This window comes from Streptomyces sp. NPDC004752, assembly GCF_053601275.1.
Map to the genome: position 1 here is coordinate 21,236 of NZ_JBSGBN010000043.1, position 46,689 is coordinate 67,924.

A 46,689-nucleotide genomic window follows, 5' to 3' on the forward strand; every position below is an offset into this window, starting at 1 on the left:
CCCAGGCGATCCAGACCGAGCTGAACGGCCGCGGGGGCGGTGTGCCCGCGGCGCCGCGCCCGCTGGCCAAGCCCCCGGTGCGCAAGCTGGCGAAGGACCTCGGCGTCGATCTGGCGACGGTGACCCCGTCGGGCCCGGACGGCGTCATCACCCGCGAGGACGTGCATGCGGCGGTGGCCGCCCCGGAGGCCGGGCCCGAGGCCGCGACCCCGCTCGCGGCCCCCGCCGCCCCGGCCCCGGTGGTCGCCTACGACGGGGCGCGTGAGACCCGGGTCCCGGTCAAGGGCGTGCGCAAGGCGACCGCACAGGCCGTGGTCGGCTCGGCGTTCACGGCCCCGCATGTCACGGAGTTCGTGACGGTCGACGTGACGCGCACGATGAAGCTGGTGGAGGAGTTGAAGCAGGACAAGGAGATGCAGGGGCTGCGGGTCACCCCGCTGCTGCTGATCGCCAAGGCCCTGCTGGTCGCCATCAGGCGCAACCCGGACATCAACGCCTCCTGGGACGAGGCGGCCCAGCAGATCGTCCTCAAGCACTATGTGAACCTGGGCATCGCGGCGGCGACCCCGCGCGGCCTGATCGTCCCGAACATCAAGGACGCGCATCTCAAGACGCTTCCGCAACTGGCGCAGGAGCTGAGCGCCTTGGTGGCGACGGCGCGCGAGGGCCGGACCAGCCCCGCGGCGATGCAGGGCGGCACGGTGACGATCACCAACGTCGGCGTCTTCGGCGTCGACACCGGCACGCCGATCCTCAACCCCGGCGAGTCCGCGATCCTCGCGGTCGGCGCGATCAAGCTCCAGCCGTGGGTCCACAAGGGCAAGGTGAAGCCGCGGCAGGTCACCACGCTGGCGCTCAGCTTCGACCACCGTCTGGTGGACGGCGAACTGGGCTCCAAGGTGCTAGGCGATGTGGCGGCCGTTCTGGAACAGCCGAAGCGCCTGATCACCTGGGCGTGAGCCGAGGACGGGCGTGACGCGAGGAGCGCCCGACCGGGTACGGACGAAGGGCCCCGTCGCTGGGTGCGACGGGACCCTGTCCTCGGATGATGCAGCGTCAGCCCAGCTTTGCGAAGCCGTAGTTGAGGAGCTTGGTGGCGTCCTTGCTCCGCTGGGTGGCGTCCGTGGAGGCGAGGACGGTGCCGATGACCGTCTTGCCGTTCCGGGTGGCCGCGAAGACCAGGCAGTACTTGGCCTCGGGGCCCGAACCGGTCTTCACGCCGATCGCACCGCTGTAGCTGCTGAGCAGCGTGTTTGTGTTGGTCCACGGCTGCATCGTGCGGGTGCTGCCGGTCTTGGTGATCGTCTTCGCCGTGTACTTCTTGGTCTTGACGACCGAGCGGAACGTGGAACTCTTCATCGCGTTACTGGCCAGCTTGGTCAGATCGCGCGGCGTCGAGTAGTTGGAGCCGTTGCCGATGCCGTCGAACGAATCGAAGTGCGTGTTCGTCAGGCCGAGGTTCTTGGCGGTCGAGTTCATCTTGCCGATGAACGACTTCACGCGCGCGGCCCGCGTCGAACCCGAACCGAACTTGTCGGCGAGCGCATAGGCGGCATCGCAGCCCGACGGCAGCATGAGGCCGTACAGCAACTGGCGCACGGTGACCTTGTCGCCGACGATCAGACGGGCCGAGGAGGCGTTGTTCGACACGATGTAGTCGCTGTACGCCTTCTGGATCGTGACCTTGGCGTCCAGGTTGAGGTTCGACTGAGCGAGCACGACCTTGGCGGTCATTATCTTCGTGGTGGAACCCGTCGAACGCCTGGTGTCCGCCGCCTTGGTGTACAGCGACTTGGCGTTCGCGTTGTTCATGACATAGCCGCCCTTGGCCGCAATCGACGGCGTGGTCACGGCCTGAGCGGGTGCCGCGGTGAGGGCTCCGGTCGCGAGCATGGCGCCGGACGTGACGGCGACGGCGACAGCTCTGCGCATGCGGATGCCCTTGGTGCCGTTTATCAAGTTAGGTACCCCGATTGTGTGGAATGCGCCTGGTGTGCGGCCGGGTTGAGGTGGCATGAAACTGGAGCCGCACGTGTGTGACGGGTGAGCAGCACGGAAGGTTGTGCTCTCTCGTCGGGGATTTCCGGGTGTTTCCAGTGGTGTGCGTGCCAGGGGGCCGACCCGCCGCGGGCGGTCCGCATCGTGGACGGCTCCTGTCATGCGTACGTGATGTATCTATGATGTGCGCATGCCTTCAGCGCCGCCCGCACCGTCCGCTCCCGTGAAGCAGCCCCCCGCCGCCGACCGCGTCTACGCCCACGTCAAACAGGGCGTCCTGGACCGCCGCTACGAGGGCGGCACCCTCCTCACCGAGGGCGAACTCGCCGAGGCCGTCGGCGTCTCCCGCACCCCGGTGCGCGAGGCGCTGCTGCGGCTTGAAGTGGAGGGGCTGATCAAGCTCTACCCCAAGAAGGGCGCCCTGGTGCTGTCCGTCTCCGCGCAGGAGATCGCCGACGTCGTGGAGACCCGGCTGCTGGTGGAGGAGCACGCGGCGCGCAAGGCCGTACCCGCGCCGCCCGGGCTGGTCGAGCGGCTGGCCGAACTGCTCGCGCGGCAGAAGGAGCAGGCCGAGGCCGGCGATCTGGCCGCCGTCGCGGTCACCGACCGCTGCTTCCACGCCGAGATCGTGCGCAGCGGCGGCAACGAGATCCTCTCCCGCCTCTACGACCAACTCCGCGACCGTCAGCTGCGGATGGGCGTAGCGGTGCTGAACTCCCATCCGGACCGGATCGCCAAGACGCTCGCCGAGCACGCGGAGATCCTCGACGCGCTGCGCTCGGGCGACGCGGAGGCGGCCGTCGGGATCGTGCACCGGCATGTGAGCTGGTTCTCCCACCTCGCACGGGGTGAGGTGCGGTGAGCAACGCCACCCTCCCGGGCGACCCGCCCGGCGGTCGTCGCGCGGTCGCGGTCTGGTGCATAGGCGTCGCGGTCTACTTCGTCGCCGTGATCTTCCGCACGTCCCTGGGCGTCGCCGGGCTGGACGCGGCGGACCGCTTCCAGGTGAACGCCTCCGCCCTGTCGACGTTCTCCATCCTCCAACTCCTCGTCTACGCGGGCATGCAGATACCCGTCGGCCTGCTGGTCGACCGGCTCGGCACCAAGAAGATGCTGGGCATCGGCGCCGTGCTGTTCACGGCGGGCCAACTGGGCTTCGCCTTCTCCCCGACGTACGGCATGGCGCTCGCCTCGCGCGGGCTGCTCGGCTGCGGCGACGCGATGACGTTCATCAGCGTGCTGCGGCTGGGCACCCGCTGGTTCCCGGCACGCCGCGGCCCCCTGGTCGGCCAGCTCGCCGGCCTGGCCGGGATGGCGGGCAACCTGGTCTCCACACTGGTCCTCGCCCGGCTGCTGCACGGCATCGGCTGGACCCCGGCGTTCGCCGGCAGCGCCCTGGCCGGCGTGGTGGTCCTCGTCCTGTTGCTGCTTTTCCTGAAGGACCATCCGGAGGGTTACGAGCCGGAGCCGTTCCCGCACCGGGGCTCTGCCTATGTGCGCCGGCAGATCGCCGCGGCCTGGCAGGAGCCGGGGACCCGGCTGGGCCTGTGGGTGCACTTCACCACCCAGTTCCCGGCGATGGTGTTCCTGCTGCTGTGGGGCCTGCCCTTCCTGGTCGAGGCCCAGGGGCTCAGCCGCGCCACGGCCGGCGAACTGCTGACCCTCGTCGTGCTGTCCAACATGGTGGTCGGCCTGGTCTACGGCCAGATCGTCGCCCGGCACCACGCGGCCCGGCTGCCGCTGGCCCTCGGCACGGTCGGCGCGACCGCCCTCGTCTGGGCGGCGACCCTCGCCTACCCGGCCGAGCGGGCGCCGATGTGGCTGCTGCTGGTGCTGTGCACGGTGCTGGGCGCGTGCGGCCCCGCCTCGATGCTCGGCTTCGACTTCGCCCGCCCCGCCAACCCGCCGGAGCGGCAGGGCACGGCGTCCGGCATCACCAACATGGGCGGCTTCACCGCCTCGATGACCACCCTGTTCGCCATCGGTGTCCTGCTGGACGCCACCGACGACGACTATTCCATCGCGTTCTCGGTCGTGTTCGTCCTACAGGCGTTGGGGCTGAGTCAGATATTGCGGCTGCGCAGGAGGGCGGCGCGCCGGGAGCGGGAACGGCTGGTCGCCAGCCGGGTGGAGACGGTGCACGTTCCGGCCTGAGCGGGCGGAGGGGTTCGGGCTTGAGCGCGCCGATCGGTTCGGGCCTGAGCGGGCCGATCGGTTCGGGGGCGTGTCGGCGGACCGGGAGGAGGGCTGTCGGTGGACCGGTACGGGGTGAGTCGGCGGAGGCCGCGAGGGCGAGTCAGCGGACCGGTACGAGGGTGAGACAGGCGATGCCCAGGATGCCGCGGTAGCCCATCCACTGGGCCCGGTGCCGGTCGAGACGGTCCCGGGTCTCGGCCGCCGGCGGATGGTCCGGGTGCCCGGCGAGCCACACCTCGGTGTCCGCCTGGTACCCCGACTCGAACTCCTCCCACTCGTCGGCGTTCGCGGTCTTCGTCCACTCCGGCCGGAACCCGGCCGCCACCGCGAGGTCGAGGAGGCGCGCGAGGCTGTGGTGTTCGTCGGCGGAGGCGTCGGGCCACATACCGGACAGCTCCGCGGATGTCGGGGTCCGCTCCCAGAAGCCCTCGCCGAACAGCACCCGGCCGTCGTCCGCGACCAGCCGTCGCAGCTCGCGCAGGGCCTCGGTCGTGTGCGCGGGCGCTTCCGCCGTGCTCAGCGCCTGGCCGGCGCCCAGGCACAGCACCAATTCGGCGGGCCCGCGCCGGGTCCCCACGGCCGACTCCTTGACGAACTCCACCCGGTCCGCGAGCCCTCGCGCCTCGGCGTTGCGCCGCCCGCGGGCCAGGTCCTCGCCGCGGAGGTCGATCCCGGTGCCGTGGGCGCCCGGTACGGCGGCGAGGATCCGGAGCAGCAACTCGCCCCAGCCGCAGCCGATGTCGAGCACCGTGGCGGGTCCCGCACCGGCGAGCCGCGCCACCATCCGGGCAGCCCGCGCCTCGGAGAGCGGGCCGTGGAAGGTGAGCCTGGTCAGCCGAGGCGGACGATCGTCGGCACGGGTGTCACCGTCGGCCCGCGGGGCGTCACCGGAGGCACCTCGGATGACACGTCGGCGTGCTGGGTGTCGGTCATGCCGCGCACGTCAGCTCCCCGAGACGGCGCCGGACACCGGTTATCGGGGCGGCGGCCGCCGGTCTCGCCCAGCCGCCTATGGCCTGCCGCCCGCCGAACTGCAGCTTGCCGACCTATGTTCTGCCGACCTATGTTCTGCCGACCTATGTCCTGCCGAACTACGGCCTGTCGGCTACGGCGTCACCGCGAAGTGGCGCAGGATCGCCGTCGTCAGCTCGGGGTCCCCCTCCGTCTTCACCCGGTCCGCGACCGCCTCCGGGGCGACCCGGCCGCAGGCCAGGCGGACGTAGGTCTCCCAGTCCAGGGTGAGGGTGGCCGCGGGGCCGAGGGCGGGGGCGGTCTCCAGGGTGCCGCGGCCCTGGATGTCGACACGGATGGTGCGCAGGAACTCCACCGGCCCGTGCACATCGAAGACGATCGCCGAACTGCGCGGCGCGCCGGCGTCCTTGGCCACGATCTTCGGCAGTGCGGCGAGCAGCACATCCCGGGCGACCTGCGCCCCCGGCGAGTCGAGGTTGCCGGGCCGGCCCAGGGCGGCACGCAGATCCTGCTCATGCACCCATACGTCGAACGCCCGGGTCCGCATGGCCGCTTCGAGCGTGATCTCGGTGCTGAGCGGTCCGCGCACCTTGGTGCCCGGTTCACGGGACTCGTTCCGCAGTTGGCGGTTGCGGCGGATGATCGTGTACTCCAGCTCGGCGGTCATCTCCGGCGCCGTGTGGTGCCGACGCACATCGACCTGCATCTCCATGTAGCGCTGGTGTTCATTGGTGACGTGGAACAGGTCGCGGGGCAGTGTGTGGATGGGCCGCGGATCCCCGAGCATCTCGCAGTCCAGGCCGATGACATGCGACACGACGTCACGGACGGACCAGCCCGGGCAGGGGGTCCGCCGGTTCCACTCGCCCTCCACAAGCGGCTGCACCAGCTCGGATATCGCTTCGATGGAGTGGGTCCAGGCGTCGGCGTAGGGCTGGAGGGTGGGATGCAGACTCACGGAACGGGACCCCTCGGCGGTCGGTACACGGGCGGTTGGTGGCGGCGTTGCCAGTGGGAGGTGGCTGTCGGCGGGCGTCTCGGAACTCCACCAACCTATCGGCTTCGCTCGAACAGGGGGGACCCCCAAGTTACGCTGCTGTGAGGCACCCCGGCAGTGCTTTCGTGTGACGATCGTAGGCCCGTGGGGACGGCTCGAATGCCAGGGCGGTGGTAGTGTGCGCGCTTCGTTGATCCAGATCGCCGTAGATCGGGGCGAATCGGTTGAATCCCGTAGGCGGCGGATGGCCGCGATGGTACGGGACCAGGCCGGGTCCGATCTCGTCGTGCTCCCCGAACTGTGGACGACGGGCGCCTTTGCGTACGAGGATTTCGGGACCGAGGCCGAACCGCTCGACGGGCCGACGTACGAGGCGATGGCGAAGGCCGCGAGCGACGCGGGCGCCTGGCTGCACGCGGGCTCCATCCCGGAACGGGACCCCGAAGGCCCCCTCTACAACACCTCTCTCATCTTCTCCCCTTCCGGCGACCTGGCCGCCGCCTACCGCAAGATCCACCGCTTCGGCTTCGACAAGGGCGAGGCCGTGCTGATGGGCGCCGGGCGGGAACCGGTGACCGTCCGGCTGCCGCAGACCGTCCTCGGCGTGGCCACCTGCTACGACCTTCGCTTCCCCGAACTCTTCCGCGCCCTCGTCGACGCCGGTGCCGAGACCCTGGTGATCCCGGCGGGCTGGCCCGAGCGCCGCCGCGCGCACTGGACGCTGCTGGCCCAGGCGCGGGCGGTCGAGAACCAGGCGTTCGTCCTTGCGTGTGGAACGGCCGGGACGCATGCGGGAGTTCCCCAGGCGGGTCACTCGATCGTGGTGGATCCCTGGGGCGAGGTGCTGGCCGAGGCGGGGCCCGGGGAGGAGGTCCTCACCGTGGACTTCGACCCGGCGAAGGTGGCCACGACGCGGGAACAGTTCCCGGCCCTGAAGGACCGCGTCCTGGGCCTCGCGCCCCCGAGGCGCCCCTGAGCCCTCGCGGAACGCCGCGCCCGACCCTGGGCGTTCGGCCTCTGGCGTCGGACTCCCGCCTGTCCCGCGGCGCCGCGGAGCCCGCCCCCGACGCCGCGGGGCCCGCCCTTCGGGCGAACGACGGGACTTCGGGACTTCGGGACTTCGAGGGCTTCGGAGGCTTCGGCGACAGGACCTCACAGGGCCATACACCTAGCCGTCCTCGCGCTCCTTCTCCGCCAGGTGGATCACGCACACCGTCACCGCGATCAGCAGCGCCGCATCGGCGTCCGCGCGCACCACGTCGACGCCGTACGTCTCCCGCAGATGCAGCCACCGCCGGGAGATCACCGCGAGCAGTTCGCCGTCGTACTCGACGGCGAACTCCCGGTCCAGGATCTTGCCGCTGACGTCCAGTTCGGTGCCGTCCACCAGGGACACCCGGTAGTGGTTGCGCAGCAGGGAGAGCCGCTTGCGCCGGACGGTCGCCAGCGGCTCGCCGCCCCGCTCGATGACCATCGTGTCCCTGAGCGCGAGCATCTTCTGGTGGATGTCGACGAGCACGCGCCCGTGCGTGTCCTTCAGCTCGAAGGTGTCTCTCAGGCGCATCGCCTTGCCGTCGACGAGGAACACCTTGGAGCCGTGCTCGTCCTCGATCCAGTAGTCGTCACCGATGCCCAGCAGCCGGTCGCGTACGAGGAATCTCATGCCCTTACGGCTTCCCGGTCGGCGGACCCGAAACGCCACCGGTAGGCCGACGGGCCGAACCCCGGTCCCGCGCGGAAGCCGTTCCGGCGGATCGGATCAAACGCGGTCCCCGGCCGACGCCCAGGACGCGTGAACGTCGGCAGGGCGTCAGCCCCCGAGGTCATCCCTCCAGGAAGGCGACCAGGGCGTTGGCCAGGAGGTGGGGGTCGTCGGCGCCGCACAGTTCGCGGGCGCTGTGCATCGACAGGATGGCCACGCCGATGTCCACCGTTCTGATGCCGTGCCGGGCGGCGGTGATGGGGCCGATCGTGGTGCCGCAGGGCATCGAGTTGTTGGAGACGAAGGACTGGAAGGGGACGCCGGCCCGTTCACACGCGGCGGCGAACAGCGCGCGACCCGTACCGTCCGTGGCGTACCGGTTGTTGACGTTGACCTTGAGGATCGGGCCGCCGTTGACCCGCGGGCGGTGCGTCGGGTCGTGCCGCTCCGCGTAGTTGGGGTGGACGGCGTGGCCGGTGTCGGAGGAGAGGCAGACCGTGCCCGCGAAGGACCGGGCGCGGTCCTCGTAGCCGCCGCCGCGCGCGAACACCGAGCGTTCCAGTACGGAGCCGAGCAGCGGCCCGTCCGCGCCGGTGTCCGACTGTGAGCCGTTCTCTTCGTGGTCGAAGGCGGCCAGGACCGGGATGTGGGGCAGGTCACGGCCGGAGGCGGCGGCGGCCGTCAGCGCGGCGACGCCCGCGTGCACGGACAGCAGGTTGTCCATGCGCGGGCCCGCGACCAGTTCGCGGTCCCGGCCCAGGTAGGCGGGCGGTTCCACGGAGTGCGTCATCAGGTCCCAGCCGGTGACCGCACCGGCGGGCAGTCCGCACTCCTGCTCCAGGAAGGCGATCAGGTCGCCGTCGCGCACGTCGTCGCTCAGGCCCCACACCGGCTGAAGATGGCGCTGCTTGTCCAGCTTGAGCCCTTCGGCGGTCACCGTGCGGTCGAGGTGGATGGCGAGCTGCGGCACCCGCAGCAGCGGCCGGTCCACGTTGACGAGGCGGGTCGAGCCGTCCCGCAGCGTCAGCCGCCCCGCGATGCCGAGATCGCGGTCGAGCCAGGAGTTGAGCAGCGGCCCGCCGTAGATCTCCACGGCGACCTGGCGCCAGCCGTGCGCGCCGCTGTCCGGCAGCGGCTTGACCCGCAGGTTGGGCGAGTCGGTGTGGGCACCGACGATCCGGTACGGCGTGTGCGGCGCGGCGCCCTCCGGGACGTACCAGGCCACGATCGCTCCGCCGCGCAGCACATACGCGCCGCCGGCCGTCCCGTCCCAGGCGTCCGTCTCCGCGACCTGCCGGAAGCCGGCCTTCTCCAGCCGCTCGGCGACGCCCGCCACGGCGTGGTAGGGCGACGGGCTCGCGCTGAGGAAGGACATCAGGTCGTCGGTGTGGCCGCGGTCGAAGCGGGAGGGTGCGCTCATGGGTTCACCTTAACGACGTGCACGGGCCCGCTCTCCAGGACGGAAGGGCGGGCCCAGGCGGGTGACGAGGGTGCGGCGGGAGCGCGGACGGGGGTGCGGCGGGAGTGCGGACGGGGGCGCGGCGGGCGGCGGGCGCGGCCACCGGTCAGAAGGCCGCCTCGTCCAGCTCCATCAGGTCGAGGTCGACGTTCTCGGACACCTTGCGGGCCAGGGCGACGCCGGGCAGGACGGTGGCGGCGAAGAACTTCGCCGCCGCGATCTTGCCCTGGTAGAACGCCTTGTCCTTGTCCTTGTCCTTGTTCTTGTCCTTGTCCTTGTCCTTGGCGGTGGCCGTGGCGGTGGCGGTGGCGGTCTCCAGCTTCTCGGCGGCGACCGCGGCACCGCGCAGCAGCAGGTAGCCGACGATCACATCGCCGGAGGCGAGCAGCAGGCGGGTGGTGTTCAGGCCGACCTTGTAGATGTTCTTGACGTCCTGCTCCGTGGCGGCGAGGTCGGTGAGCATCAGGCCGACGATCGCCTCCAGCTCCACGGCCGCCTCGGCCAGGTGCTCGCGGGCGTCGGCCAGCTCCTCGCCGCCGGTGCCGAGGGCCAGGAACTCCTTGATGTCCTCGGCGAGCGAGTTCAGCGCGGCGCCCTGGTTGCGGACGATCTTCCGGAAGAAGAAGTCCTGGCCCTGGATCGCGGTGGTGCCCTCGTACAGGGTGTCGATCTTGGCGTCGCGGATGTACTGCTCGATCGGGTACTCCTGCAGAAAGCCGGAGCCGCCGAGGGTCTGCAGCGACTGGGCGAGCTGCTCGTAGCCCTTCTCGGAGCCGTAGCCCTTGACGATCGGCAGGAGCAGATCGTTCAGGGCGTGCTCGGCGGAGGCGTCCTCGCCGTTCGCCTCCTTGACGGCGATCGTGTCCTGGACGGCGGCGGTGTGCAGCACGAGGGCACGCATGCCCTCCGCGTACGCCTTCTGCGTCATCAGCGAGCGGCGCACGTCGGGGTGGTGGGTGATGGTGACCTTGGGTGCGGTCTTGTCCATGAAGTTCGCCAGGTCGGGGCCCTGGACGCGCTCCTTGGCGTACTCCAGCGCGTTGAGGTAGCCGGTGGAGAGCGTGGAGATCGCCTTCGTGCCGACCATCATGCGGGCGAACTCGATGATGCGGAACATCTGGCGGATGCCGTCGTGCCGGTCGCCGATCAGCCAGCCCTTGGCCGGGTGGCGGTCGCCGAAGGTCAGCTCGCAGGTGTTGGACGCCTTGAGGCCCATCTTGTGCTCGACGTTCGTGGCGTAGACGCCGTTGCGCTCGCCCAGCTCGCCGGTCTCGAAGTCGAAGAGGTACTTCGGGACGAGGAAGAGGGACAGGCCCTTGGTGCCGGGTCCCGCGCCCACGGGGCGGGCCAGGACGTAGTGGAGGATGTTCTCCTCCATGTCGTGCTCACCGGAGGTGATGAAGCGTTTCACGCCCTCGATGTGCCAGGAGCCGTCCTCCTGCTGGATCGCCCGGGTGCGGCCCGCGCCCACGTCGGAGCCCGCGTCGGGCTCGGTGAGGACCATGGTGGAGCCCCAGGTCTTCTCGGTCGCGATCCGGGCGAGCTTCTGCTGCTTCTCGGTGCCCTCCTCGAAGAGGATGCGGGCGAACGCCGGGCCGGAGGAGTACATCCAGATCGCCGGGTTGGCGCCGAGGATCAGTTCGGCGTACGCCCAGATCAGCGTCGGGGGAGCCGTGGTGCCGCCGACCTCCTCGGGCAGGCCGAGGCGCCAGTACTCGGAGTCCATGAAGGCCCGGTAGCTCTTCTTGAAGGAGGCCGGGACGGGCGCGGTGCCGGTCTCGGGGTCGAAGACGGGCGGGTTGCGGTCGGCGTCCGCGAAGGACTCGGCCAGCTCGTTCTCGGCGAGCCGGGTCAGCTCTTCGAGGATGGTTTTGGCGGTGTCCGTGTCCATCTCGGCGAACGGTCCGGTTCCGTACAGCTTGTCGCGCCCGAGAACTTCGAACAGGTTGAACTCGATGTCGCGGAGGTTCGACTTGTAGTGCCCCATGGTGACGGCTCCGTATCGGACTCGGCGAGGCACTGACTCCTCGCATCTGGTTCACATACCAACAAGTAGCTACGAATGATGCTACCCGTCGGTAATAAGAAGCAACCCCTGCTGGTCCGAGTGTGAGAAGGCTCTACTCGCCCGGGGGCGCGCGACGGGCTCGGCGGAGGGCGCGCGGGAATGCGCCGACGGAGGGCGCGTAGGGCACGGAGGATGTGCGGGAATGCGTCCCCGCGGGGCGCGGGAGGCGTGCGGGAATGGGTCGGCGCCTGGCCGGAGACCCCTCGGCGGCCCTCCTGTGCCCGGGCGGTCTCGGTACGCTTGCGCCCATGTACGGATACGGCCAGCCCATGGACGGGGGCGCCGCGCAGCAGCAGTACGCCCCGCCGCAGCAGCAGATGCCCGGCGGGTACGGGCAGCAGCCGCCGCTCTACCCGGAGCCGTCCCCGCCCTCCCTCGCGGAAGCGGTGCGCGCGTTCACCACCGGTCAGCTGGCCGCCGAGGACTTCCAGCAGGCGTTCGCCACGTCCAAGGTCTACTGCCCGCGCGGCGACAACCCCGGCTTTCTCGCCCTGCACAACACCCAGCAGCCGGTGATCCCGATGTTCACCTCACTCAAGGAGCTGCGCCGGTACGCGGGCAAGGAGTCCAAGTACTTCGTGATCACCGGCGCCGAGGTGATCGACCTGCTGCCGACCGGCTACGGCTTCGTCCTGGACATGGAGGGCGAGCACCGGATGGTCTTCGACGCCAAGGCGGTCGAGCAGATGGTCGACTTCGCCATGCGCCGCATGTACGGCTGACGGCCGGCGGATCGGTGCCGCGCCCGTGTGAGCCCGGAGGGAATTCCCTCCGGGCTCTCTCTGTTACGGGTGGCAGAAAGTTCAACACTCAACTAAACTGAGAGCACAAGGAGGTACCGACATGCCTGCAGTGACCGTCGAGAACCCGCTGACGCTGCCCCGTGTGACCGCGTCCGCCGATGCGGTGGCCCGTCCCGTGCTCACCGTCACGACCGCGCCGAGCGGTTTCGAGGGCGAGGGCTTCCCGGTCCGCCGGGCCTTCGCGGGGATCAACTACCGCCATCTCGATCCGTTCATCATGATGGACCAGATGGGTGAAGTGGAGTATCAGCCTGGGGAGCCGAAAGGGACCCCGTGGCACCCGCACCGCGGCTTCGAGACCGTCACCTACATCATCGACGGCATCTTCGACCACCAGGACAGCCAGGGCGGTGGCGGCACCATCACCAACGGCGACACCCAGTGGATGACGGCCGGCTCGGGCCTCCTCCACATCGAGGCGCCGCCGGAGCACCTCGTCATGTCCGGCGGCCTCTTCCACGGCCTCCAGCTGTGGGTGAACCTGCCGGCCAAGGACAAGATGATGGCGCCGCGCTACCAGGACATCCGTGGCGGCAGCGTCCAGCTGCTCACCAGCCCCGACGGCGGCGCACTCCTTCGCGTCATCGCCGGCGAACTGGACGGCCACCAGGGTCCCGGCATCACCCACACCCCGATCACCATGATCCACGCGACCCTCGCCCCAGGCGCGGAGATCACCCTTCCCTGGCGGGAGGACTTCAACGGCCTCGCGTACGTCCTGGCGGGCAAGGGCACGGTTGGCGCGGAACGCCGTCCGATCCACCTCGGCCAGACGGCCGTCTTCGGCGCGGGCTCCTCGCTGACCGTCAGCGCGGACCAGCAACAGGACTCCCACACGCCGGACATGGAGGTCGTCCTCCTGGGTGGACAGCCCATCCGTGAGCCGATGGCCCACTACGGTCCCTTCGTCATGAACACCCGCGAGGAACTCCAGCAGGCGTTCGAGGACTTCCAGAAGGGGCGGCTGGGCACGATCCCGGCGGTGCACGGCATGTCTGAGGGCGGACTGTAGGGCTCACTACGGCCGCATGCGGACGAGTCCACCCGGAAAGGGGTGAGGCTCGTCCGCGCTAGAAGCCGCCTTCTTGGTCTCCTAGTAGCGGGGCGGGTCGGTGACCTGCGGCAATGGGTGCCGCAGGTCGCTGACCTGGCCTTTTGGTGACGGCTGGCGATGGGGTGCGACGGTCCTGATCGGGTGTCCTGCGGACTGTGTGCGGACTGCTGTGTTGCGTTCAGAGCGGCAATTCGGGTCCCGTCCGGGAGCATCGTGGTTCAAGGACGTAGGCGATAGCTCTCCACTCGGTTCGCCACGTGGGTCAGGTGGACGCGTTCAGGGCGGCCGACAAACAGGTAGAACATCGACTCGGGTACATAGCCGGGCCTGCGGAACCAGTTCCTTACCTTGGAGCCCATGCCCGTGTCGTCCGCTATTTCGGCCAGCACGCGCTCGGTGTCCTCGTAGATGTGCCCCCTCCGAAGGCGTCCCCTGGATCTGTTCATCATGAAGTCCGTCAGTACCGGGATGCTACTGTCGCTGTCCTTCATGGCCCAGTTCTGCAGTGACCTGCTGGCGCCCAGGATGTCGTTGACGGCGTTGCTGGTCTGTACGTGGTGCCACACATCGAGAAGCGTCGCGTGATGGCCCGAGTTCTTCAGTTCCTCGAGTACGTTCACGAGGAAACGGACCATGAGCATTGCGTTGCGGTCGACACGCACAGGGACTTGTGTGCCAAGTACGGCGAGTACGCCTTCGCGGAGCAGTAGGTCGGTCACGCTGACCGCTCCGGCACCTCTGGGTGCGACATGGCAGGCGCTGAGCATTACGACGGGAGGCGCGTTCTCGGGACCGAGTCCAAGTTCCAGGCAGACCTTGCTGCCGATGACGAGGCCGGATGTGTTGCCCCTGAACGAGCCGTGCGCGCTGATGATCAGAAAGTCCGGGCGGTACTCGGTGACAGCGTGACGGAGTGCGTCCGGGGTGAGCGTTTCGGCCTCATCGATCTTGAGCGCGTCGCCCGCTGCTTGGGCGACTTCTTTCGCGACCTTCCAGCCCTGGCGCGATAGTCGGCCCACAGGGTCACTGGTAGGTATGCATTCCGCGATGAGGACCCTCACTCGGCCACCGAGGTTGACGCTTGAGGGTGTGTCGGTCTCGTGTTGGAGGGTGCGGGTCAGCGGAGTAAGCGGGCGGTAGGTGATGGGCAGCCGTGTGGTCAGCGGGGAGGTGTCGCCAGGCAGGGTCAGGAGGCCGAGGGGGAAGTTGGAGAACACTGTCAGCTGTGACGCCCGCTTGATCAGCTCGACGACGTCCTCGCTCCAAATGGGGCTGGCGGCTGCGTCGAGACGGGCCATTAGGCTGCGAACGCTGGCGGGGTTCTCGTTGCCGATGAAGTGACGTTCCAGTTCCGCCAAAGCCACGAAGGCATCCCTGGGGGCGGGTGGCATCATCAGCCCAAGCCCGTTCGTGGCAATGGCGTGATGTGTCGCGGCGAACTCGATGGCGGCGCCTTCTAGCACGCTGTCGGAACGCTCGTGAAGCGCGACGGACCAGACGTTCGGTTCGACGTTGCCACTGAGAGGGGAAAAGCGGGTGCGCAGTTCACTGCTGTATGCCGTGCGGGAGTAGGCGACAGCAACTCCTGGCAGCGCGAGCGTCAAGGGGAATCTGAGGCTACGCGCTTCTTCGTCCAGCGTGCTCTCGAAGCGTTGTTCGGCCACTTCTCTCGGTGTTTGCTCACGTTCCAGCCGGGCGATCGTAGCGAGGAGGATCTGCCCGTGCACCGCTCGTAGGACCAGCTTGTCTGCACTATTACCCGGCGAAGGCTCGGCGAAATCGCCGGCCCATCCCATCTGCCTTGCTAGCCTGCGGTGGGGCAGTAGGACAGGAGCAAGATCCAGGCGACGAGTCAGGGTGAGTACGTTCCCCAGCGGCTTGCTGTCAGGGACGAAGTGTTGGTGGATCGCCTCCCACTGCGCCCTGAGGCTTTCGTCGCTCAGGGACGCGTAGCCCACTGCAGGAAGGGCGAAGCCCATCGCCTCGGAGTGCTGCCGGGCCTCTTCCAGTACGTCGTCGGGGCACACCACTAGTGTGCGGTGGAGCCCACGGAAGAATCCGTCGACGTATCTTGCATCGAACACGTCAATCGGTAGGAGCAGGACGTGGTGGTCGAGCTTTAGCTGCTGCGCCGCTTTGAGGATCCTGGCGGGTGTGTCGACGAGGTCGCTGAGGGTGCTCGGCAGGTGCAGCGTGTACCAGAGCCCCGGGAGCGGCAACTGCTCGGGACATTCCATGAGGTACGGTCACATCCCTGTTTGCGGCTTCGTCGAGCTGTTCCGTGGCGAGGGGCGAGTACACCGCCGGATCGGTTCCGCCATTCTCGGCATGACACAGGACGACATAGCCGAGCGGCCGCTCAAACGGTGATCCTGCTTCCTTAATCATGCCTCTCCGATGTGCAAATTTCTGCCTGGTCAAAGCGTATTTGGGAGGTTCACCGCCTGCGCTCGCCTACGTCCAGCCGTCCAGCGATACTTGAGGCCCCCCGGTGAGGTAGCTATGAAGGGCGCTGGCCGTAGTGTCCACGAACGCCTCGGGAATGGCCTTGGCGTCGATCCAGCAAACCTGGCTGTGCTTGCGTGGTTCGCGGTTCTCGGGTTCGCCGGTCCATTCGTGGGCAGCGAAGACGACGGTGAGGAAGCCGTTGGGGGCCTCCACGCCCCAGGCGCCATGGATGATGTGGGCGACCTTCAGGGACTCTGGCTTCACGGTCAGGCCGGTCTCCTCGTACAGCTCCCGCACAGCCGTTTCCGTGATCGGCTCGCCAGGTTCACTCTTGCCAACGGGGAGGTCCCACATGCCCTGGGCGAACTTGGCGTTCTGGCTGCGCTGGAGGAGGACGACGCGGTTGGTGGCCTGGTCGTGGACGATGACGGCGGCGACCAGGAGGGTCATGGATTCGAGGGCGGGCTTTAGGGCTTTGGGCTGGTCGTCGGTTGTCCGCTGAGCCACGGCTGGTGTCCCTTCGTCGGCCGGTTGATGGGCAGCTTAGGCCAGCGCTTCGCGTGCGCGGCGGGCGAGTTCGGCGGCTCCGGGCACTCTGCGGCGCTGGTAGATGGAGAGTGTGGAGCGGAGCGAGGTGATCGCTTTGCGGGTGCGGTCGGAGGTCATGCCTTCCATGAGGGTCAGGGCCTGGGACCAGGCTGCACCGGTCCCCGACCCGTCGTCGGGGACCGTGGTCCCCGAAGCGCCCTGGGGACCGTTCCCACGGCGATCCCCATTCGCGGTCTGCGCGACCGGAACTCGGGGACCGGATCCGGGGATCAGCTGATCGGAAGTCCCCACCAGGTCCCCGGCTTCCGGTCCGTCTGTGCCAGCATGGCCTGCACTGCCGGGTGCGGTCCGCAGGGCGTTGACCTGCGGATCCTCTGCCAGGGCAGAGGTGATCGTCGAGCGTCCGGTCCCTGTCCGTTCCGGGGACCGGTCCCCGGCGTCCATTGCTTTGATGCCATGCGTGGTCCCCAGGCCCGATAGGGGATCACCGTTACTCGCTGAGCCAGGCAGCGGATCAACTGCGGTGGCCCGCTCCCCGGGGCCGGAGCCGTGGGGACCGACTGGCTCAGCAATGCGGTCCCCGCCCTGGGGACGTGCGGGGTCTCCGTCGGGATTCGATCCGAGCGACAGCATCGTCTGGCCGGGAATGGCGACCGGCGGCCAGATGGCCTTCGTTGTGTTCTGCGGGTTGGGGAAGGTGTCTTCCATAGTGCTCCTGGGCTGCGCGCAGGCAGGAGCCCGCTACGCGGGGTGGATTCGTGCGGAAACGCCACTCAGGTGGCGAGGCTCAGCGCAGCGCTGGACATCCAGGGGCCGAGCACTTTCACAACGGGCTTGTGGTAGCAGACCCGGCGGCCATTTTGGGTCGGGAACTCGACCGTTTGGATCGCGAGTTCGCAAAGCGCAGCGTCACCCACCGCGGCCAGTTGAGTGCGTGTCCGTTGCACCCCCTCGGCGAAGCGCCAGGAGGAGGACCTGAAGCGGAACGAGCCAACGTTAGGGCATCCAGCCAGGCGGAACAGAAGTGTCGTGATCGGCTGCGGCCCTTGGCCGGCCCTGGCCCGCGCCCTGCGCTCGGCCATGGTCGGCGGGCACCCGCAAGGGCGACCTGCATCAGCTTCCGGGGACAGGAACGCACGTCCGTCGCAGTGGTGCGCCAGGCCACGGGAGTCCCATAGCTTCATCTGCCCCGTCAGCCTGCCAGAATTCTCGATGACGACTCGGAGACTGGCCTTCTCGGCTACGACTTCGAACTGCTCCGAGCCGTTGGCCAATCGCCGCTGCGGCTCGGCTCCGAGCACGCTCGCGATGCTTTCCGCCACATGGGGCGACACCGTGAGCAGGCGCCAGACCGGGCGGGTGAGCAGCTTGCCGTCGACGACGCTGCCGAAGTCGCAGTCACCTGCGACTGGTTCGGATGTCCTGGACAGTGAGCAAGTGTGAAGGGTGCCGAGTCGCTGACGGTGAGTGGTGTGCGGTCGGGTGCAGCCATGCGTCGCGGCGTCGCGATGCCGTCGGCGATGGCCAGAAAAGTCACCGTCGGTCGGCGAAGCGGCGGCCGGGCTGGGCGCGGGGTTGTGCAAGAGACGGTTCCTGACGGTTGGGAGACGCGGGGGCGCCAGAGCAGCGACGCGGCTGCCCGGAGCCCCCGAGGACACCGTCAATGCTCCGGAGAATCGCCGGTTTCGCTAACCGGCGATGTGGGTGTAGTCTCCCTCGCTCGTCTCGGTTCAGCGGCACGTCAGACCGCTTCTGCGAGCACCTCCTGCTGCCTCGATTCGCCAGTCTCTGCGTCATCGCCCTCGGCCTGTTCCGGTCGTACGAACTTGACCGCCGCCCGCTTCTCGACGGGCGTCGACCTTCCCGCGCCGGTCGCCTTGGTAACCGTGACCCGGCGCACGAACAACTTGACGAAGTCCCGGCGCTCCTGGGTCGTAGCGGCCTCCCACCACGAACCCTCGCCTACCGGATCGACGTCCCCCGCGCCCAGGGGCAGCCACAGGTGGATCGGGAGCGTCGGCGTCGCCGCCTCTTCCAACTCGGTGAGACGGGCCTCCGCCCGCTCCATACGGCTGAGGAGCCGTTCCCTGCGCTCCCGGAACCGGCGCCGTCCGACGGGGTCGTCGTAGTCGCCGGCCTCTTCCCTGTCGTAGAGCTCTTCCAACGCGTGCTTGGCATCGGCCCGTTCGGTGACGAGGCTTCGGCGTTCGCCCACGATCTCCGGCTGTTCCGTCTGCGCCGCGTACCGCCGAGCGGCCTCGGCGAGGATGACCGTCGTCTCGGGGTCGTCCTCGGCAGTCTGGATGAGGGCGAAGATTCGCCGGGCCACGCACAGGTCCAGTGTCTGCATGCTGATGGTGCACTCACCCTCGTGCTGGCCCGGCAGCGCTTTCCGACGGCGGCAGCGGTACGCGGCCTTGTAGGGAGTGGTCGCACGGTGTGACGTCATCACCGCACCGCAGTCGCAGAACAGAACGTCCATGGCGGAGAGGACGGCGTGTCCGCGCGACAGGCCCTTGCCCTGGCCCCTGCCGTTGAGCCACTTCTGCAGTTCGTGCCAGTCGTCCGGCGGGATGATCGGCGGGTACGCCTGGACCGGCTTCATGGTCTCGGGGTCGCGCTCGATGCGGTAGCTCTCGATTTTGCTGGTCAGTTTCCCGTCGTCTTCCCGGCGCTTGTACACCGGGGTCGCCGCGTAGCCCGCGATGCGTGGGTCCCGGAGGATGCGCATGGCGGTCTTCGGATCCCAGACGCTGTCCTTCGTCTTCTTGCCGACCCGCTGCCCCTTCGTCGGGACTCCGTCGGCGGTCATCTGGGCGCAGATGCCGGTGAGAGAGCCCGGGTGCCGACGCCCACCTCCCGGCTGGTACGGCATGTCCTTGTGCTCCGTGATCCGCGCCCACATGTCCCGAATCACCGGCACCTCGTCGGGATCGTGCTCCAGGATGTGGATCACGACGGGCCTGCCGTCGGCCGTCGTTCGCGTCGCGGGGACCATGCGGAAGCCGTACGGCGGCTTGCCGCCCACATAGCCGCCGAGTTCACGGGCCGTCTTCTTCGCGCCCCGCACCGCGTCGCTCTTGTTCTTGCTCTCGCTGTGGGCCGCGTCCAGCCGCAGGATCAGATGGATCAGGTCCATCAGGTTGCCCTTGCGGAACTCTCCCTCGGTGAGGCTGACAATCGTCACGCCGAGGTTGAGTAGCTCCGTGACGATGGGGATGGCGTCCAGCGGATCCATCCGTGACAGGCGGCTGATGTAGTAGACGATGATCAGGTTGATCCGGCCCTCGTGGCAGTCCTTGAGCAGCCGGTCGAAGTCCGGGCGGCCGTCGCCCGTGAACGCGGATATGCCGAGGTCTTCGTACTCGGTGATGCTGACGGCCCCGCGCCGCTTGGCCTCGGCCACACCTGCAGCGCGCTGTGTGACCGTGCTGACCTCGGACTTGTTGGCGCGCCCCACGGACTGACGCCCATAGACCCCTGCATGGATGTCCATGCCGGCATCACCAATGGCGACACACAGTGGATGACGGCGGGCTCGGGCCTGCTGCACATCGAGGCGCCGCCGGAGTCCCTCGTGGTGTCCGGCGGCCTGTTCCACGGCCTCCAGCTGTGGGTGAACCTCCCCGCCGCGGACAAGATGATGGCGCCGCGCTACCAGGACATCCGTGGCGGCAGCGTCCAGCTGCTCACCAGCCCCGACGGCGGCGCGCTGCTGCGCGTCATCGCGGGTGAGCTGGACGGGCACGCCGGTCCCGGTATCACGCACACGCCGATCACGATGGTCCACGCGACGCTGGCGCCGGGCGCGGAGGTCACGCTGCCGTGGCGGGAGGACTTCAACGGGCTGGCGTACGTCATGGCGGGCCGCGGCACGGTCGGTGCCGAGCGCCGCCCGGTCCATCTGGGGCAGACCGCTGTTTTCGGTGCGGGTGGTTCGCTGACCGTTCATGCGGACGAGCAGCAGGACGCTCACACGCCGGACCTGGAGGTCGTGCTGCTCGGCGGACGGCCGATCCGGGAGCCGATGGCGCATTACGGCCCGTTCGTCATGAACACCAAGGAAGAGCTGATGCAGGCGTTCGAGGACTTCCAGAAGGGGCGGCTGGGCACGATCCCGGCCGTGCACGGGATGTCTGAGGGCGGACTGTAGGGCCTCGCCAGGGCCACAAGCGGACGGGTCCGGTCTGAACCGGGACGGGGCTCGTCCGCGCTTGCTGCCTGGTTCGGTTTGATCGGTCCGCGGACAGGCATCCGGGCTTCCTCTTACAGGTGCGATGCTCGTCAGCGGGGGCGTGACCATCTATGCCAGCGGCCCGTGATGAGCCGCTCAGTGACCATCAGCAGTGCGAGGTCCCCCGCGAAGAGTCCGAGGCTCTGGAAGAACGGGATTGTGAATCCGCCACTGTAGAAGAGCAAAGCGGTGGCCAGGCCAAGGACAATGAAAGCGAGGACCAACACTAGCTGGAGCAGTCGGACGAACGGTGCTAGCGCAGCCCTCCCGTACGACACCGGCTCGGAGTCTGGCTGCGCCCCGTGAACTTGAACGGTCACATGCTGGTCCCCACCAGACTGATACACGCGCCCCTCGCCCTCGGCTCGGGCATGCATCTGCCACCCAGGGTTTTCTTCATCGCGTCGGCCTTCGGCCTTCATCGTTGGTTTCTCCTGATGCTGGGAAGCAAGCACTTGCTGGTAGCGGGATCACAGAGGACCGAGTTTGCGAGCGGGCCTCGGTCGTCTCGGCGGTGCCCGAGCCGGTCAGGGCAGGGGTGTGGGTGATCAGGATGTGGGCGATCTCGCGGCTGTCCGGGCGGGTGCCGTGCCAGGTCCAGGCTGCGAGCGACACCAGCAGCCGCAGTTCAGGGCAGGACGGAGTGAGCAGGACGCTCATGCTGTCGTGCCTCCCATGGCCTTGAAGCAGGACCAGACGATCTTCCCGACCGGAGTGCGGTCCTCGACTCCCCAGCCGTCGGCGAGCGCGTTCACCAGGATCAGCCCGCGTCCGGAGGTGTCCGTGCCGGCGGCCTGCCGGGCCTCCGGGTGCTGGCGGCGGCTGTCGTGCACTTCCAGGCGTACGACATCTTCGTCGGCGTCGAGCTTGACCAGGAAGCCGTGTCCCGGGGCAGTCCCGTGGACCAGGGCGTTGGTGGCGAGTTCGGAGACGCAGAGCCGGACGTCCTCGGCGCGGTCCGACAGACCCCAGTCGGCCAGGGCCTCAGAGGTGAAGGACCGTGCCTGGCCGACCGACTCGGGCCGCGCGTCGAAGAACTGCTGGGTCGTCTTGGTCATCACGATGGTCCTCATGACTCGGCGTCCAGGACGCGGGTGGTGCCGGGGTGACAGCGGCGGACGGAACCGCTGCGGGAAATGGAGTGGTGGGCCGTGCGGGGCTTGCGGACCAGCAGCAGCCGTTATCCGACCGCCTCGATCCGCCGCCCGCGTTCAGCGGCTATGGCCTTCGGGCCCAGGTGCGACATGGCCGGGGCGATGACGCCGTAGACGTCCGGCAGCGCGAGCACGTCCAGTAGCCCGGTGAACGCCGCTGAGGCGGGCCCGGCGGACGCTTCGCGGTCGGTGAAGACGCCGGACAACTGCAGTTCGTGGCTGCGGCAGTACTCGGCGAGCGAGGCGACCAGCGCGTCCTGCCGCGCTTGGGAGACCCGCACCAGCCGCAGGAAGCCGTAAACGACCGGGCCGCTGACCGGGCGATGCTCCGTGAGGGGTTCCATGCTCAGGACCGTCCAAAAGACTCGACAAGTGGTGACGCTCTGATCGTGGCGTCCGACCAACTCGCGGCCAATCACCAGCCGTTCTACTTCCGTTCCACTTCCGTCCCGCCGACTGCACGGATCTGCTTCGATGACCGATGGAAGGGAGCGACGTGTGGCGACCGTGCACCACTGGACCGGCCTGGAGGCCAAGGCCCTGCGGCTCGCCCTGCGACTGAGCGTGCGGGCCTTCGCCCAGCAGCTCGGCCTGGCAGTCGCGACCGTGTCCAAGTGGGAGAGCAAGCTCGCCGAAACCGAGCCCAGACCCGACACCCAGGCCATCCTCGACACTGCCCTCGGCCGCGCGGACGCCGCTGTCCACCTGCGGTTCGAAACGCACCTGTCCGAGATGACCAGCCCGGTGCAGAACGCCGGCCGACGCCGCGTCACCGCCTCCGGCCCCCGGGCCTGGGAGTACGAGTCCTGGGCCGACGACCTCGACCGCGTCGTGGTCGCCCTGTCCCGGCAGAACTTCGCCTTCGCCGACAGCCTCCTCACCCGGTGGCTAAGCCGGTTCAAGGCCCCCGAGCTGGACGAGAAGGGCCTATATCTCTTCGCCCGCTCCACCGCCCTGCTCGGCGACCTCAAGCGCGACCAGGGCGTTGTCCTGGGCCCACTGTCCGCCCAGCACTCCTATACCGGCGCCCGCGCGGTCTTCACCCAGCTCGACATCCCCCGCCGCGTCGCCCAGCTCGACCTGTCCCTCGCCGTCATCACCGAGATGTCCGGGAAGCTGGAGATCGCCGCCCGCAACTACGAGACCCTCGCCGTCGATGACCGGCTCTACCGCCGCGACCGGGCCCGCGCGAGGCTGTGGGTGGGGACCGCGCTGAGCAAGGACGGCCAGCACGACTATGCGACCCGCGTCATGCAGGCGGCGACCCGCGACTTCGAGGACCTCACCGAACCGGATGACTGGTCGGTGGCCCACCAGAAACTCGCCCTCGCCCGCCGCGGCGCCGGCGACCTAAGCCAGGTCCTGCACTTCATCGACATCGCCCGCAGCAGCGGGACGACCGACTCACCGATGCAACGTGTGCGACTGGACACCGCTCATGGCCACATCCTGCTCTCCGATGCGGCGACCCGGGATGATGGACTCCTCGTCCTCGACCAGGCCGCCAAGGTGGCCGCGCAGTACGGACTTGTGCACCAACTGCGCAGTATCGAGGGCATCAAGGCCATGAGCGAGGGGCCGGTCGGCCCCCGGCAACGGTGACCAGGGAGAAACGCGTGAGCAACGACCAGCAGGGCATCACCGAGGACCAGTGGCGCCAGGCCAAGCTGATCTGGGACTACCACCAGATGCAGCACGAGTTGCGGCCCGTCGACGTGGCGATCGGGCTGGGCAGCCACGACCTCGGCGTCGCGGCCCACTCCGCCGAGCTGTACCGCTCCGGGCTCTTCCCGACCCTGGTGTTCACCGGCGGCAACAGTCCCACCACAGCCAAGGTCTTCCCGCGCGGGGAGGCCGTCCACTTCCACGAGCACGCCATCGACCTCGGCGTCCCCGCCGAGGCGATCCTGCTGGAACCGAACGCGGGCAACACCGGGCAGAACATCACCCTCTCGCGTGAGGTCCTCGTCGCCGCAGGCATCACCCCGGCGTCGGTGCTGCTGGTCTCCAAGCCCTATATGGAAAGGCGGTCGTTCGCGACCGCCCGCAAGCTGTGGCCCGACATCGAGATCCTCTGCGCGTCGGAGCCGCTGGAGTTCGACGACTATCTGAAGTCCATCGGCGACGAGAAACTCGTCTTGGACATGCTCGTCGGCGACCTCCAGCGGGTCATCGAGTATCCAAAGCTCGGATTCGCCATCGAGCAGGAGGTCCCGGAGGACGTGCATGCAGCGTACGAGTCCCTCATCCGCGACGGCTTCACCAGCCGCCTCATCAACCCCTGACCTGCCCGAGCCGGGCGGGTTGTGTGCCATCCACCAGCCGAATTTCCTGCCCCGGTTGACCACGCTGGCCAAGCTGTTCGCGGCGGACTACTGGATCGTCCTGGACTTGACCGACCCGTTCACCAGGTGTGTGTCACGTCGACGAGACCAGTGTCCTGAGCCGTGCCGCAGCCGTTAACCGCCCTGAGCCCTGATGTACGGGACGTTGGGGAGAGAGCATGCCACTGCCTGGTCCTGGGACAGCTGCGGGTTCAGGAGGTACGCCACAACGGGCTGCTGGGCCACACCATCGTGCGGGCCGACGGATCACTTCACGACCTGGCGGACGCGTACCTGCGCACCTGCACCACCGTCTGGCTCAGCCCGAGCCATGGCCCCTTGCTCATGGACGTGATACGAACCGGCCTGGTCACCCCCGTCTGGTGCACCAGCTGGCGCCAGGACGCCACCACACTGATCGGGCCGCTCCTCGGCCTCCCGCCCCTGCCATACGTCGACCTCCCACGTCCCCAGACCACCACCAGCCACCCCAACGGCTACCTCTGGAAACGAGACCATGTCGATGTCTGGCTGGGCGACACGCCTGTTGCTTGGGTCGACGATGACTTCACCGCCCTCGACCACGGCTGGGCAGCAGAGCGCACGGCGCGTGGGATGGCGACTTTCTTGGTCCAGCCTGATCCCCACACCGGGTTGTTGGCCGAGCACCTGGCTGAGGTCATGGGATGGGTTGGCCGCCTTTCCGCCGTGCGAACCAGCGAATCCGCTCCTGCGCCTGGAGCCGAAGCCGCCTGAAGTGATCACAGAGCCGGACGTCAACGCCGTCCGGCAGCCAACTGCTTGATCTATCGATGTCGTCCGCGTTCCTCGGGCCTGGAGGCCAGCGCCGTGGCCGAGGGCTGGAGTGCCACGGGCCCAGATGACACTCCGGGTGTGCTGCTTCGCCTGCCTACTGCCTGTGCTCGCCTGGTCGGCTGGAGTCGCCCGCCGTTTTCGGCGCGGGTGGTTCGCTGACCGTCCGCGCGGGCGGGTGACGCAGCGTCACTCGCCCGGGCCGTCGTGGCAGGACAGGCCGTCGCCCGCGTGATCCGCTGGACCGGTGCAGCTGCTTCCGGAACCCGTTCGCCGTCTCGCCGCCTGGTGTGCGGTGATCCTGCTCGCGTCCGGAGTCGTCTACGTCGGGATCCGGCTGTGCGTGGAGTTCCGTACGGCCGTCACGCCCGTGCTGCTCGCGCTGCTGGGCACCGCCCTGCTGCGACCGTTGTACCGGCGGCTGGTGACCGCCGGGGCGCACCGGTCGCTGGCGGCCGGGCTCACCTGTGTCGCGGTCGTCGCCGTGGTCGGCGGCGCCGTCTACATCGTGGTGGCCGCGCTCATCGACACCGGCGGTCAGATCCTCGCCTCGCTGCGGGACGCCGGCAAGTCCCTCGCCCAGCACTTCGGGGCGGCCGGGACCTCGCTGGACGATCTCGCCACCAACGCCAGGAAGCTGCTCGGCAAGTTCGGCGGGACGGCCGCCTCCAACGTCATCAGCGGGGTCAGCGTGGTCGGCGAGAGCATCGCCATGGCCGTCCTCGCGCTGCTGCTCGTCTTCTTCTTCCTGCGCGACTCGCACCGTGCCGCCGAGACCATCAGGTCCCTCGCCCCGCAGGGCACCGGGGACACCCTGGAGGCCATGGCGCGGCGTGCCTTCGGTGCCATCGAGGGGTTTATGCGCGGGACCACCGTCATCGCGCTCATCGACGCCGCCTGCATCACCGTCGGACTGCTCGTCCTGCGGGTGCCGGGCGCGCCGGGGCTGGGTGCGCTCGTCTTCGTCGGCGCCTATATCCCCTACCTCGGCGCGTTCCTGTCCGGCGCGGTGGCCGTGCTGGTCGCGCTCGCCGACCGGGGCTTTGTGATCGCGCTGTGGACGCTCGGGGTGGTGCTCGCCGTGCAGCTGCTGGAGGGGCATGTGCTGCAGCCGGCGATCCAGAGCCGGACCGTGCAGATGCATCCCGCGGTGGTGATGCTGGCGATCACCGCGGGGGCATCCGTCGCCGGGATCGTCGGGATGCTGCTCGCGGTGCCGCTCACCGCCGCCGCCTTCGGTATCGCCCACGAACTCAGGACCCGGTACGCGGCCACGTAGCGCCCGTGCCGCCGTAGCCCCCAGCCCCTGTCCCGTTCCTTTGGGGGTGGTGGAGCGTTCGACCACGGTCAAAGCGTTCGACCATGGTCGGCGATGAGCAGCGGCGTCGGCTCCGAAACGGTGGGGAGTCGATCTTGGGCCGCCCGGTAGGCTTGGGGAGAGTTTCACGTGAAACAAGCCCCCCGATCCGCGAAGACTGGATGAACGACGATGCATCGGTACAGGTCCCATACCTGCGGCGAGCTCCGCGCCTCTGACGTCGGCACCGAGGTCCGGCTGAGTGGCTGGCTGCACAATCGGCGCGACCTGGGCGGCATCCTCTTCATCGATCTGCGCGATCACTACGGCATCACCCAGCTCGTCGCCCGTCCGGGCACCGAGTCGTACGAGACGCTCGACAAGCTCTCCAAGGAGACGGTCGTCCGGGTGGACGGCAAGGTCGTCTCGCGTGGCACCGAGAACGTGAACCCGGACCTGCCGACCGGTGCGGTCGAGATCGAGGTCGGCGCGGTGGAGGTACTGGGCGCGGCGGCCCCCCTCCCCTTCACGATCAACACGGAGGACGGGGTCAACGAGGAGCGGCGACTGGAGTACCGCTTCCTGGATCTGCGCCGCGAGCGCATGCACCGCAACATCATGCTGCGTACGTCGGTCATCTCCGCCATCCGGCACAAGATGGTCGCGATGGGCTTCAACGAGATGGCGACGCCGATCCTGTCCGCCACCTCCCCCGAGGGCGCCCGTGACTTCGTGGTGCCGTCCCGGCTGCACCCGGGCAGGTTCTACGCCCTGCCGCAGGCGCCCCAGCAGTTCAAGCAGCTGCTGATGATCTCCGGCTTCGACCGCTACTTCCAGATCGCACCCTGCTTCCGTGACGAGGACGCCCGCGCGGACCGTTCGCCGGGCGAGTTCTACCAGCTCGACGTCGAGATGAGCTTTGTCGAGCAGGAGGATGTCTTCCAGCCGATCGAGAAGCTGATGACGGAGCTGTTCGAGGAGTTCGGCGGCGGCCGTCATGTCACCTCGCCCTTCCCGCGCATCCCGTTCCGCGAGGCGATGCTCAAGTACGGCTCCGACAAGCCGGACCTGCGCGCCAAGCTGGAACTGGTCGACATCACCGATGTCTTCGAGGGCTCGGAGTTCAAGGCATTCGCGGGCAAGCATGTGCGAGCCTTGCCGGTGCCGGACGTGTCCGCGCAGCCCCGTAAGTTCTTCGACCAGCTCGGCGACTTCGCCGTCGCACAGGGCGCCAAGGGTCTGGCCTGGGTGCGGGTCGCCGAGGACGGGTCCCTGTCCGGCCCGATCGCGAAGTTCCTCACCGAGGAGAACGTCGCCGAGCTGACCAAGCGCCTGTCGCTGGCGGCCGGCCACGCCGTGTTCTTCGGCGCGGGCGAGTCCGACGAGGTCTCGAAGATCATGGGCGCCGTGCGGGTCGAGGCCGCCAAGCGCGCCGGGCAGTTCGAGGAGAACGTCTTCCGTTTCTGCTGGATCGTCGACTTCCCGATGTACGAGAAGGACGAGGAGACCGGCGCGATCGACTTCTCGCACAACCCGTTCTCCATGCCGCAGGGTGGCCTGGAGGCCCTGGAGACCCAGGACCCGCTGGACATCCTCGGCTGGCAGTACGACATCGTCTGCAACGGCGTCGAGCTGTCCTCCGGCGCCATCCGGAACCACGAGCCGGACATCATGCTCAAGGCGTTCGAGATCGCGGGCTACGACCGCGAGACGGTGGAGGAGAAGTTCGCGGGCATGCTCCGTGCCTTCCGCTTCGGCGCCCCGCCGCACGGCGGTATCGCCCCCGGCGTCGACCGCATCGTCATGCTTCTCGCGGACGAGCCGAACATCCGCGAGACGATCTCCTTCCCGCTCAACGGCAACGCCCAGGACCTGATGATGGGCGCGCCCACGGAGCTGGAGGAGGCCCGGCTGAAGGAGCTGCACCTGTCGGTGCGCAAGCCGCAGCCGAAGTAGTTCAACGGCGTCAAGGGCCGGAGACCGATGGCGGTTTCCGGCCCTTTGCCGTCTCCGGCGGCCGGTCCGGGAAAGCACAGTCCATTCCCACGGTCCTGACAGACTCCTTCCCTAGTTTTTGTGTACATGACGGAACAGGGAACGGCTCACGAGCCGAAACACAAGCAGGATCTGACACGTCGCAAGGTGGTCGCTCTGGGCGCGGGTGCCGTGGTCGCCGTCGGCATCGGCGGCACCGTCGCGACCGGAGCCTTCGCCGACGAGACCAGTGCCACGGACTCCACGGCGACGGCGAGCAGCAGCGCGGGCGCGTGCTACAAGCTCACCTCGGAGACCGTCGAGGGTCCGTACTACATCGACGCGGACAAGATCAGGCAGGACATCACCGAGGACCAGGAGGGCATCCCCCTGACCCTCACGCTCAAGGTGATCGACGCGAACACCTGCAAACCGGTCAGGAACGCCGCCGTCGACATCTGGCACTGCACCGCTCTCGGCGTCTACTCCGGTTACGAGTCGGTCGGCAACGGCGGCGGTGGCGGAGCCCCCTCCGGCATTCCCACGGACGCTCCGTCCGGCATTCCCACGGACGCTCCGTCCGGCATTCCCACGGACGCTCCGTCCGGTACCCCGACGGGCGAACCGCCGTCCGGCGGACCGGGCGGCGGCGGAGGCGGCCATGTCGAACCCACCGACGACGAGCGGTATCTGCGCGGCACCTGGAAGACCGACAAGCACGGCACTGTCACCTTCACGTCCGTCTTCCCCGGCTGGTACCAGGGACGCTGCGTCCATATCCACGTCAAGGTGCACGTGGACGGCACGTGGACGGACTCCGGGTACGAGGGCGGCCACACCTCCCACACAGGCCAGCTGTTCTTCGCGGAGGAGGCCGTGCTCCTCACCGAGGACGTGGCGCCCTACTCCGCCAACACCGTCACACGCACCACCCTCACCGAGGACACGATCTACCCGCAGAACGGTGCCGAGGGCGGCCTGCTCACCCTCAAGTACCACAAGAACAAGATCACCAAGGGGGTCCGGGCCGGGCTGACGCTGGGCGTCACCCCGGACGAGACCCACGACGGCTGACGCGGGCGGGAGCGGTACGCGTCACGACAGGGCCCCGGAGCCGCCCACCGGTTCCGGGGCCCGTGTGCCGCTCGGGCGCTGCTCGGGTCGGCATACGCTCAGTAGGTCATGCGGTGTCGCCGCCGAAGCGCTCCTTGTAGGTCTCCAGGTCGTCGTCCGTGAGCTTGGCGAAGAGGACCGGTGGGACCGTGAAGGGGGTGCCGGCGGGGACCGAGGCGAGGGCGCGGGCCTCGTCCTCGGAGACCCAGACCGCCGTGTCGTTCGCCAGCGAGAAGGCCGCGCGCATGGCCGCCGACGCCGACGGGATGAGCGGCTCCGAGACCACCGCGTACAGGTGGATCAGGTTCATCGCCGTGCGGAGCGTGAGGGCCGCGCCGTCCTTGTCGGTCTTGATCTCCAGCCAGGGGGCCTTCTCCTCCAGGTAGGAGTTGCCCGCCGACCACAGGGCGCGCAGTGCCGCCGCCGCCTTGCGGAACTGGAGCGCCTCCAGGTGCTCCTCGTACTCGGCCAGCAGGCGGGCGATCTCCGCGCCGAGCTTCGTCTCCGCCTCGCCGGGCTCGCCGCCCGCCGGGACCTGCTCGCCGAACCGCTTCTTCGAGAAGGACAGCACCCGGTTGACGAAGTTGCCGAGGGTGTCGGCCAGGTCCTTGTTCACCGTGGCGGTGAAGTGCTCCCAGGTGAAGGACGTGTCGTCCGACTCGGGGGCGTTGGCGATCAGGAAGTAGCGCCAGTAGTCCGCCGGGAGGATGTCCAGCGCCTGGTCCGTGAAGACGCCGCGCTTCTGCGAGGTGGAGAACTTTCCGCCGTAGTACGTCAGCCAGTTGAACGCCTTGACGTAGTCGACCTTCTTCCACGGCTCGCGGACGCCGAGTTCGGTGGCCGGGAACATCACGGTGTGGAAGGGGACGTTGTCCTTCGCCATGAACTCCGTGTAGCGGACGGCGGTGTCGACGTCGTACCACCACGACTTCCAGTCACGGCTCTCCGGGTCGGTGTCCCGTACGGCGTCCGACCACTCCTTCGTCGCGCCGATGTACTCGATCGGGGCGTCGAACCAGACGTAGAAGACCTTGCCCTCCGCCGCCAGCTCCGGCCAGGTGTCGGCCGGGACCGGGACACCCCAGTCCAGGTCGCGGGTGATCGCGCGGTCGTGCAGGCCCTCGGTCAGCCACTTGTGGGCGATGGAGGACGCCAGTTGCGGCCAGTCCCTGTCATGGCGGGCGACCCACTCGCGTACCTCGTTCTCCAGCTTCGACTGGAGCAGGAAGAGGTGCTTGGTCTCACGGACCTCCAGCTCCGTGGAGCCCGAGATCGCCGAGCGCGGGTTGATCAGGTCGGTCGGGTCCAGCACCCGGGTGCAGTTCTCGCACTGGTCGCCGCGGGCCTTGTCGTAGCCGCAGTGGGGGCAGGTGCCCTCGACGTAGCGGTCCGGCAGGAAGCGGCCGTCGGCGGGGCTGTACACCTGGCGGATCGCGCGCTCTTCGATGAAGCCGTTCGCGTTGAGCCTGCGGGCGAAGTGCTGGGTGATCTCGACGTTCTGCGGGCTGGAGCTGCGGCCGAAGTAGTCGAAGGACAGCCCGAAGCCGTCGTAGACCGCCTTCTGGGCGTCGTGCGCCTGGGCGCAGAACTCGGCGACCGGGATGCCCTGCTCCTTGGCGGCCAGCTCGGCGGGGGTGCCGTGCTCGTCGGTCGCGCAGATGTACAGGACGTCGTGGCCGCGCTGGCGGAGGTACCGGGAGTACACGTCCGCCGGGAGCATGGACCCCACCATGTTGCCCAGGTGCTTGATCCCGTTGATGTACGGAAGGGCGCTGGTGATGAGGTGTCGAGCCATCGCGGGCTGCTCCCAAGTCGCTACGTGGGGTGACGGTCGGGCGTCTCGCGGATCGCCTTCGTCGTGTACGAACCTTGAAATCGTAGCCGACATGGGTGCGCCGCCCGCCTCCCGTTTTTCGGCGTGGGAAGCGGGTGGCGCGGACGGGGCAGCCGTCGGTGGCGGGGCGGCCGGGCGGGGGGTTACGGGCGCCAGGTGGCCAGTACGCCCTCGTACAGCTCCGCGTCCGTCAGCTCGCGGGGGGCAGGGCCCGCGTGGAAGAAGGACGCGTTGCCGGTCTTCAGCTTGCGGAGGTAGTCGAAAGCCTTGTTGTCGTGCTCGCCGAAGGCGACGAAGGAGAAGAAGACGGAGGGGTGGTTCTTCGCCGCGTTCGTGAGGGCCTGGGTGGCGGGGGTCTTGGCGTCGGGGGCGCCGTCCGTCTGGAACACGACGAGTGCCGGGGTGGTGGCGGCGGTCGTGGACTTGTCGTGGTGGGCGAGTACGGCTTCCACGGCGGCGTGGTAGCTGGTGCGGCCCATACGGCCGAGGGCGGCGTGGGCCTCGTCGATCTTGTTCTCGTACTCGGTGAGGGTGAGGTCGGCGGTGCCGTCCACTTCCGTGGAGAAGAAGACGACATGGACCGTGGCCTCGGCGTCGAGGTGGGCGGCGAGGGCGAGGGCCTGTTCGGCGAGGGCCTGGGCGGAGCCGTCCTTGTAGTACGGGCGCATGGAGGCGGAGCGGTCGAGTACGAGGTAGAGCTTGGCCCGGGTGCCGGTGAGGCCGGCCTTGGCGAGGGCTTCCGCGGCGGACCTGTGGGCGGTGGCGAGGCCGGTGTCGATGGTGTTGGCGGTGTTGGCTCCGCCGTCGACGGAGGTGTTCCCACCCGCACCACCCGGGCGGCTTTCGTTGTCCCCTGCGGGTGGCCCCAGCGGGGCGTCGCCACCGTCGGCGGCCAACGGTTCCAACGGTTCCTGCGGGGTCGCGTCGGTTGCGTCGGCGATCGGTTCGGGTTCGAGGGTGGATTCGGGGGTGGATTCGTCGTTCGGTGCGGCCGACGGTTCGTCCCGGGCGGTCACGGGTTCGTCTGCCTGCGCGGCCACGTCGGCGACGGTTTCGGTGACGGGGTCGGCGACAGTGGGGGAGACGGAGGCGGCGACGGGTTCCGGCTCGGGGGCGGTTTCGGGTTCCGCGGTCGGTTCGGTGGTGGCTTGCGGCTCGGCGGTCGGCTCGGCCTTCGGCTCCGCGACGGGCTCCGGCTGGGGCTCGGCAACCGCAACAACCGGCTCGGGCTCGGTCTCCGCTGTTGCGGGCTCGGGTTCCGCCGTTGCCGTCGCCGTCGCCGTCGCCGTCGCCGTTGGCTCCGGTTCCGGGAGGGGCGTCTCCGCCGTCTCCGCTGTCTCCTTCTCGATCTCGCCGACAGGGGCCTGCTCGTCCTCGACCTCATCGGCGGCCGTCGACTTCTTCTCGGCCTCGGCCCCTGCTTCGGTGGCAGTTCCGGAGACTTCAGCGACCGGTGTGGCCTCTGAGACCGGCTCGGGCGCGGGCTCGGGTTCCGCCGCCGCTGTTGCCGTTGCCGTTGCCGTCGTCGGTTCCGGTTCCGTCACCGGCTCCGGGGTGGCCTTGGCCGCCGGAGTGGTCTCGGTGTCCGAAGCGACCTCCGACGACGGGGTGCGCTCCGAGTCCGCCTCAGCGGTCACGTCGGGCTCGGTCGCCGTCGCGGCCTCAGCCTTCGCCGCGTCAGCCACGCTGGCCGCGTCAGTCGAACCGGCCTCGTCGGGCACCTCGGGCACCTCTGCCGCGTCGGTCGATTCAGCCTTGTCCGCCGGTCCGGCCGCGTCTGTCGGTCCGGTCCGGTGGGGCACCTCGGGCACCTCGGCCACCTCGGTCGATTCAGCCCCGTCCGCCACGGACCCGTCAGCCGCCGCGGCCCCGTCCGTCGCCCCGGGCTTCTCGCCCAGTGCGGTCTCGGTGGGCCGGGGCGTCTCCTGGTCCGTGGTCGTAGTCGGGTCTGTCGGGTGGGATGGCCTCGGGACCGCGACGCTGTCGAACGCCGCTGAGACCAGGTCGTGTTCCGAGGGGGAGGAGTGGCGGGGTTCCGGGACCTGGGCGGCGGCCGGCTTCCGGTCCGCCTCGTGCGCTGCAGGCTCCTGTGCCGCAGGCTCCTGTGCCGCAGCCTCCTGAGCTGCAGGCTCATGCGCCGCAGCCTCCGGCTCCGGCTTCGTCGGTTGCTGCGAAGGGAGCTGGTCCGCACCCTCTGCCGCGGCCGTGTGCCCCTTGCGTGATCGGCCGAATGCGTTCCGCAGGAGAGTGAGAATGCCCATGTGGCGCAACCCTTCGCGTGAGGTGATGCCCGTCAATCCCTGGCCAGGACGGACACGTAAGGTTAGCGGCCCTGAATGGTGATCTTGGGCAGGGGCGAAGGGCACGCGGTCGCGCGGGGCAATGCCCCGGCAGCCTGACCCGTCCCGTCCTTGAGGCTCGCCGCAGTTCACTTTTCGTTCAGCTGGAGGCTGTCCATCCGCACACGCCTACCCCTACCGTCACGCCCACACCAAGGGTTCGTAAGGGGAGAGCAAAGTGCGCAATCTGCTGCCGATCATCGGCTCGCACTCGGGCGGACGTTCCGCCATGACCTGCCGTTTCCGGTGTGGTGACGCCTGTTTCCACGAGGTGCCCAACACCAGCTCCAACGAGTACGCCGGCGACATCATCGCCGGTGCCCTGAACCGTCGTGGCGCGCTGCGCGCCGCCGCCGCGGTCACGGTGGCCGCCGCCGCCGGCTCCGCCGTGATGGCCGGTGCCCCGCAGGCCGCCGCCGCGGACGCCAAGCACGCCACCCCCGCCACCCACGGCAGGCCGGGCAGGCCCGGCCGGGCCGCGCGTGGCCTGCGGTTCGACCCGGTCGCCCCGAACACCGCCGACCAGGTCACCGTGCCCGGCGGCTACCAGCAGAACGTCGTCATCCGCTGGGGCGAGCCCATCCTGCGTGGTGCCCCCGCCTTCGACCCGGAGCGCCAGACGGCCGCCGCGCAGGCCGGGCAGTTCGGTTACAACAACGACTTCCTCGCCCTGCTGCCGATTCCCGGCGAGTGCGACCGTCAACTGCTCGTGGCCAACCACGAGTACACGGACGAGGTCCTGATGTTCCGCGGGTACGACGCCGCCAACCCCACCCGTGAGCAGGTCGAGGTCGCCTGGGCCGCGCACGGACTCACGGCCGTCGTCGTGGAGGAGGACCACCGGAGCGGCCGGCTGACCGTCGTCAACCGGCACCACTTCAACCGGCGTATCACCGCCACCAGCGAGTTCCTGCTCACCGGGCCCGCCGCCGGGTCGAGCCTGCTGAAGACCTCCGTCGACCGGACCGGCCGCAAGGTGCTCGGCACCCTCAACAACTGCTCCGGAGGCACCACCCCGTGGGGCACCACGCTGCACGGTGAGGAGAACTTCAACCAGTACTTCGCCAACGCCAACCGGGACACCGACAAGCGGTACGGCATCGGCACCGGTGCGACCGAGCGCAAGTGGGAGCGGTTCGACAAGCGGTTCGACATCGCCCAGGAGCCCAACGAGGTGCACCGGTTCGGGTATGTCGTCGAGTTCGACCCGTACGACCCCACGTCCACGCCCCGCAAGCGCACCGCCCTCGGCCGGTTCAAGCACGAGGCGGCGACCGTGCGGATGACGTCGGACGGGCGTCCCGTCGTGTACACGGGTGACGACGAGCGGTTCGACTACTTCTACAAGTTCGTCGGCAGCAAGCGCATGCGGCACGGCAACAGCCGCTCCGCGCGCGAGCACAACCTGACGCTGCTGGACGAAGGCACCCTGTACGTCGCCAAGCTCACCGGTGACTCCCCGGCGAGCGAGATCGACGGCAGCGGCGCGCTTCCCGCCGACGGCGAGTTCGACGGCGGCGGCACCTGGATCCCGCTCGCCACCGCCACCGCGCACGGCGCCGTCTCGCACGTCGAGGGCATGACCGCGGAGGAGGTCTTCGTCTTCACGCGGCTCGCCGGTGACAAGGCGGGCGCCACGAAGATGGACCGCCCCGAGGACATCGAGCCGTCGCCGCAGAGCGGCAAGGTGTACATCGCGCTCACCAACAACACCAACCGCGGCAAGGCCGGTTCCCCCGCCGCCGACGAGGCCAACCCGCGCACCAACAACAAGCACGGGCACATCCTCGAACTCACCGAGCGGCGCAACCGCGCCGACGCCACCTCCTTCGGCTGGTCGGTGTTCCTGGTCGCCGGTGACCCCGCCGACCCGGCCACCTACTTCGCGGGGTTCCCGAAGGACCGGGTGAGCCCGATCTCCTGCCCGGACAACGTGGCCTTCGACGTGCACGGCAACCTGTGGATCTCCACCGACGGCAACGCGCTCGGCACGCACGACGGCCTGTTCGGCGTCGCCACCAAGGGCGGTCGGCGCGGTGAGCTGAAGCAGTTCCTGACCATGCCGAACGGCGCCGAGACCTGCGGTCCGATCGTGCAGGAGCGCCGGGTCCTGGTCGCCGTGCAGCACCCGGGCGAGGTGGACGGGGCGTCGGTGGAGAAGCCGGCGAGCGCCTGGCCGGACGGAGCCGGGAAGATCGTGCGGCCGGCCGTGGTCGCGGTGTGGCGTAAGGACGGCTGCGACATCGGCATCTGACGGACGGCATCTGACGGACCGCGGGGCGGCGTCGGCGCGGGGACGCGATCACCGGCGCCGCCTGCCGACCGGGGTAGGCGCCGCCTGCCGACCGGGGTAGGCGGCGCCGAGGTCCCGTGCCAGGGCGGACGGCGGCCCGGCAGCCGCGCCCGCACGCCCCAGGCCCGGAAGCGTCTGCCGCCGCCGTCACGCGCCCGGGGTGGCGGTGGGACCTCCCGGAGGCCAGCCCGCTCCCACCCCCGCCCCCGCTTCGGCCTGGACGGTCTCGTCCTCGAATACGGCGGGGCGCTTCGATACGGCGGGGCGCTTCGATACGGCGGCGCGCTCCGATCGGGGGGCGTCCCGGCGGGCCGACGACAGGTCACGCGCCCGAGGCGCCCGAGGCGTCCGGGGCGTCCGGGGCGTCCGGGGAACCAGAACGCGTACGTTCCGGGTCAGCCAGGTGACCAGGGCCACCGCGAGGCCCAGGCCCAGCAGCAGCCAGGAGACCAGGCGCAGGGTGGCCGTGAGGGCGTCGTAGACGGCACCGGCGGCCGGCTGGGGGACGTCGGTGGGCAGGTCGGCGAGGGTGAGCCGGCGGCCGATGGCGAGGGCGACGCCGAGCAGGGCGCCGCCCAGGGCCGTGCCGAGCGCGGTCGCGGTGATCGCGCGGCGGCGGTGGACGGCGAGGGCGATTCCGGCGACGCCGAAGACGACGGCCGCCACGGGGAGCCAGAACCCGGCGACTTCGAGCACGTGGTACCCCTTCCGCAGCGGTGCCAGTTCGTGTGCGGGCAGTACGGCGAACGCGGTGTGTTCTACCGGAATCCGGTCGGCGAGCGGCATGTGGTCCTCGGCGAGTTGGCGTTTGACCTGGGCGGCCACGGCGGCCAGATCGACGGTGACCGGCTGTTCGAGCAGGTCGTCCTCGGCCCCCTCGTCGCGCAGCGCGCGCAGCACGGCGTCGTGGGTGGCGCGGTTGCCCTCGTCCCAGGCGAGACGGAAGGCGCGAGTCTGGGTGAAGGAGTGCACCGCGTCGTGCACGAAGGGCCCGACGGTGCCCCGCACCGGGCGTACGTCGAACTTCTGGTCGACCTCGCGCATGATCCCGGCCCCGACGGTGTCCGCGACCGCCTCGCGTACGTCCGGGTCGGTGGCGAGCGGCGCCATCGTCGTGACGTACCGGCCGGTGTCGGCGAGCCCGTACGCCGCCCAGGCCGCCAGCGCGCCGCACGGCACGAGGAGGCAGGACAGGCCGATCAGCGCCGCCGACAGGGCGCTCCTGAGACGTGGGGGCACTCTCTCAGGCAACGGCCCACGGGCCCGGTACGCGAGCGGTGGGACTGCATTCGGGTGGCGTCGGGACCGCACCGGGACGGCGTCGGAACGGTGGCCCCGGTTCCGAACCGGGCGGCGGTGGCGGCGGTGGTGCTGGTGCTCGTTGCTGGTATCGGGTCAGCGGATGCGGTGGCCCGCCGCGTCCTCATGGGTGTAGTAGCGGTAGAAGAGCACGACGAAGAAGACCGCGGCGACGACCAGCGCCATGCCGGTGGAGCGCAGCGCGGATTCCCCGGACTGGTGGTAGAGGAAGCCGAACGCGATGCCGCCGAAGGCGGACCACAGCAGCGCGTGCAGTTCCCGCCGCAGCCGTGGGGCCAGCGCCTGCACGCCCAGGTACACCAGGGCGAACACGAGCGCGGTCACGAAGCCGAGCAGGAGGTTCCAGCCGGTGATGGGCCCGCCGTCGCGCCGGTTGGCCGCGGCCCAGTAGCCGTAGAGGAGCCCGAGCAGGACGGGGAACGCCAGCCGGGCCATCGCGTGGGTGCGCTCGCCGAAGATGTCGGGCGTCCGGTGGGTGCGGGGCACGCCCCCGGACGTGGGTGCCGCGTGAGCCATGAGAGCCCTCCTGTTCTCCTCGCCCCCGGAAGCCCCGGAAGCCCCGGAAGCCCCGGAAGCCCCGGAAGCCCCGGAAGCCCCGGAAGCCCCGGAGGTTGCCTCGGGAGTTTGGTTTGGAATTCGACTCCGGAGCCGCCGGAAGCCGCCCCGGGCGCCCGACCCGGAATCCGACCCCGGAATCCGCCCCCGGCTTCCAGCGCACACCTGGGGCGAGGCCCTGGCAAGTCGTGCGGGCCGAACGCCCGGATGCGGCCGGTGCGCGCCCATGCTTCGCTGAGGTCCATGAAGGGCGGGCCGCACGCCGTGACCGATGACGACGACGATGCCCCGCCGCGGCAACCGCTGCGGATCCACGGGCTCAGCGTCGCGTGGCTGCCGCCGCTCCTGCTGCTCGCGCTGATCGTCGCGGTCGACGTCAACACCACCGAGAAGTTCCGCGTCGTCTCCTGGATCGTCCTGGTGCCCGGCACGGCCGCCGCGATCTGCGGGGTGTGGACCACGGGTGGGTTCGCGGTGCTGTCGCTGCTGGTGTACGTCCTCGTGGACGCCGTCTGGCCGAGCCAGTACGAGGCGGGCCTGCCCGACTTCGTACTGGTCGCCCTCGGCGGGTTCCTCACCACCCTGGCGTGCGCGGTCCGGTTGCGGACCGAGCGTCTCATGCTGCACATGCGGGACATCGTCGAGACCACCCGCCACACTGTGCTGCGCCAGCTGCCGCCGGACTGGGCCGGCCTGGAGAACGCGGCCGTCTATCTGTCCGCCGACACCGACGCCCGCGTCGGCGGCGACTTCTACGACATCCAGCCCGGCCCGTACGGGCCCCGCGTGTTCGTCGGCGATGTGCAGGGCAAGGGCCTGGGCGCGGTGGACACGGCCGTCGCGCTCCTCGGCACCTTCCGGGAGGCCGCCTACCACGAGCCGGACCTCGCGGCCGTGGCCGCCCACCTGGAGACCCGGATGCTGCGCCACCGCGTGCGCATCGCCGCCCTGGGCCGCAAGGACGGGGACCGGTTCGCCACCGCCCTGCTGGTCGGCTTCCCCGTCCATGAGTCGGGCTTCGTGGAGGTCGTCAACTTCGGTCACGAACCCCCGATGGGGGTCACCCCCGGCGGGGTGCGGCTGCTGCCGCCCGGCGACGGCCTGCCGCTCGGCATGGGCGAGTTCGCGGACGGACCGCCGCGCGCGCACCGGGTGGCGCTGGGCGCCGGGGAGACCCTCCTGCTGGTCACCGACGGGGTGACGGAGGCCAGGGACGGGGCCGGGGGGTTCTATCCGCTGGTGAAGGAGGTGACCCGGGCGGTGGCCGCGGATCCGCGTACGGCCGAGCCGGCCCGGCTGGTGGCCGTGGTGCGGGAGGGCACACTCCGCCACACCGAGGGTCATCTCGCCGACGACACCACGGTTTTCGCGGTACGGCGGGTGTCGGGCCGGCCTCCCGCGCGGCTTCCCGTACGGGGACGTTTGCGGTCCTGAGACCCTTCTTTGCAGCAGTAGCGGCTACCGTGCTGCCCTAGGTGATCGACAGGGGAGGGACGATGCCCGGAACCGTGCTGCTGCTCGCGGCCTCGCCGATGGGCAGGGGGCGCCTGGTCGACGCGGCTTCCGTGCTTCCCGTCCTCGCGGCCGTCGCACCCGACGTGCTGGCCGGCACGGACACCGCCAACGTGGTCGAACTCGCCGATCCGCTGGAGCCGCAGGCCGTGCTGACCCGGCTGCGCGCCGCCGCGGCGGCCCCCGGCCCGCTGACCGTGTTCGTCACCGGCCAGCTCCAGCTCGACCGGCGCCAGCATCTGCCGCATCTGGCGCTGGCCCGCACCACCGCAGCGACCGTCCGCTACACCGCCTTCCCCTGGCACTGGATCCGCGAGGAACTGCGGCTGCGCCCGTCCGGCGCGACCGCCTTCGTCGTCGATCTGCACGCGGACGCCGAGACCTGGCAGCATCTGCGCACCACGCCGCTCGACTCGGGCCGCAACAACCCGGTCTACGGCCGGATAGCGCCGCCCCCGGCCCGCCGCGCGGTCGCCGTGCCGTCGTACATGAAGGCGGTGGCGACGGTGCTGCGCAGCGGGCACCGGCCGCCGCTGGAGCAGTTGCACCAGCAGGTGGTGGCCCGGCTGGGCGAGGAGGCGGCGGGCAACATCCTGTTGGCCGCGCCCGCACCGGAGAGCGGCGATCCGCACGCCGCGATCGCCGCCGCCGTCGAGGCGGGCCGGCACGCCGAGGCGGACGTGCTGGCCGCGCGGTGGGAGCAGGCCGCGGTGCGCGCGCACGGGCCGGGCTCCGCGGACGCGCTGCACTGGGCCGAGGTCCGCGCCGACCTCGCGATGTTCGCGGGGGACGCGGTGCGCAGCTGCCGCACCTGGCTGACCGTGGCCGGGGCCCGGCTGGCCGCCGGGCAGCCCGCCGACGCGCCCGCGGTGGAGGCGGCCGTGGACCGCGCCCACCACCAGTGGGGCCGCATCGGCGACGCGGCCCACGCCCGTGAACTCGGGCCCGCCCTGGCGGAGTTGCGCCTACGAGTCCCGGGCCGCAGACAGGGCGCCCTGGACCATGTCCAGCAGCACCTCCAACAACTCCAGGCAGCCCGATAGCGGCTTTGGCCGGGCGCGGCCGTCCGTTTGGCGCAGACCGTCGGGACATGTTCACGCCACATTTGGGCCCTTCGCAGCCTTGAGCATCCCTTGATCAGGGTTTTCGAGATCGGAAGTCCTCGCTCAACTCGGCAAATCGGCCATACCTGTACGTCCAAGTTTTTCCGCACCCCTCACAACCAAAGATCAACCTGACACTTCGTTCACGGTTTTCACACAAGGGGTGCACAGTGCGCATACCGGCGCGAAGATCGATCATCGCCCTGCTGACCCTGGCCCTGTTGGCCATCGCGGGCGTCTTACCGGCCTCGGCTCTCCCGAGTCGTTCCGCCTCCGCTCAGAGCCCGGTTCAACAGCCCACCGCACGTACGGCAGCGGACCTCCCCAAGCCGCCCAAGGCGATGACCCTGGCCGAGCGGCGCAAGCAGGTGAAGCAGGCGCGGGGCGAACTGTCCCCCATGCGCGGCTATGCGAATCGATCCGCCGCGAAGCCGAAGGGCAAGCCGCACGGCCGCCCTGACCGGGACGCCGCCAGGAGCGGTCCCGCCGCTCGGGAAAGCGTGACGACTCTCGCGGCGGCGCCCGCGGACCCGGCCTGGGTGACGGCCTATGCGACCGCGTATCCCGCGTACCTGTCGGTCGGCGGTCAGCTGAAGTTCTCCTCGGGTACCGCCTCCTCATACTCCGGGCTTTGGCTCTACGTAATGGATGAGGCGGGCAAGCCCGTCTACAACCAGGAAATCAGCAAGGCCGCCGACGACCCGACGGGTAAGTTCCTGGAGAACGGGGCCTGGTGTTACGGTTGGTGGGCGGGTAACTCCTATCCCACGGACCAGTGCTTCTGGTGGAGCACGAACCAGCTGGGCGGTCACCTCCAGGACGGCAAGAAGTACTACGCCTGGATCTTCCTCAAGGGCTCGGACGGCACCTGGAGTTCCAACGGGACCACCTCCCCGCTGGTGGAGGCGTTCTACACGCCGGGCATCCCCGGTGCTCAGGCAGGCATCTGCACCTGCTACGCGCAGGCGCACCGCGCCGACCCGGTCAGCACAGCCACCGGAATGTTCTTCGAGCAGCTCACCGACGCCCAACTGGTCGGCGTCGGCAAGCAGGTGTCCCTGGAGCGCACCTACCGCTCCGACTCCACCACGACGGGGCTGCTCGGCCGAGGCTGGGCGACGCCGTTCGACTCGAAGCTGACGATCACCGGCAGCACCGCGACGTACCAGGCCGACGACGGTGCGAAGTTCGTCTTCACACAGGCGAGCGACGGCACGTACACCGCGCCGGCGGGGTCGGCCGCGAAGCTGGTCAAGGGCAGCAGCACCTACACCCTCACCACCCTCGACCACACCAAGCGCACGTTCAGCAGTACGGGTCAGCTGACGTCGGTGGTCGACAAGGCGGGCCAGGGCCTGGCCCTGACCTACACCTCCGGCAAGCTGTCCTCGGCCAAGGACGCCGCCGGCCGCACCACCGGCTTCACCCTGAACACCGATGGCCTGGTCACCAAGGTGGACCTCCCGGACTCCACGTCGGTCTCCTACGGCTACGAGGGCGGCCTGCTGACCTCGGTCACGGATCCGGCTGGCAGGACCTCGTCCTACGCGTACAACACGGACAAGAGGCTGTCCTCTTACACCGATCCGGCCGGAGGCAAGGTCTCCAACACGTATGACTCGAACGGCCGGATCAAGTCCCAGACCGACCAGAACAACAAGACCACGAACTTCACCTGGGACGGCAGCCGCGAGTCGCACACCACGGCCCCCGACGGTGGGGTGTGGACGGACGTCTACTCCGGCAACGTGCTGCTGGAGAGCATCGACCCGTACGGCAAGACCGTCTCCTACGACTACGACCGTTCCCTGCGCCCGGTTGACATCACCGACCAGCGCGGCAACACCACGTCGATGACGTACGACGGCGCCGGGCACATGCTCTCCCGCAGTTCCCCGTCCTCGCTCAAATACTCCGAGAGCTGGACCTACGACACCGCGGGCAACATCCTCAGCCACACCGACGGCCGCACCTACAAGACGTCGTACGGCTACAACACGGCGGGCCAACTGGTCTCCAGCACCGATCCGCTCGACGGGAAGACGTCGTACACGTACACGGCACAGGGTGCCCTGCAGACCGTCACCACGCCGCGCGGGAGCAAGACGACATACGGCTACGACGCGGCCGGCAACCGGACGTCGGTGACGACCCCGCTGGGTGACAAGACCACCTTCACCTACGACGCCGCGGGCCGCATGCTGTCCATGACCAGCCCGCGCGGCAATGTCTCCGGTGCCGACCCGGCCGCCTACACCACCAAGTACGCCTACGACGGGCGCGGAGTGCTGAAGTCCGCCACCGACCCGCTGGGACGTACCACCAGTTACGAGTACAACGGCGCCGAACAGCTGACGTCCATCAAGAACCCGGCGGGCAGTATCACCCGCTACGCGTACGACGACGCCGGCAACCTCACCAAGACCACGGACGCGGCCGGCGAGTCGGTCACCCGGACCTTCGACGCACACGGCAACGTCACCTCGGAGACCGACCCGCTGGGCAACAAGACGACCTGGAACTACGACAAGCTCGGTCGGCTGATCAGTGCTGTCTCCGCGCGCGGCAATGTCTCCGGCGCCGACCCGGTCGCGTACACCACGAGTTACGCATACGACGCCGTCGGCAACCGCACGAAGGTCACCGATCCGACGGGCGCGTCCGTAACGACCGAGTACGACGCCGTGAACCGGCCCGTCAAGGTCACCGACGCGCTGACCAAGTCGACCCTCTACGAGTACGACGCCAACGACAACGTCACGAAGGTCACCGACCCTCTCACCAAGAGCGTCTCGTCGGCCTACGACAAGAACAACCGGCTCAGCAGCACCACCGACCAGCTCGGCAAGAAGACCACTTACGCCTACGACGCCGACGGAAACCCGCTCAGCACCACATCACCGCTGGGCAACAAGGAGAGCCGGACCTACGACGCCGACGGCCGCCAGGCCACCGCCGTCGACCCGCGCGGCAACGCCACTGGCGCCGACCCGGCCCAGTACACGACCACCAACGACTACGACGCGGACGGCAACCTCACCACCGTCACCGCCCCGCTCGGCGGTGTGACCAGCACCCAATACGACGCGGTGGGCAACGTCATCAAGCACACCGACGCGGACCAGCGCGTCACCACCTACGGCTACGACAAGCTCGACCAGCTCACCACGGTGACGGCCCCCGACGGCGGCCAGACCACGTACACCTACGACGCGGTCGGCAACGTCGAAGAGCGCACCGACGCGAACAACCACACCACCACCTACGGCTACGACGCGGCCCACCGTCCGGCATCGGTCACCGACCCCCTGGGCCGCGTGACCGCGTACGCGTACGACGCAGACGGCAACCCGACCGGGACGACCACCCCGCGTGGCACGACCACCCTCACCTACGACGCCCGGAACCTGCTCACCAAGACCGACTACTCCGACTCCACCCCGGACGTCACCTACGGCTATGACGCCGCCGGCCGGCTCACCTCCCGCGCCAACAGCTCCCGGACCGAGGACTTCGGCTACGACGCGGTCGGCAACCTCACCAAGAGCCGCCACTTCGCCTATACCTACGACGCCGCCGGGCAGATGCTCACCCGCACCTACAACAGCGGCTCCATCGCGTATGCCTACGACGACGACGGCCGTACTTCCACGATGACGGCCGACGGCGAGACCACCACCTATACCTGGGACCCGGCCGCGAACCTCACCCGGTCCGCGCTGCCCAACACCGAGACCGAGGAACGCGCCTACGACCGTGCGGGCCGTCTCACCGCCGTCACCTCCGCCAAGGCGGGCACCACGGTCACCAGGACCGCGCTCACCCTCTCGGCGGCGGGCCTGCCCACCCGGGCGGACGTCACCCGGGCCGGTGTCGGCACCGGCGGCTACGACCTGACATACGACACCGCAGGCCGCCTCACCTCCGGCTGCTTCCCGCAGCCCGCCATCGCCGGATGCGCCTCCAGCCGCACCACGTCCTACACCTACGACAAGGCCGGCAACCGCCTGACCTCCACCCTGGGCAGCACGTCGACCAGCTACGCCTACGATGCCGCCGACCAGCTCACCTCCACCACGACCGGCACCACGACCACCGACTACGCATACGACGCGGAGGGCAACCAGACCAAGGCGGGCGCCGACACCTACTCCTACGACCTGGCCGGACAGATCTCCGCCGCCACCGTCGCGGACACCGCCTACACCTACAACCACGACCCGAGCGGTAACCAGATCGCCGTCGCCAAGGACGGCTCCATAACCAACCGCTACGAGTGGGACCCCAACGCGCCGCTGCCGATGCTCGCCTACGAGACCAAGGGACCGCTGGGCAGCATCATTGCGCAGAGTTACCGTTACGACCCGCTGGGCCAGCCAGAATCCACAAGAGCCGGTGCCGGCCCCGTCTTCTACTACCACCACGACACCCAGGGCTCCCCGGTCGACGTCACCGGCAGCACCGGCACCCTCCACCAGCGCTGGGCCTACGACCCGTTCGGCACCCGAACGCTGGACACCACCGCCGGCGGCGCCCCCGCGAACACCCCGTCCTACACCGGCGCCCGCTACGAGACCACCACCGGCAATCTCGACCTGCACGCCCGCCAGTACAACACCGCCACCGGCCGCTTCAACCGCCCCGACCCGGCGACCCGCGGTCAGTCGACGCCGTACATCTCGGCATACGCCTACGCCGACAACACCCCCACCCTGTACACCGACCCCAGCGGTCTGACACCCGTGCCGGGCGACAACGGCAACGGCAAAGTCGACAGCCTCGGCGAGGGCCTGAAGATCTTCGGCGACGGCTTCCTCCAGGGCTTGAAGGCCCCCTTCGAATTCCTCGGCGACGCCCACGACGCGGTCACCGGAGCGAACGGCGGCGCCGGCGCTTTCCTCGACAAGTACCTCCCCGTCCGCCCCGCCTACCGGCTCTACCGCGCCGAGCACATGCTCCGCCAACAGGGCTGCGACGCTCTGGCTGATCTATATGCGGAGGTGGCCGAAGAACTGACCCAGCAGATCGCCCTTGTGGGGATCGGCGGTCTCACAGGGTGGCGGCGCACAGCGGTCGAGCCGGACATCAATCGGTATCCCGGAGAAGCGGGCAGCCCCACACGCTATGGACCGGGCGCGGCGCATGCTGATGACCCTTCATTCGGCAGCAAGGGCTATCGGTGGGCCGCACCAAGAGTACCGACCGATGTGCTTGGCCCCGGCGAGGCGTGGCATCCCAGTCATGGCACACCGGTCATCGGACGCCTCGACGACACTCTTATCGGAGGGTCATGGTCCCACAACGCAAAGCTCACGACTGGTAGTTGGACCCTCGCTAAGAACGATGCATGGATACAGACCATCATCGATCAACGCGGTACCGTGTACGTCGTGTCACCCACTGCAGGAAACTACTGGCTGACATCACGAAGGGAGCCCACTGTATTCGCCCGCGAAATCCAGCAGCTCCTCCAATCCGGATACAAATGGAAGGGGGATTATCTTGTCCCGCCGAAGGGGTAGCAAGGGAACAGAACAGCCACCTGTAAGCGTGTCGCGCCTCAAGGATAAGCGGTTCGACGGTTACCTGCGCTACGCCATTCCGCATGAACTGGACTCTGACATCGATGCCGTGATCACTTCATATATGGAGAGTTCCGCGTCTGTCAGGCAGAGGGCGATCGACGATCTGGATGGCCGCAGCGCATCCGTGCTCAGCGCATATGGGCAGCGAATGGCCTCGACCGCAGTCCGTGCCAGAGCGATTGACACGCTACGCTGCGGACTCATCGCTGTCGGCATGGCGGAAGAGCGCCTCAGTGACGCTCGTGAAAACGTTTACCCGCTTGTAGCCATTAACGACGCCGCGTCCCTGATCGGCACCTCGCTCCGGAATCTGATCACTGATGTGTCAGGTTTTCTGCCGCCTACAACGGTAGTCAAGCTGCGTGAATTCGATCAGCGTCAAGAGCAAGACAAATCGATCGAGGCTATGGGTCTGAGAAGATTTGGCAGCGGCCAGAATTTCCTCTACTCCTAGCCCCCGCCTTTACCGAGGCGTCGCAGGAATTACACCACGACTGATCGCGCGCAGGCCCGCCCAGAAAGTTATAGTGGAGTAGGCCATCATGCTTGCTGGGTCGGGCGCCAAGTGTGATCACGCCAAGGAAATAATAGGAGGAATTCCATGGGGCATCGCTACTACCTCTACGGCTCTAGCGAAATGAGCCTGCGGGAGGTGTGTGATGCCCTCTCGCTTTCCTTGGGGGTTTCATTTAAATCTCGGGAAAGTGATTTCAAGGGCGGGAGATATTATCTCGCACGAGTGCAGGGATCCGAAAAGATCGCGGTCGAATTGAACTGGGAGGATGATGAGGGCTACCTCGCTGAACCTGAGTATCCGGAATATTCTACGCTGGTGTATGTCAATGCCCCGACCGAGTGCATGCTATCGGTACTGGAAAATGCGAGCTATCTTCAACGTCTGAGCCAGGATCCACCGGCTTGATTCCCGGTTGATCGTTTCGGGGTCGCGCAGGCCGTGTCGGGGCTGAGTAGCAGATTCGGGCATGGGGTGGC

At 69.0% G+C, this 46,689-nt stretch carries 34 protein-coding genes and 3 pseudogenes; 19 read left to right on the forward strand and 18 right to left on the reverse strand.

Going from position 1 to position 46,689, the window contains the following annotated elements:
* The coding region (locus tag ACWEKM_RS19580) for a dihydrolipoamide acetyltransferase family protein (protein ID WP_451622436.1) at positions 1-959 on the forward strand (959 nt) is incomplete at its 5' end.
* Positions 960-1,056: 97 nt separating this feature from the next.
* Here the strand turns inward: ACWEKM_RS19580 and ACWEKM_RS19585 are convergent.
* Positions 1,057-1,932, reverse strand: coding sequence for a D-alanyl-D-alanine carboxypeptidase family protein (locus ACWEKM_RS19585; RefSeq protein ID WP_451622437.1), 876 nt, complete (start codon positions 1,930-1,932; stop codon positions 1,057-1,059).
* A 256-nt stretch (positions 1,933-2,188) separates the two neighbouring features.
* On the opposite strand from ACWEKM_RS19585, the gene ACWEKM_RS19590 reads away from it, so the two are divergent.
* Both ACWEKM_RS19590 and ACWEKM_RS19595 read left to right on the forward strand, forming a co-directional pair.
* Complete coding sequence (locus ACWEKM_RS19590) at positions 2,189-2,860, forward strand: GntR family transcriptional regulator (RefSeq protein ID WP_451622438.1); 672 nt, start codon at positions 2,189-2,191, stop codon at positions 2,858-2,860.
* Positions 2,857-4,152, forward strand: a complete 1,296-nt coding sequence (locus tag ACWEKM_RS19595) for an MFS transporter (RefSeq protein ID WP_451622439.1) — start codon at positions 2,857-2,859, stop codon at positions 4,150-4,152. The genes ACWEKM_RS19590 and ACWEKM_RS19595 overlap by 4 nt, the downstream gene beginning before the upstream one ends.
* Positions 4,153-4,294: 142 nt before the next feature.
* Here ACWEKM_RS19595 and ACWEKM_RS19600 read toward each other — a convergent pair whose 3' ends face one another.
* Together ACWEKM_RS19600 and ACWEKM_RS19605 are read right to left on the reverse strand one after the other, a co-directional pair.
* Positions 4,295-4,978, reverse strand: coding sequence for an SAM-dependent methyltransferase (locus ACWEKM_RS19600; RefSeq protein WP_451622440.1), 684 nt, complete (start codon positions 4,976-4,978; stop codon positions 4,295-4,297).
* A 321-nt stretch (positions 4,979-5,299) separates the two neighbouring features.
* On the reverse strand, positions 5,300-6,124 hold the full coding sequence (locus ACWEKM_RS19605) for a maleylpyruvate isomerase family mycothiol-dependent enzyme (RefSeq protein ID WP_451622441.1): 825 nt from the start codon (positions 6,122-6,124) through the stop codon (positions 5,300-5,302).
* Positions 6,125-6,341: 217 nt separating this feature from the next.
* On the opposite strand from ACWEKM_RS19605, the gene ACWEKM_RS19610 reads away from it, so the two are divergent.
* Complete coding sequence (locus ACWEKM_RS19610; RefSeq protein WP_451622442.1) at positions 6,342-7,139, forward strand: carbon-nitrogen family hydrolase; 798 nt, start codon at positions 6,342-6,344, stop codon at positions 7,137-7,139.
* A gap of 192 nt (positions 7,140-7,331) precedes the next feature.
* Here ACWEKM_RS19610 and ACWEKM_RS19615 read toward each other — a convergent pair whose 3' ends face one another.
* The 3 genes from ACWEKM_RS19615 to ACWEKM_RS19625 all read right to left on the reverse strand — a co-directional run bounded on the left by ACWEKM_RS19615 (position 7,332) and on the right by ACWEKM_RS19625 (position 11,311).
* Positions 7,332-7,826, reverse strand: a complete 495-nt coding sequence (locus tag ACWEKM_RS19615; protein ID WP_451622443.1) for an LURP-one-related/scramblase family protein — start codon at positions 7,824-7,826, stop codon at positions 7,332-7,334.
* A gap of 160 nt (positions 7,827-7,986) precedes the next feature.
* On the reverse strand, positions 7,987-9,285 hold the full coding sequence (locus ACWEKM_RS19620; RefSeq protein ID WP_451622444.1) for a M18 family aminopeptidase: 1,299 nt from the start codon (positions 9,283-9,285) through the stop codon (positions 7,987-7,989).
* A 145-nt stretch (positions 9,286-9,430) separates the two neighbouring features.
* The gene (locus ACWEKM_RS19625; RefSeq protein WP_451622445.1) at positions 9,431-11,311 is read right to left on the reverse strand and encodes an acyl-CoA dehydrogenase; all 1,881 of its coding nucleotides are present in this window, start codon (positions 11,309-11,311) and stop codon (positions 9,431-9,433) included.
* Positions 11,312-11,640: 329 nt separating this feature from the next.
* On the opposite strand from ACWEKM_RS19625, the gene ACWEKM_RS19630 reads away from it, so the two are divergent.
* A complete protein-coding gene (locus ACWEKM_RS19630; protein ID WP_451622446.1) occupies positions 11,641-12,114 on the forward strand; it encodes an SseB family protein in 474 nt (157 codons plus the stop codon).
* 121 nt (positions 12,115-12,235) lie between these two features.
* On the forward strand, positions 12,236-13,207 hold the full coding sequence (locus ACWEKM_RS19635) for a pirin family protein (RefSeq protein ID WP_451622447.1): 972 nt from the start codon (positions 12,236-12,238) through the stop codon (positions 13,205-13,207).
* A gap of 260 nt (positions 13,208-13,467) precedes the next feature.
* Here the strand turns inward: ACWEKM_RS19635 and ACWEKM_RS19640 are convergent, their stop codons facing one another.
* From ACWEKM_RS19640 to ACWEKM_RS19660, 5 genes and pseudogenes are all read right to left on the reverse strand, one after another.
* Positions 13,468-15,486: a CHAT domain-containing protein gene (locus ACWEKM_RS19640; protein WP_451622448.1), complete on the reverse strand. Its 2,019-nt coding sequence runs from the start codon at positions 15,484-15,486 to the stop codon at positions 13,468-13,470.
* 217 nt (positions 15,487-15,703) lie between these two features.
* Entirely contained in the window at positions 15,704-16,204 is a 501-nt protein-coding gene (locus ACWEKM_RS19645; RefSeq protein ID WP_451622449.1) for an NUDIX domain-containing protein, read from the reverse strand.
* A gap of 36 nt (positions 16,205-16,240) precedes the next feature.
* Positions 16,241-16,399, reverse strand: a pseudogene (locus ACWEKM_RS19650) (tetratricopeptide repeat protein); the annotation flags it as partial.
* A gap of 620 nt (positions 16,400-17,019) precedes the next feature.
* Complete coding sequence (locus ACWEKM_RS19655; protein WP_451622450.1) at positions 17,020-17,829, reverse strand: recombination directionality factor; 810 nt, start codon at positions 17,827-17,829, stop codon at positions 17,020-17,022.
* A gap of 158 nt (positions 17,830-17,987) precedes the next feature.
* Positions 17,988-19,742, reverse strand: a complete 1,755-nt coding sequence (locus ACWEKM_RS19660; RefSeq protein WP_451622451.1) for a recombinase family protein — start codon at positions 19,740-19,742, stop codon at positions 17,988-17,990.
* Between the two features lie 6 nt (positions 19,743-19,748).
* Here ACWEKM_RS19660 and ACWEKM_RS19665 point away from each other — a divergent pair.
* Positions 19,749-20,399: pseudogene (locus ACWEKM_RS19665) on the forward strand (pirin family protein); the annotation flags it as partial.
* A 477-nt stretch (positions 20,400-20,876) separates the two neighbouring features.
* Here the strand turns inward: ACWEKM_RS19665 and ACWEKM_RS19670 are convergent.
* The 3 genes from ACWEKM_RS19670 to ACWEKM_RS19680 form a co-directional block, all read right to left on the reverse strand.
* Positions 20,877-21,140 (reverse strand): hypothetical protein, encoded by a 264-nt coding sequence (locus ACWEKM_RS19670; protein ID WP_451622452.1) that lies wholly within the window; start codon positions 21,138-21,140, stop codon positions 20,877-20,879.
* A complete protein-coding gene (locus ACWEKM_RS19675) occupies positions 21,137-21,538 on the reverse strand; it encodes an ATP-binding protein (RefSeq protein ID WP_451622453.1) in 402 nt (133 codons plus the stop codon). The genes ACWEKM_RS19670 and ACWEKM_RS19675 overlap by 4 nt, the downstream gene beginning before the upstream one ends.
* A gap of 122 nt (positions 21,539-21,660) precedes the next feature.
* On the reverse strand, positions 21,661-21,978 hold the full coding sequence (locus ACWEKM_RS19680) for a hypothetical protein (protein ID WP_451622454.1): 318 nt from the start codon (positions 21,976-21,978) through the stop codon (positions 21,661-21,663).
* A 154-nt stretch (positions 21,979-22,132) separates the two neighbouring features.
* On the opposite strand from ACWEKM_RS19680, the gene ACWEKM_RS19685 reads away from it, so the two are divergent.
* From ACWEKM_RS19685 to ACWEKM_RS19710, 6 genes are all read left to right on the forward strand, one after another.
* Positions 22,133-23,236: a helix-turn-helix domain-containing protein gene (locus ACWEKM_RS19685; protein WP_451622455.1), complete on the forward strand. Its 1,104-nt coding sequence runs from the start codon at positions 22,133-22,135 to the stop codon at positions 23,234-23,236.
* Between the two features lie 14 nt (positions 23,237-23,250).
* On the forward strand, positions 23,251-23,919 hold the full coding sequence (locus ACWEKM_RS19690) for a YdcF family protein (RefSeq protein ID WP_451622456.1): 669 nt from the start codon (positions 23,251-23,253) through the stop codon (positions 23,917-23,919).
* Positions 23,920-24,147: 228 nt separating this feature from the next.
* The gene (locus ACWEKM_RS19695; RefSeq protein ID WP_451622468.1) at positions 24,148-24,714 is read left to right on the forward strand and encodes a hypothetical protein; all 567 of its coding nucleotides are present in this window, start codon (positions 24,148-24,150) and stop codon (positions 24,712-24,714) included.
* Positions 24,715-25,018: 304 nt separating this feature from the next.
* Entirely contained in the window at positions 25,019-26,050 is a 1,032-nt protein-coding gene (locus tag ACWEKM_RS19700; RefSeq protein WP_451622457.1) for an AI-2E family transporter, read from the forward strand.
* 210 nt (positions 26,051-26,260) lie between these two features.
* The gene (aspS, locus tag ACWEKM_RS19705; RefSeq protein WP_451622458.1) at positions 26,261-28,024 is read left to right on the forward strand and encodes an aspartate--tRNA ligase; all 1,764 of its coding nucleotides are present in this window, start codon (positions 26,261-26,263) and stop codon (positions 28,022-28,024) included.
* Between the two features lie 126 nt (positions 28,025-28,150).
* Complete coding sequence (locus ACWEKM_RS19710) at positions 28,151-29,116, forward strand: dioxygenase family protein (RefSeq protein ID WP_451622459.1); 966 nt, start codon at positions 28,151-28,153, stop codon at positions 29,114-29,116.
* 106 nt (positions 29,117-29,222) lie between these two features.
* On the opposite strand, the gene metG is transcribed toward ACWEKM_RS19710, so the two are convergent.
* Positions 29,223-30,950, reverse strand: a complete 1,728-nt coding sequence (metG, locus tag ACWEKM_RS19715) for a methionine--tRNA ligase (protein WP_451622460.1) — start codon at positions 30,948-30,950, stop codon at positions 29,223-29,225.
* Between the two features lie 182 nt (positions 30,951-31,132).
* Positions 31,133-33,250 carry a VWA domain-containing protein gene (locus tag ACWEKM_RS19720; RefSeq protein ID WP_451622461.1) on the reverse strand — a complete coding sequence of 706 codons (2,118 nt, stop codon included), beginning with the start codon at positions 33,248-33,250 and terminating at the stop codon, positions 31,133-31,135.
* Between the two features lie 256 nt (positions 33,251-33,506).
* Between ACWEKM_RS19720 and ACWEKM_RS19725 the strand changes: the two genes are divergently transcribed.
* Positions 33,507-35,582 carry a PhoX family protein gene (locus ACWEKM_RS19725; RefSeq protein WP_451622462.1) on the forward strand — a complete coding sequence of 692 codons (2,076 nt, stop codon included), beginning with the start codon at positions 33,507-33,509 and terminating at the stop codon, positions 35,580-35,582.
* Positions 35,583-35,954: 372 nt separating this feature from the next.
* On the opposite strand, the pseudogene ACWEKM_RS19730 reads toward ACWEKM_RS19725, so the two are convergent.
* Positions 35,955-36,860: pseudogene (locus tag ACWEKM_RS19730) on the reverse strand (hypothetical protein); the annotation flags it as partial.
* A gap of 156 nt (positions 36,861-37,016) precedes the next feature.
* Complete coding sequence (locus ACWEKM_RS19735) at positions 37,017-37,457, reverse strand: hypothetical protein (RefSeq protein WP_451622463.1); 441 nt, start codon at positions 37,455-37,457, stop codon at positions 37,017-37,019.
* A gap of 282 nt (positions 37,458-37,739) precedes the next feature.
* Between ACWEKM_RS19735 and ACWEKM_RS19740 the strand changes: the two genes are divergently transcribed.
* From ACWEKM_RS19740 to ACWEKM_RS19760, 5 genes are all read left to right on the forward strand, one after another.
* Positions 37,740-38,930, forward strand: coding sequence for a PP2C family protein-serine/threonine phosphatase (locus ACWEKM_RS19740; protein ID WP_451622464.1), 1,191 nt, complete (start codon positions 37,740-37,742; stop codon positions 38,928-38,930).
* Between the two features lie 62 nt (positions 38,931-38,992).
* A complete protein-coding gene (locus ACWEKM_RS19745; RefSeq protein WP_451622465.1) occupies positions 38,993-40,051 on the forward strand; it encodes a hypothetical protein in 1,059 nt (352 codons plus the stop codon).
* A gap of 401 nt (positions 40,052-40,452) precedes the next feature.
* A complete protein-coding gene (locus tag ACWEKM_RS19750; protein WP_451622469.1) occupies positions 40,453-45,633 on the forward strand; it encodes a DUF6531 domain-containing protein in 5,181 nt (1,726 codons plus the stop codon).
* A 28-nt stretch (positions 45,634-45,661) separates the two neighbouring features.
* On the forward strand, positions 45,662-46,150 hold the full coding sequence (locus ACWEKM_RS19755; RefSeq protein ID WP_451622466.1) for a hypothetical protein: 489 nt from the start codon (positions 45,662-45,664) through the stop codon (positions 46,148-46,150).
* 147 nt (positions 46,151-46,297) lie between these two features.
* Positions 46,298-46,618 carry a hypothetical protein gene (locus tag ACWEKM_RS19760; RefSeq protein WP_451622467.1) on the forward strand — a complete coding sequence of 107 codons (321 nt, stop codon included), beginning with the start codon at positions 46,298-46,300 and terminating at the stop codon, positions 46,616-46,618.
* The last annotated feature ends 71 nt before the right edge of the window (positions 46,619-46,689 follow it).

What these genes read in the sequence shown, in the direction of transcription:
- aspS (WP_451622458.1), top strand. Translation starts at nt 26,261, where the DNA reads ATGCATCGGTACAGGTCCCATACCTGCGGCGAGCTCCGCGCCTCTGAC.
- ACWEKM_RS19600 (WP_451622440.1), bottom strand. Translation starts at nt 4,978, where the DNA reads ATGGTGGCGCGGCTCGCCGGTGCGGGACCCGCCACGGTGCTCGACATC.
- ACWEKM_RS19615 (WP_451622443.1), bottom strand. Translation starts at nt 7,826, where the DNA reads ATGAGATTCCTCGTACGCGACCGGCTGCTGGGCATCGGTGACGACTAC.
- ACWEKM_RS19660 (WP_451622451.1), bottom strand. Translation starts at nt 19,742, where the DNA reads ATGGACATCCATGCAGGGGTCTATGGGCGTCAGTCCGTGGGGCGCGCC.
- ACWEKM_RS19630 (WP_451622446.1), top strand. Translation starts at nt 11,641, where the DNA reads ATGTACGGATACGGCCAGCCCATGGACGGGGGCGCCGCGCAGCAGCAG.
- metG (WP_451622460.1), bottom strand. Translation starts at nt 30,950, where the DNA reads ATGGCTCGACACCTCATCACCAGCGCCCTTCCGTACATCAACGGGATC.
- ACWEKM_RS19680 (WP_451622454.1), bottom strand. Translation starts at nt 21,978, where the DNA reads ATGGAACCCCTCACGGAGCATCGCCCGGTCAGCGGCCCGGTCGTTTAC.
- ACWEKM_RS19760 (WP_451622467.1), top strand. Translation starts at nt 46,298, where the DNA reads ATGGGGCATCGCTACTACCTCTACGGCTCTAGCGAAATGAGCCTGCGG.
- ACWEKM_RS19745 (WP_451622465.1), top strand. Translation starts at nt 38,993, where the DNA reads ATGCCCGGAACCGTGCTGCTGCTCGCGGCCTCGCCGATGGGCAGGGGG.
- ACWEKM_RS19675 (WP_451622453.1), bottom strand. Translation starts at nt 21,538, where the DNA reads ATGACCAAGACGACCCAGCAGTTCTTCGACGCGCGGCCCGAGTCGGTC.
- ACWEKM_RS19585 (WP_451622437.1), bottom strand. Translation starts at nt 1,932, where the DNA reads ATGCGCAGAGCTGTCGCCGTCGCCGTCACGTCCGGCGCCATGCTCGCG.
- ACWEKM_RS19640 (WP_451622448.1), bottom strand. Translation starts at nt 15,486, where the DNA reads ATGGAATGTCCCGAGCAGTTGCCGCTCCCGGGGCTCTGGTACACGCTG.
- ACWEKM_RS19710 (WP_451622459.1), top strand. Translation starts at nt 28,151, where the DNA reads ATGACGGAACAGGGAACGGCTCACGAGCCGAAACACAAGCAGGATCTG.
- ACWEKM_RS19590 (WP_451622438.1), top strand. Translation starts at nt 2,189, where the DNA reads ATGCCTTCAGCGCCGCCCGCACCGTCCGCTCCCGTGAAGCAGCCCCCC.
- ACWEKM_RS19635 (WP_451622447.1), top strand. Translation starts at nt 12,236, where the DNA reads ATGCCTGCAGTGACCGTCGAGAACCCGCTGACGCTGCCCCGTGTGACC.
- ACWEKM_RS19670 (WP_451622452.1), bottom strand. Translation starts at nt 21,140, where the DNA reads ATGAGCGTCCTGCTCACTCCGTCCTGCCCTGAACTGCGGCTGCTGGTG.
- ACWEKM_RS19740 (WP_451622464.1), top strand. Translation starts at nt 37,740, where the DNA reads ATGAAGGGCGGGCCGCACGCCGTGACCGATGACGACGACGATGCCCCG.
- ACWEKM_RS19620 (WP_451622444.1), bottom strand. Translation starts at nt 9,285, where the DNA reads ATGAGCGCACCCTCCCGCTTCGACCGCGGCCACACCGACGACCTGATG.
- ACWEKM_RS19625 (WP_451622445.1), bottom strand. Translation starts at nt 11,311, where the DNA reads ATGGGGCACTACAAGTCGAACCTCCGCGACATCGAGTTCAACCTGTTC.
- ACWEKM_RS19735 (WP_451622463.1), bottom strand. Translation starts at nt 37,457, where the DNA reads ATGGCTCACGCGGCACCCACGTCCGGGGGCGTGCCCCGCACCCACCGG.
- ACWEKM_RS19720 (WP_451622461.1), bottom strand. Translation starts at nt 33,250, where the DNA reads ATGGGCATTCTCACTCTCCTGCGGAACGCATTCGGCCGATCACGCAAG.
- ACWEKM_RS19750 (WP_451622469.1), top strand. Translation starts at nt 40,453, where the DNA reads ATGACCCTGGCCGAGCGGCGCAAGCAGGTGAAGCAGGCGCGGGGCGAA.